The sequence below is a fragment of the Paraburkholderia sediminicola genome, from assembly GCF_902859805.1.
In the GTDB taxonomy this organism is placed as follows: domain Bacteria; phylum Pseudomonadota; class Gammaproteobacteria; order Burkholderiales; family Burkholderiaceae; genus Paraburkholderia; species Paraburkholderia sediminicola.
Map to the genome: position 1 here is coordinate 519042 of NZ_CADIKC010000001.1, position 57671 is coordinate 576712.

Genomic DNA, 57671 nt, shown 5'->3' on the forward strand with positions numbered 1-57671 from the left:
GAAGGCGCGCTCGGCGGGGGTGTCGAACATCGTCGCCGAAGGTTTGTACGCGAAGTCTTCGTGAATCCGGTGCATCAGATCGATCGCCCCCGCCACGATCGGCATGCCGGGCGGAAAGCTCGGCAGCGCATAAGCGCGCAACGACGGCCGCGGCACAATGTTCGGCGATGCAAAGCAGAACTCCACCTCAGGCCGGAACTCGCCGCCAACCCAGAAACGCAAGTTGTCTGCGACGCACTCCCATTCCGGCGTTTCCTCGGGGTCGAGGTCGGTCCAACGCGGCATGAGCGCCACGGTGGTTTCGCTGACGAGTTGCAGGCGCTCGTGCGGGGCGTCCAGCGCGAAATACAGGACGTCGTTGCCAAATGCGTCGATCCGGCTGGTCTGATACGACGGCTCCGGTTCGATCTTTTCGCTGTGCGAGACCACGCGCTGCCACGCACAGGCAATCGGCCGGATCGTCGCGAGATGCTGGGCGGTCTCTACATACGTGGAGTAGTGGTAGGTCGTGCGATGGGAGACGGACAAGACCGTCGGCGCGTTCTTCATGACCACACCTGCGAAGCCACCGTACTGGCGTGACTGAAATAGCGCGCGCTGATCTCATGCGCGGCCGCGCCGACATAGCCGCCAATCTGATCGCACACCGCAATCAGGTCGGCATACGAATCGTTTTCGTCGATGGCGCACAGCGATTCGAGTGCCGGCAAGGAAGCGGCGGGCGGCATCAATTCCGCAAACGGACGATGCCGCATGCTGCCCGCCGCCACAGCGATCTCGTCGAGCTTCTTGCGCAGGCGCTCGTAAACGCCATAGACGCCACGCGGATTAGTAGGCTCGATCACCAGCAGATCGAGCAAGGCGGGTACTTCGAAACGGCCCGGATACAGCGAGCGATAGGTCAGCGTGCTGTCGAACAATTGCAGCAGCAGATCGAATCCGGCCGGTGTAGAGAGTTGGCCTTTATCGGCGACCACCCGCAAAAACGACGTCATCGCCGACACGCGTTCGATATGCCGCCCGACGAATAGCAGACGCCACGCTTCGTCGCGTGTCATGCGGTCGCCTTGCGCGCCGCTGATCGCCGATAGCTGCACCGACAAACGTTCAAGCGCGTTCATCAGCGTCACGCGGTCATAGCGATCGTAGCGTTCGCTGCGCTCTGCGCGGCCGTTACCATTCGCGCCGCCCTGCGATGAACTACTACCAGCACCATTGCCACTACCGTTGCCATTGCCGTTAGATCCCGCAGCCGGCATCAACGTCTGCAATGCGTCGCGGAAATCGTTGCGCGCCGCGAGAATCGTGCGCCAGTGATCGTTCGACAAACGCCCACGCACTTCGCCGTTCGAACGGGCCTGCCATGCGAGGTTCTGGCCAATGCTGGTGGGACCGGTGCTCTCGCTCAGATTCGCGACCAACGCGCGTTCGAACACTTGCGGCGAGTTCGGCGCAAACATATCGCCGGATTGCACGAGACCGCAATGCATGGCGAGTTCGACCAGTGTGGGGAACATCGCGTCGGCGTCGTTGCCTTCCAGCGAGCCGAGAATCAGGCGCAACAGCCGCACATTGTTTTCCGCGCGTTCGCCGTAACGTCCTGCCCAGAAGAGGTTTTCCGCCGCGCGGCTCGACACGGTGCGATGCTTGCGCGCGAGGTCGGCCGGTTGCATCGGCGAAGGCAGCAGCGTGAAGGTGGACGTCGGTTGGCTCGACAGCACCCACGTGTCGACGCTACTGCCGCCGTACTGCATCGACACCGTAGCCTGGCGCTCGGCGGCCATCCGCGTGAAGCCGCCTGGCATCACGTGCCAGCCGCCGTTGACGTCGGCAATCGCGTAGACACGCAGGACCGACGGACGGCGGCCAATGGTGCCGTCTTCATAACGCGGCGTGCAGGAAAAGCGCTGTGCCTGCTGGATCGTATAGGCGTCGGGCATCGCTTCGATGCGTTCACGCCATGTCGAGAGCCGCTGCCTGCCCTGTTCGATCCCGGGTGGCGCATCGCGCGCCGCAACCGGCCACGTCGGTACGATGAACGCTTCGTCCAGACGTCCGAATGCGTGGACGCGCGCCGCCTTTTCGCCGCACCACCAGGTGGCTACGCTAGGCAGCACGAGGTCTTCGTCGAGTAAAACTTCGGCGATGCCGGGCAAAAAACCATGCAAGGCAGGCGATTCGACAAAACCCGAACCCGGCACGTTCGACACGATCACATTGCCCGCACGCATCACCTGCAACAGGCCCGGCACGCCGATGCTCGAATCCGCGCGCAATTCGACCGGATCGCAGAACGCATCGTCCAGACGCCGCAGCACGACGTGCACGCGTTCGAGACCGGCGAGCGTTTTCAGATACAGCATGTCGTCACGCACGGTCAGATCTTTGCCTTCAACCAGCGTCACGCCGAGATAGCGCGCGAGAAACACGTGCTCGAAGTAGGTTTCGCTAAACGGTCCAGGCGTGAGCAGCGCGATGTGGGGCAAACCATCGGCACCTGAACTGTCGGGCGACATGGTGGCCTGGGCGGCCTGCGCGAGTGTCGCGATCAGTTGTGAATAGGTCGGCGCGAGGCGGCTCACACGCATCGCGCGGAACGGTTCGGCGAACAGCGTCGACACGATCAGCCGGTTTTCCAGCGCATAACCGAGGCCGGATGGCGCCTCGGTGCGATGCGCCATGACGGTCCAGTTGCCGGCGGGTGTTCGCGCCAGATCGACGGCGACCACCTGCAAATACTGCCCGCCAGGCGGCGTGAAGCCTTTCACGGAGCGCAGATAACCCGGATGCCCGAACACGAGCGCAGGCGGCAACTGCCCACGATCGAGCAAGGTCTGCGGCCCATAAATATCGGCGACGATGGCATTGAGCAGATGCGCGCGCTGCGTCACGCCACGCTCGATATGCGCCCACTCGGCCTCGCTGATCAGGAACGGCAGCAGGTCGAGCGCCCACGGCCGCGGCTCGCCGTTATCCGCGTAGACGTTGTAGCTGATGTCGTTGTCGCGGATCTGTTGCGCGATCGAGGCGCGGTGATCTTCCAATCGCGCGATGCCGTCTTCGCCGAGCCGCTCGAAGAATTGCCGCCACGGCTCGCGCAACACGCCTGAAGCGTCGCGTAACTCGTCCCAATGTCCTTCGTAGGCCGGCAAGAGCCGTAATAAGGACGAAGCGTCCGCGCGCGCCGCGGACGTTTCGAAAGGAAAAGTCGATTGAAAGGCCAAGGTCGTGTCGTTCTTAAAAGTATGCCGCCGCTTTCAGTCTACCAGGTTACCAGTAGCGCAGGTCCAACGTAAACGGAAACTCCAGGCTGCGCTGCGGTTCACCGACCGTGAGCGGCCCCGGCGTATGACCGGATGCGAAGAAGCGTGCGCGCCGCCGGCTTTCGGCCTCGTAGGCGTTGACCGGGAAGGTCTGATAGTTGCGCCCGCCCGGATGGGCGACATGATACTGGCATCCGCCGACCGAGCGGCCAGTCCATGTATCGACCAGGTCGAAGGTGAGCGGCGCATCCACGCCGATGGTCGGATGCAGCGCCGACGGTTGCGACCAGGCGCGAAAGCGCACGCCGGCCACATATTCGCTGACGCGGCCCGTCGGTTGAAGCGGCACCGGCACCCCGTTGACCGTCACCACATGACGGTTGTCGTTCAAACCGAGCGCGCGTACCTCCAGCCTTTCCACCGACGAATCCACATAACGCACGGTGCCGCCGGGTGAGCCCTCCTCGCCCATCACGTGCCACGGTTCGAGCGCGTTGCGGATGGTCAGCGAGACGCCGTTCACCGTGGTCTCGCCAACCAGCGGAAAGCGGAATTCGAAGTGCGGCGCGAACCAGCTGCTCTCGAAGGCGAAGCCCGCCTGGTTGAGTTCGCCGAGTACGTCGTCGAAATCCATCTTCGCGAAGGTGCCGAGCAGGAAGCGGTCATGCAGTTCCGTGCCCCAGCGCGTGAGCCGCTGCGTGTACGGCGTGTGCCAGAAGCGCGCCACCAGCGCGCGCAGCAGCAACTGCTGCACGAGACTCATGCGCGCATGCGGCGGCATCTCGAAGCCGCGCAATTCGAGCAGGCCGAGGCGGCCGGTCGGACCATCGGGCGAATAGAGTTTGTCGATGCAGAACTCGGCGCGGTGCGTATTGCCCGTCACGTCGATCAGGATATTGCGCAACGAGCGGTCGATCATCCACGCCGGCAGGTTCGCGCTGTCGCGGCCGCCGAGCAGATCGATCTGCCGCTGCAACTCGCGGAACGCCACTTCCAACTCGTACACCTGGTCGTTGCGTGCTTCGTCGACACGCGGCGCCTGGCTCGTCGGCCCGATAAAGAGCCCGGAAAACAGATACGACAGCGACGGATGGTTGTGCCAATACGCGATCAGGCTGGCCAGCAGATCAGGACGGCGCAGGAACGGACTATCAGCAGGCGTCGCGCCGCCGAGCACGAAGTGATTGCCCCCGCCGGTCCCCGTATGCCGGCCGTCGGTCATGAACTTCTCGCTGCTCAGATAGCTCTCGGCCGCGGACTGATACAGGTACTCCGTGTTGTCGACCAGTTGCTCCCAGCTCGAAGCCGGATGAATGTTCACCTCGATCACACCCGGGTCCGGCGTCACCTGCAGAACTTTCAGGCGCGCATCGCGCGGCGGCGGATAGCCTTCGAGCACCACCTGCATCTGCAATTCGGCGGCCGTCGCTTCGATCGCCGCGAGCAGGTCGAGATAGTCGTCGAGTTCGGTGAGCGGCGGCATGAACACGTGCAGCAGCGAGCGGCCGCTGCCGAACGCTTCGGTTTCCGCCTTCGGACCGGCGGCCCGTTTCGGGTCGCGCGCTTCGACGCAGATCGCCGTACGCAGCGTTTCTTTCGACGACTGCCCGCGCTCCGGCGGCTGCTGGTCGCCTGACTGAGGCGCAAAGGCCAGCACGCCGCTGCCCGCCATACCGCTCAAAAGATCTGCTGCTGACGACGACAACGCTGCCGCACGCCGCGCATCGGCAGCGCTCAAGGTGCGGCGGGACTCAGCGTCGCCTTCGTATTGCATGCGTAATTGCGCAGCCGGGCGTAACGGCACCGGCGGCGCAAACGGATCGTGCGCGTGCTGATACGGATAGTCGGTCTTCGACACCCAGGGCAGCGAATCGAGCGGCAAGCGATAACCCATCGGCGAATCGCCGGGGATCAGGAACATGCGTTCGTCGCGGAAGAACCAGCGGCCGCTGACCCACTTCGGCGGCTCGTTCGGCACGTCGCGTTCGCGCGCGAGCGGCAGGACAAAACCGGTCGCGCCGCCCAGGCCCGCGTCGAACACGCGACGCAGACGCACACGCTCCAGCTCGTCATCGAGACGCGCATCGAGCGGATCGACGTTGACCGGCAGACGGCGCTCGCGCCACAGGTAGTACCAGACGTCTTCGAAGCCGGGCTGGATGCAGTCTGTATCGAGCGATAGCTTGGTCGCCAGATGAGCGAGGAAACGCTGGGCGTCGGCTGCCGTGTAGGTGCCCGGCTCTCGTTCGTCGGCGAAGAGCGTGGGGTCTTGCCAGCACGGCTCGCCGTCGGCGCGCCAGTAAAGCGACATCGCCCAGCGCGGCAACTGTTCGCCCGGATACCACTTGCCCTGGCCGATATGCAGAAAGCCGTTTGCGCCGTAGCGCGAGCGCAGCTTGTCCATCAGCGCGACCGCGTAGCCGCGTTTGGTGGGGCCGAGCGCGTCGGTGTTCCATTCGGCGGCGTCGCGATCGCGCACCGATACGAAGGTCGGCTCGCCGCCCATCGTCAGGCGCACGTCCATCTCGGTCAGGCGCTGGTCGACGTGCTCGCCCATTTTGACGACGTCGCTCCACACTTCTTCGGTGAAGGGCTTGGTGACGCGCGGCGTCTCCAGTACCCGTTCAATCGACATGGTGTGCTCGAACTCGACTTCGGATTCGTCGACCGCGCCGGAGATCGGCGCGGCGCTGCCGGGTTCGGGCGTGCAGGCGACCGGAATATGCCCCTCCCCGGCGAGCAGGCCGGAGGTCGGATCAAAGCCGATCCAGCCCGCGCCAGGCAGGTAGACCTCGCACCATGCGTGCAGGTCGGTGAAGTCGACTTCGGTGCCGCTCGGGCCGTCGATGGATTTGACGTCGGGTGCGAGTTGCAGCAGGTAGCCGGAGACAAAGCGCGCCGCCAGCCCCAGTTGCCGGAGCGTCTCGACCAGCAGCCAGCCCGAATCGCGGCAGGAACCCGCGGCGCTGACCAACGTTTCCTCGGGCGTCTGCACGCCGGGCTCCATGCGGATCAGGTAGCGGATCTCGCGTTGCAGCCGCTGATTCAGTGCGACAAGGAAGTCGGCGGTGACCATCGGCTTGCGGTCGATGCTCGCGACGAACTCGGCGAAGCGCGGCGTCATCGGCCGCTTGACGAGGTACGGGGCGAGCTCCAGCGCGAGGCCGGGCGCATACTCGAACGGAAACCGTTCCGCCGACGGTTCGAGAAAGAAGTCGAACGGGTTATAGACCGCCATCTCGGCGACCAGATCCACGGTCACCTTGAATTCGCGCGTCTTCTCGGGGAACACGAGACGCGCCTGATAGTTGGCAAACGCGTCCTGCTGCCAGTTGATGAAGTGTTCAGCCGGTTCGACCCGCATCGAATAAGACAGAATGGGGGTCCGGCAATGCGGCGCAGGCCTGAGACGCACGACCTGGGGCGACAGCGCAACCAGCCTGTCGTAGCGGTAATGTGTGACATGATTCAACGCGACGCGAATGGACACACCGGACTCCTGGACAAGGGATGGCAGCCCGCCAAAAAGCAAGCTTCATGCCGTGGATCGAAAAACCGCGTGAACTGGCTGTACTGCCCGGATTACCGCCTGCTGCGAAGTTTGCCGCATCTGTCGACCGTCCGGTCGATCGATCAGTGCGCCCTTCCCTTACTTTTTCAGCCGCCGCGCACCAAAGCGGCGCAGCGGCGATGCACGATCATGCACGTAATGTGCGTTAAACCAGTGACGTCTGGCAAATGCGGCATGAAGATTGCGCGTTGGCTTCGCCCCACGACTGCCACCCACCACCCAGGTCCGATCGATGAAAACCTTCCACTGCAATCGCTGCTCGCACCTTGTGTTCTATGAAAACGTTCGTTGCGAACGGTGCGAGGCATTGCTCGGATATGTGCCCGAACTGGCCGAAATCAGCGCCTTCGAAGACGCCGGTGAAGGCCGCTGGCGCAGTCTGCATCCGCGTGGCGAGGGTGCATTGTTCCGGCAATGCCACAACTACGCGGTCGAAAATGTCTGCAACTGGATGATCCCCGCCGACTCTCCCGACACGCTGTGCCGCGCCTGCCAGCTCACGCGCACGATTCCGAATCTGGGCGCGCCGGACAACCGGCTCTACTGGTACCGGCTGGAGATGGCGAAACGGCGCCTGCTGTACACGCTGGCCGCACTCGGCCTCGACGTGCCTTCGCGCAAGGACGATCCGGAGTACGGCCTGGCATTCGAATTCCTCGAGGACGGCGGCGACGGTGAGCGCGTTATGACCGGCCACGACAACGGCCTGATCACGCTGAACATCGCCGAAGCCGAAGACGCCTACCGCGAAAAGGTGCGCAGTGCGATGGGCGAGCCATACCGCACGCTGCTCGGCCACTTCCGCCATGAGACGGGCCACTACTACTTCAGCCAGCTGGTCGAGAACGATCCGCGCTGGCTCGAGCCCTATCGCAAGCTGTTCGGCGACGAGCGTGCCGACTACGGCGAAGCGCTGACGGCCTACTACCGCGACGGCGCGCCAAAAGACTGGCAGGGCTCGTATATCAGCGCCTATGCCACGATGCATCCTTGGGAAGATTGGGCTGAGACGTGGGCGCACTACCTGCTGATCGTCGACGTGCTGGATACGTCGACCTCGTACGGCCTCGCCTTGCTGCCCGACGACCCGAGCGAGCCGACGCTGACCGACCGCACGCCCGTCGAAGACGCGAGCTTCGAGAATCTGATGAAACGCTGGTTTCCGCTCACGTATGCGTTGAACAGCCTGAACCGCAGTCTCGGCATGCCCGACGGGTATCCGTTCACGCTGGCCTCGCCGGTGGTGGATAAGCTGCGGTTCGTGCATCGGGTGATTGCGGCAGCCGGCGATAAAACGCAACCGCGTGAAGCGGCGAAGCCGGCGGGAAACGCCGGGACGGGGCAAACGCCGTTAAAGACGGAGCAGGCTGGCGCGTTGCAAGCGGAAGCGGTACAACCGGTCGCACAACCGGCGCCACTGTCTGCGCCACAACCTGCTGCTCAACCTGTCATGTCGCAAGAACCCGTGCAGACGCCGGTCATGGAGACAGCCGCGCCGCCAGCACCGCCCTTGCAACCCGGACCCGCCGCCGCCAAACCAGCGCCTGCCAAGCGGGCCGCGCGCCGGCGTTAGTCCAGTCAGTCGCAACACCCACACATGGAACGGTTCGAGAACCCATAAAAAAGCCCGCTGCCGAATCAACCGGCAGCGGGTTTTTTCCTATCGAAGCCAAACTGAGGCTAGCGCTTAATACGCGACATAAGGCCCCGTACCGCCAGGCGTCGTCTGCTGCTCGACGGCGGCGTACACGTTACGCCCGTAGAAGAACGGCAGGCCCCAGTCGAAAATCGACGACGTCACAAAGGCCGGTCCAGCCAGCAGCGGCAACGCTGAATCGCCGCTGTACGTCTGCGAGATCGTCGTGGCATTGCCGACACTGAAGTTCACCGAGCTCGTCGTGCCGTTCGCACCCTGGATCATTGCACTCAACGATTGGGTCGACACCGGGCAGTAGTACGCGCTATTGGGGCTCGCGCATGTCGGCAACGCGCTGGTCTGGAAGAACAGGCCCGTCGAGCCGCTGTCCAGAATGCTGCTCGAATACGTCGTGCCGTTCTGCACCGTTGTAAAGGTGCCGTTCGACGCGCTCACGCCGATCACCTGCGCGCTGCCCAGCGCATTGTTGGTCTGCGTACCAATGCCGAACACCAGTTGCCCGCTGACCGATTGCGCGCCGCCCGACACCGTCGGCAGGCTCAGCATCGAGCCGTTGTTGTCAGTCGCGAAGTACGGAATCGGATTGGCGACCTGCAGCGCTTCAGCAAGCGGAATCGACGAGCAGGTCGTGCCGCTGCAGCCGTAATACGTGCCGGCCACTGCCTGTTGCACGCAGTTCGCGCCGCAGTCGTGCTTGAACACGCCGATGCCCAGAATGCCGTTGGCCTGCAACGTACCTGGCGTATTGCGCGACGCGCCGACGCTCGCGCAATCCGACGGCACCGAAGCGTAGTTCGGGTCGATCACCTGGATCGGCAGCGAGGCCGCTTTTTCACCGGCGATCTGCAGGTCGGCGAGTTTCACCGAACCCCATGTGTAGCCGTCGAAGAACTGCATGCATTCGGCAACCAGATGGCCCGCGGCGTCCTTCTGTTGCGGCAGCGCCATCGAGGCGGGCAATTGCGAGGCGAACACGCGCACGCCCCACGAACCGGTATCCACCAGGATGTGATCGATGGTTTGACACTGGCTGGTGCCGGGCGCGCAAATCGTGATGCTGACGAACGGCATGTTCGGCACATTGCTCACGCCGGCGTCGACCGTTACACGCACCGCGTTGGCGGCCACCACTTGCGGTGAAGGCGAGGTATTGGTGACGGTGGGACCGGCCGAAAGGCTCGTGGTGCCGGAACTCGACGAGGAGCCGGAACCGCCGGAGCCACCGCCTCCGCCGCCACAGGCGCTGACGAGCAACGCGAGCAGCGCCGCGCACAACAAGGTAACAAACGAAGACGTATGGCGCATGATTCGCTCCGTTATTGAATGACGCCGACATCGACGCCCGCAGGCACCGCTTGCGGCAGATAGGCGTAGCCGGCAAATGCGCGCAGGTGCCCGCCGGAGAACACAACCAGATCGCTGCCGGACACCGCGAGCGGCGTGCCACGCCGGGTTGCGGTAGCGGCGACGTACTGGTCGAACGACGTGCCCAGAATGGTTTTCAGATCCGGCAGCGTCGGGCCCTGCCACGCGACACCGAAGACGGTGCCGTTGGGCGCGACGTACTCGCGCACCAACGTGCCGGACGGCATCGTCATCAGGTGCACCGAATACGCGCTTTGAGTCGTGACCGTCTGAGCCACTGCGTGAAGGCTCGTCTGATCGCTGTCGACAGAACTGGCGTTCTGGCCGAGCGTGGCGTGCGCGGCAAACGACAGCGCGCAGCCCGCCCCGAGCATTGCGCGAGCAATGCTTGTAGAAAGCATCGGTTTCAAGAGATTTCCTTCGAGGTGAAACGCTCGTGGCCGGCGGATGAGCCGATCACGAACGGAGAATCCAGGGGCGCACTCCTGACCGGCGGTGCCGGTTCTGCATTCACACCGGTTGGGTTGCGTGAATGCGTCTACGGAGTGGCTGCGCGAAACTTTAGTGGCCGCGCAAGGGCATGGCAATCGTTTGCGGGACGATTTAAACCTTCTGCTTGCTCGCCGCCGTTTGAACCTGTTTGATATTTGAGGACAGGATCACCAAGGGGCGTCGCTTGAGCGCAGATTTTGCCGACACGTCCTGTTTAAAGCGAACACACGCATTAAATAACGGGGCCACAGTAGAAAAATATTAATGCGTGTCGCATGTCACGACCAATGTAAGCGCTCGCTGAATAATTCGGGTCTACGGGCCTATTTCATCTGATCATTGCGGCGCGTGCGGACTGCTTTTGTGTGAAGAGAAAATCGCGTGCGTTTGCGGTTCGAAGCGGCAAAAAAAATGCCGCGGATAACCAGGTGGTCATCCGCGGCATTGGGTACTTCTTTGCTAATTCGTTGCGGCTTCAGTAAGCCGCGTCCGTTACTTTTTCTGCTGTTGCAAGAGCGATTTAAGCTCCTGCACATTTTCTTCTACGCGTTTTGCAATCACTGCATACGACTCAGCCTGCGTCTGATACGCGGCTTGCGCCAACTGCTGCATGTCGGCAAGCGACTTATGCAGGCTTTGCTGGATCAGTTCGGCGGCTTTCGCCGGAGGCGCGGCGCCACCGGCCGACAATTGCCCGGTGAGCGACTGCAATTCGCCCAACGTGGTACGCAGCATTTCGGTCTGTTTCTGTGCAAGCGACTGCATACCCTGGAATGCCGTCTGATTCGCCTGAACCAGTGCTTCCATGTCCTTGCGTCGCGCTTCCATGATGGCGGGTACATCGAAGCCGGGAAGCTTGAACTGCTCCAGCATTTTAGTGAAATCGCCAAACGGATTGGTGGCGTCAGGTTGGCTCATGCGAAATCCTCCTTAACGGTTAAATACTCGCCCGCAGTGCCTCGCCGCGATGGGTTTTTCCGGCGTAGGCAACAGTGGCGTCGCGTGCGCCGCGTCTCCCAGATAGGCGTGCTGCTTCTGGGGTCGGACGGCACATTGCGTCAATCATGCGCCATCCGGCCACATTGCGCCAGCGGGCACACCCTGGCGCGGGCATCTCTTCGCCGGAACGTTTGACGACGTCGGCCACGAAGGATGCAAGGCCCTGTAAGTTACAAGATAGCTTCAGTAACCCGACAAAACGCCATGTCGACTATCGTGTCCCATGTACCGGCGCACGTTGCCCCGGTGCTGTGTCAATGGGAGCGACATCATGAAAAAAGGATTGCTGAGCGCGGCACTGGCCGCCGTTTTGACCGTGGCCGCCACCGGCGCGCTGGCACAGGAAGCGGCCGCACCGCCGCCCGCTTCGGCTCCCGCGCACGGCGAGCCGCATCACGGCGACGGGCCATCTTTCCCGCATGGGCCGATGGGACCGGGTTTCGCGGTGGTCAACGATCTGGAACAGTTGCGCCGCCTGTATGCAATGAGCGGGCGTGAAGGCGAGATCGTCGCCGTATATCACGAGGTGTTGAGCAAGACGCAAGATCCGATGCTGCGTCACTACGTGTACGACTCGCTGGCCCGTGAGCAGTTGAAACCGGCCAATCCTGACCAGGCGATTGCAACGCTGCGCACCAGTCTGTCGGAAGATCTCGTGGCGACGAACAGGCAGCCGCATGCTGTGCCGGCCGAGGCGCAACCGTCTGCTGCGCAATAAAGCGCGGCCCCGATCAGCACGCAGTCGAACGGACGGTAATTCCAACCCGGAAGCAAGGGACACGGCAATTCGTCCCGATACAGAACCGGTTGGAAGCGCTCCCGTCGAAAAGCAGCGCAGCCGTTCGGCGCGCTGCGTTAGCTTTCGCACATAGCCGCCTCACTGCCCACTTTTCATCTTCCCTCAGGTGATTAGGATGAGAGCACCGTAACGCTAGTGCCTGGTGAACAATGCGCTATCCGCTCAATATGGCCGTCGCCGCCGCTCTTCTTGTCTTTGTTCTTTGCTGCATCGTCAAACTTGCCTTGAGTTGACACCCTGCCGTCGCATTCACTCCATGCAAAACCCGCTCCGCGGCTGCATGTTTCGCCGTGACATTGCGCGAAATAATTGTTGAATGGAGTTCGGGAAGTGACTCGCCCATACTTCGTTTCGCTGCCGGTGCGTACGAAAAAAGACGCATGAGATCAAGGGTGCTTTGCGTGAAAACGCGTGTATGAATGCAACCCCGATGATCACCGATCCCACGGTTGCCCGATCATCGGAAGATGCGTTCGAAGCTAACGGCACCGCGTGCCGACGACAGGATGAACATGTTCACTTCAGTGAGTTTCCTCAAAAAGAATGCCGCCCGTTTTGCATGCGTTGCCATGGTTTGCGGCAGCGCGCTCCTGACCGGTTGCGCCGGCGGCAGCATCAGCAACGCGACCCAGACCAGCGCACAGCCGCAAGTGCGCCCGGACAATATTTATGTCTACACCTTCGACACCAATCCGGATCAGGTGAAACTGGACAACGGCGGCATGCTGAAGAAGTTGAAGTCGCAACTCGACGGTTCGTCCGCCGCGGAAAAGCAATCGGCCGATGCGATTGCCGTGCGTGAGCAGGTGGCCAACGAAATCGTGCATCAACTGCAATCGATGGGGTTGCGCGCGATTCGCTCGGACATCCCCGCCCCCGCCGACCAGAACGTCCTGCTCGTGCAAGGCAGCTTCGACACGATCGACCAGGGTAGTCGTCGCCGCCGCGTGCTGATTGGACTCGGCGCGGGCAAGAGCGAGGTGAGCAGCTCCGTGCAGATTCTCTACAAACCGGCGGGCGGCACCGCGCGCCTCGTGCAAAGTTTCAATGCCACCGGCGACAGCGGCAAAGCACCCGGCGTGGTCGAAACAGCGGGCGTAGGCGCCGCAGCCGGAAGCATCGCGACTTCGGCTGCCGTAGGCGGCGGTTTGCACGCCGTCACCGAAACCAAGAAGGCCGGTGTTTCGGCAGATGCAAAGCGCCTCGCCGACGCGGTGGCCAAACAGGTGGCGCAGATCGGTGTAAGCGGAGGCTGGCTCTCGACGGAGCACATCAAGGGATAAACCCGGTGCTAGGAAAACCACACTGCGAAGCGCGTGCCTGATATCAAACTACTCACAGTCAGGCGCCATTCGTGAGCCGTAGCGATCTCCTTGCAGATCGCGAGGCCGAGCCCGGCGCCTTCATGCCGGGCATCCGGCGCACGCCAGAACCGCTTGAAGAGAAACGGTAGATACTCTTGCCTGATGCCCGGTCCTTCATCCTGAACCTGCACCGAGACGGCATCGACAATCAGCACGACCGAGCTATGCGCCGGCGACGCATTGATTGCGTTCTCAACGATGTTCTTGAGCAGAATGAACAACGCGCTTCGGTCGGCCCAGATCGACGGTGACGCGACGACGGTTTCGAGCCGCAGCTTCACCTCCTTGCGGTCGGCCTTGCGCGCCAGATAAGCCACCACGTCCTGCACCACGTCGACAATATTCACCTCGCCGAAGCTGAAGTTCTGCGACTCGCTGACTTCGGCGAGATGCAACAGTTGCCGAACCTGACGCGCCATCAGATCGATTTCGCGAATCAGCAGGTCTTTGTCGTCGATCCCGGGCTGCAGTTCGATCTGCCCGCGGATCAAGGTGAGCGGTGTCTGCAATTCGTGCGCGGCTGACGCGAGAAACTGCTGCTGCACAGCGAAGCCATTTTCGAGTCTGTTGAGTGCTTCGTTGAAAGCGTTGATCAGCGGCTTGATTTCACTCGGAACGCCTTTGATCGAGAGACGCGTAGTGAGGTTGCGCGGCGTGATACGCGCAGCCGCGCGCGATGCCTCTCTAAGCGGCGTGAGCAACCGATGCACGGTAAACGGGAAAGTCAGACCGAAGATGATCGTGGCAATGACAATGATCGTCTTGATGATCGCCGGCATCGGCTTAACCTTGCTGTCTACAAGCGCGTCGACGAAACGCTCAGCCGTTGCGGTCTGGATATAGAAGACCGCCGGGCCACGCGCAACCCGCATTGTCAAGACTTCGAATGGCCTCGCACCTATCTCCGTACGCTGAACGTTATCGACGAATCCGGATACATCGCCCGCAATCCATGGCCCATCCCCCTGGGCGCCTTTCGAAGCGAGTAATACGTTGCCGCGTTCGTCGAGTACCCGATATTTCAGCTCAGTCGGCGCTACCTCGAACAGCCAGGCCTTCTCCGAGGGAAGCGCCACGGAAACCAGATGGCCGGCACCGTCGAAGCGGAGCCCACTCGCGATCGCCGCAGCACCTTCCATTTCCTCGTGTTGCCCGAGCATCTGCTGGGGGAAATGATTGAATGCGTAGGTGGCGGCTGCTGCCAGCACGGTCAGGCTGATCGCGAGCGCAACGATGCTGGTCAACCAAAGCCGTGCGGACAAACTGCGAATCCAGTGATTGAGCATAGTGGGCAATGGGCCGTTGATTTAGTGCTGCGCGGTGGACCCGGCGGCAACCTGAAGCGCGAAGCCCGCACCGCGAATATTGGCGAGCCGTGTGGTCGCGCCGAGCGCGGTCAGCTTTTTGCGCAGACGATGCAGCGTGACTTCGAGCGCATTCGGCGTGACGGCTTCGCCGAGTCCCCACGCGGCATGTTCGAGCGCCGCGTGCCGTACGGTGGCGCCCGCCGCCTTCACGAGGCACAGCGCGATCTGCAACTCGGCAGGCGCCAGCAGAACGGACTGCGCGCCGCACCGCATGGCGCGCTGCGGCGGATCGACCGTGATGTCGCCGAACGACATCACCAGATCCGTCAGCGCCACTGGCCGACGCATCAGCGTACGCACCCGCGCGACCAGCTCACTCATGGCGAAGGGCTTGGTCACGTAGTCGTCCGCGCCGTTTTCCAGCCCGTCGACGCGGTCATGCAGCGCATCGCGCGCGGTCAGCATGAGCGATGGCGTCATCTGCCCTGCCGCGCGCAACGTCCGTAGAAAAGTCAGGCCGTCGCCATCCGGCAAACCGCGATCGATGATGAGCACCGCGTAGTCGGCCCGGCTCACGCCATAATGCGCCTCCGAAATGGTGCCAAACACATCGGTCTCGATGCCCGCAGCGGAAAGCGCCTGACGGATCATGCCGGCCAGGCGCTCGTGGTCTTCGATCAGTGCGACACGCGACATGCGGTCGTGCTCAGTTGAATTCGTAAAGGTAGCCGACTCTGGCTTGCGGAATATAGCGCTTACCCACCAACGGGCTTTCCGTGATGCCGCTGCCGAGGTGCATGACGCCGACGTCGAGAATCAGGATCTGATGGCGCGTGAACTTGTAGTCGACACGCGTTCCGACCGAAATGTCGTAGGCCGCCTTGCCGGCATACTCCGGGCGCCCGGCGCGCGCTTCGGATGAACGCACGCCGTAATAGTAATCGACATATTTGCTGCTCAACCAATCCACGCCGGCGTGCGGTTCGAACTCGAATTTGCCGTAGTCGAAGGACTTGCTGAAATCGATAGTGGCTTTCTGCCCCTTGTTGCCGCCTTCCAGAAAATCGCCCGAGAGCGTGCCGTATGCGGTGTGCCATGCAAGCGCCGGGCCGTACCAGAACGCACCGTTGCGGTTCTGCATGCCGCTCAGAATCGGCGCATCTGACGCCTTATAGCCGTCGCCGATCGCGTACTGTCCACGCAACGCGAGGCTCACGTTGCTCCACTTGCCGATCTTCAGATCGACTGCCGTCCCAAATGCATGCACCCATTTGTCGTCGAACGAAATCAGCGGAATCGGCGTGTATTTCGTGCCGTAGCCTTTGTAGGGTGCCTGCTGGATGCCCGCGCCCACGCCCAGGCCCCAATGCGTCACGTTGGTGGAATTGTTCAGTACGGTGAAGCCTGTGTCGTCCGCCGTGGGCGGCTCCGGACTCTGGCCGTCGGCCCAGGCCGTGCCCGAATACGCGCAGAATGATGCGAACGATGCGATAGCCAGTAACAGCCTGCGCTCACGGCGAAGAGTTTTTTTCACGTCGGGTCCTGAGTTGATGGAGGAGGCGGCATCGACTCTAGAACCACTGGACTTACCCGTTACTTACTCGAAGCGGTGGAAACAGGCGTATTGGATTGCAGCAGACGGGCCAGGGAACGATCGCGGCAGGAGATGCCCCGGAAAAGCTCGCCGACAGTAAGTATCAGGTAAGTCATACAAGTTCAGCATCGAGGCCGCTATACGATCGCGGGATCTCACTCGATGAAACTCACCACTACAACCGCCTTGCGTGCAAACGCCGTGCTCCTCTGCCTCTCGACGTGCGTCGCCATCGTACCGAGCCTGATCCTTTCAGTGCTGTTCGGCCTGTTGAACGACAACCCGCCCTCGCTACCCTACCACGGGGCCACGATCGCGCTCGCACTGCTCGTCATGCTTTCGTTGCGATGGGCTGCACGCCGCGCGTTCGACGCGGCTTTAGCGGCACACCAGGTCAGATTGCTCGACGAGCCCGCCGACCAGGCGTCGATCGACGCGTATTGCGCGCGTGCGTGGCTCGTCCAGTTGCATGTGGAACTGCAAGGGCGTCACTGCATCGATTGATTGATCTGGAACTGCGCTGAGCGAGCAACCGCGTTCAGCCGCTTACGCGCCGCCCTTCTCCATCGCACGCTGGTACGCGGGCCGCGCCTCAATACGATCGACAAACGCAGTGATATGCGGGAACGCGTCGCGTCCGCAAAACTTCAGACACGTCTGCGCGACGAACGAGAGCTGGATATCGACGCCCGTCAATTCATCGCCCATCAGATAATCGCGGCCGGCCAGCTCCTGATTCAGAAAACCGAAGTGATTCTGCAGCTCACTTTCGATTCTCGGTTGCAACGGAGCCGCACCTTCGCCAAGACGGGCCGTGTACAGCTTCAGCATCAGCGGCAGCATGGCGGAGCCTTCCACATAGTGCAGGAACTGCGCGTAACGATCGTACTCGTCGGTTCCGTATGCGGGGGCCAGGCGGCCGTTGCCATAGCGGCGAATCAGATAGTCCACGATCGCGCCCGACTCGAAAATCACTTTCTCGCCGTCGCGAATCACGGGGGCCTTGCCCAGCGGATGGATCGCCATCAGTTCCGGTGGCGCAAGACGGGTCTGCGGATTCCGCTGGTATTGAACGAGCGTGTAGTCGAGACCGAGTTCTTCCAGCAACCAGGTAATGCGGCGCGAACGGGATTCGTTGAGGTGATGGACTTCGATCATGGAGTAGTTTGTTGAGCCGGTGAGAGAAAGTGCGGCCACCGCCTGCCCCGAAACCGTTCGGCGATTCACGTGGGCAGGCATTGGAAGGATCTTGCGAGCTGGCATCAGCATGACACTGCGCGGCATAAACTGGTGCGTCGATGCAGCAACACGCCTCTGCTCGTTAGAACCGCAACAGCACCTTGCCCTTGCGCGCGCTCTTCGCGCTCATCGCTGCCGCTTGCGCCGCGTTCTCCACATCGAAGACGGCTTCAACCGGCAGCTTAAGCTCGCCGGATGCAGCGAGCCTCAGCAATTCGCCGATCATTCGCGCTTTATCCGCACCCGAAGTGACCTCGAAAATCTTGCTCGCCCAGAAACCCTTGACCGTCGCCTGCTTGAAGATTGCATCGCCGGAGCTGAGGCGCATCGGCTCATTGGACATCGCGCCGAACGACACCAGGGTGCCGTTTTCGCCAAGCAGACCAAAGATGTCACCGCTGGCGTCGCCACCCACTGAATCGACACCTGCCAGAATCGGTGCATCGCCGACAATCTCGCGAACCCGTTTCTTCCAGCCGTCGCTTTCAGTCGACACTGCATTGCCGATTCCAACCTCGGCCAATTCCGCAATGCCCGCCTCGCGCCGGACCAGATTCACCCCATTGATGCCGCGTGCGTTGGCCAGCATCGCCAGCGTCTTACCGACCGCACCGTTCGCCGTGTTCTGGATGAACCACTGACCGGGTTCGAGGTGCAAATATTCGAGCAACATGACCGCGCTCAACGGCATGGCGATCAGTTGGCAACCTGTTTCGTCGCTGATCGCATCAGGCAGCGGAACCACCGCTGCCGCCGGCGCCAGAACGTAATCGGCCCAGCCCTCGTAGATGCCGGCCACCACCACGCGCTGACCGGGCTTCAGATGTTCGACACCTTCGCCGATCGCGTCGATCACGCCGGCAACTTCGGTGCCGCCCACGGCCGGCAGTTTCGGCTTATAACCATACTGACCGCGAATCGTCCAGAGGTCGTGATTGTGGATCGGCGACAAGGTCGATTTGATGCGCACCTGGCCCGCGCCGGGATTCGGCGTGGGACGTTCCGCAACCTGCAGCACCTCGGCGGGATTGCCGAAAGAGGAATAGATAACGCTACGCAAAGTCGATCTCCTGGAATGTGCAACGATGAGGACTCCGTTCTGCGCGGAGTGAGGGGTTCTGCGAGTGCTTCTCTGGGTGCTTCTGCAAATGGTTTTCTGTGTGCTTCGGCTGATGTTTCTGTTCGAGGCGCTTCATCAGCATCACGACCTCGGCCGCAACCATGTCATGCCGCTCGCAGGACGCTCTGTGTGACCGCCATGGCTTGCGCCATCGCGCTTCCATCCTGTCGCAGCTTGGTGACGAGCGCCGCGCCGAGCCACATGTGGTACAGGAGTTCGGCCGCCTCCCGAGCCCGGATCTCCGGCGAAAGCGAACCGTCTGTCTGGCCTTCTTCGATTACGGAAGCAAGACGCAGCATCAAACGGTCGACGCCGTCGCGCAGCACCACGCGCATTTCATCGGACAGGTCGCCGATTTCCGCGCTCAGCTTCACCACCAGACACTTTTCGTCGCCGTCCTGATCGAGTTGCTCCTGCTGCCAGGCAGCCCAATAGCTCAGCAGCTTGTCACGGCCGTTGACACCGGGCCGGCCGAACAGCTCGTCGAGGCGCACCGCGTAGTCGGCAACGTATTGCTGCAGCAACTCGCTGCCGAACGATTCCTTCGAGCCGAAGTAGTGATAGAACGAGCCCTTCGGGATTTCGGCGGTCGTCAGAATCTCATTCAGCCCGACCGCGACAAAGCCCTTGCGTGCGATCAGCGCGCGCCCGGCATCGAGGATGTGGCGGCGAATGTGGGGATGGCTTGCTCTCATAGGAAGCGGATTATGGCCTCAATTAGACCAGTCGTCTAGAGCGCGTATGTGCGACTTGACTGACTGCCCGTGGTCCTGGTTGGGCGCCTATCCAGCCCACAACGTCGCTTAACCCAGCGAGACCGGCAGATAGAGCCGCGCCGCACCACGCTGAATCAGCAATGCGACACTGCCGCGCGCCTGGCGGATCTGCTCGGCCATTTCTTCGATCGACGTCACCGGCGTCTCGTTGACCGACAGCACGATGTCACCGGCTTTCAAACCCGTGCGTGCCCCCGCCCCGCTCACCTGCTGGACCAGCAAGCCGTGATCGACGCCGACACTCTGCTGCTCCTGCTGCGTCAGCGGACGCACCGTCACCCCTAAACGCGCGGGCGTCGGCGTCATGACTGGCGAGCCGTTGCTGTCGAGTTCGCCCACCGTGACCTCGATCAACGCCGCGGTCCGCGAGCGCCATACGAGCAGATCCGCCGTCCGGCCGGGCCGTATTTTTGCCACGGTTGTCAGCAAGTCCGCCGATTCGCCGATCTCGACACCGTCGACTGCCTGCACCACGTCGCCCGGCCGGAGCCCTGCCTGCGCGGCCGGACCGCCCGCCTCGACCATGCTGATCAACGCGCCATCCGGCTTCGCGAGCCCGAACGACTGCGCCAGCGACTGGCTGACCTCCTGAACGGCAACCCCTAAACGCCCGCGGCTGACGTGGCCAGTCTTCAGCAATTGCTCCTTGACGTTGAGCGCGACATCGATCGGAATCGCGAAGGACAGCCCCTGGTAGCTTCCCGTCTTCGAGTAGATCATCGAGTTGATCGCGATCACTCGCCCGTCGAGGTCGAAGAGCGGGCCACCCGAGTTGCCCGGGTTGATCGGCACATCGGTCTGAATGAACGGAATGTACGCCTCGCCCGGCAGCGAACGGGATTTCGCACTGACGATGCCGGCGGTAACCGTGTTCGCAAAGCCGTACGGCGAGCCGATTGCCATCACCCAGTCGCCTACACTCGTGCGCTCGGGGCGGCCTGTTACCACGACCGGCAAGTTATCGGAATCGATCTTCACGAGCGCTACATCCGATAGCGCGTCGCTGCCGATCACCTTGCCCTTGAATTCGCGTTTATCGGTCAGCTTCACGTCGACCGCGGCGGCATCGCCGACCACGTGCCGGTTGGTCAGGATATAACCGTCCGCGCTCACGATAAATCCCGACCCCAGGCTCACCTCTTCGCGATTGCCAATCACGCGGCGCGCGAGGAAGGGCGCGAGTGGATTGTCCGGCGCGATACCCGGTGGGAGTTGCACGCCCATCTGCGTCACTTCGCGCGTCACGCTGATGTTGACCACCGCTGGTCCGTAACGCCGCGCGAGTGCCGCGAAATTGGGCACGGCCAGTTGGGCCATCACCGGCGCGGCGGCCGTGGGTGTTTCCTGTGCGCCGGCGAGGGCTACGGGCCCGGTGCCGGCCAGCACAAGACCGATGAGCAGCCAGGCCCGCCGGATCACCCGCTGCACGTTGCGTAAGCTGCGCGTCATATCAAGTCCGACGTTAGTCGATGTTGTGTCAAGCCACTGCGCGCCAAACGCCACTACGCGCGCTTACCCACGCTCACTGCCATCACTCATCCCAGAGCACCACACGGCGGGCGGCTTGCCGCGCTCGCGGAGCCACGTTCGTGCTACCGCGCTCGCCGCGTCCACTGGAGCAGGCGCGGCAAACCTGCTGGATCCAGCGGCCGAAATCTGGCGCGCCGGCGTCGCGCCACCCCGCCGCGTCAGCGTGCCACCTCATCATGACGGGATTGGGTACGCCGAGGAGCCGTTCCTGCGGCATGCAGGGCGCTTCACGGTCCGCCACCCAGACGTCGTTTCCGCCCGGCCTGATCCCGTAGGCGGCCACGCCGTAACCGCTTACGCCACCGACCAGCACGACTTTCAGTTGCAGATCCAGAGGGTGCTTCATGCGCCTCATATCCGTTCTTGTCTCTGGCGTCCGATCAGCACAGCCGGCAACGCCTATGGCCGTTGCGGCGTGATCGACTTGCCCCAGTTCGCACCGAAGCGGTTGCGCTCGGCCGACAGGTTGAACGTGCCGACCCGGTTGGAAGGCCCGTTTGCCAGCGCCTGTGCCGCGCTCTGCGAAGCAGCAACGTCCGCAGGCACGGTGGGCGCCAACTGCCGGCTCAGGCAGTCGTACGAGAGGGCCCGCTCTCCGTCGATCTCAACGTCGACACACACGCGCTTCGAGGCCTGCCCGGCTGACGGCGAAGCCGGCGGCGTCTGCGCGAATGTCAACCCCGCGGGCAACAGACAGGCCGCCACAACCATCACAACGCTCGCCCGCATTCGTTTGCGCATATCAGTCGCCTCGCCGATCATTCGGACTCTCCGGCATCCCTTTCGCCGCGCCTGTCCCGCTCACGCTCATAGCCGCCGATAAACCGGTTGAACGCCCTGATCTGCGTCTGCCGCAAGCGAGGCGCGGGGCAATCCGCGAGTCGTTCGATACGCTCCACCGGCTCCCAGAACAGAATATCCGCAGCCGTCGGAAACGGCGTGTGCAGCGGCTCCCGATACGTTACCCGGAAAAGCCCCGCCGGCACGCGCCGTTCATCGCGCCACAGATCGCCGACATCGCGAACACTGCCGTCGAAACACAAGCGAATGCGGGCTCGCTCGTCGCGGTCGTTGACGCTGATGAAGCCCGCCAACGCAAGAAGTACATAGGGCACGTCGCGTTCATCGAATGCCGGATAGCGCCACAGGTCCACAACGTCGGCGTATTCGATCAGGCGGGCGAAGCGTTCCAGCGTCAAGGGCGGCGCCGCGTGCCGCGCGATCCGGAAGTGACGCTGCCAATGCTGCAGAAACCGTTCGCGATGGAGCGGCCCGGCGGCCCCTCCCGCCAAGCCGTTCGCGTTCGTATCGAGACTCGCGCCCACCGTCAAACCAGCCGGCTCGTAGCTCGACGTAGTGAGCGGACATCGCGCATCGTCGGCGCTGTCCAGATGCCGGTAGTAGCGATAGCCGCCGCGTCGCCGATGCGTGAACACCAGCTCGGCAAGACACAACGGGCAGCGCGGATTAGCCGACACAGCCCCATCCCCCGCCTGGGTCCGCGCGTAAGCGCCGTAAGCTTCGACGTAGCGCTCATCGAGCGGATGCCAGCCTTTGTCCACGTTCCCCGTCCTGTGGCGGCCGCGCTTATTGCGCCGCGCTGAGCGCTTTCTTCAACGCGTCTTCATTGATCGCGACCGTGCCCGGGCCGACCTGCTTCGCGAGATACGCCTGCACGTTCTGCTGGGTACGCTGCCGGCGCAGCATCGCGCGCAGTTGATCCTTCACGTCAGCAAGCGGGCGCACACCGGCTGCGCGAACGTCGACGAGCTTCATCACATGAAAGCCGGCCGCTGTCTGGATCGGCGCGGAGATGTCGCCTGGCTTCATGGAATCGGCCGCCTTGCGAATTTCCGGCAAGAGCACACCTTCCGGCACAAAGCCCATGTCTCCGCCCTGGCTCGCACTGGGTTTGTCCTGCGAATTCGCGGCTGCAAGCGCGGCGAAATCCGCGCCGCCGGCATGGGCCTGGCGCGCCAGATCGTCGGCCTGCTTGCGTGATTTTGCACGAGTCGCGGCATCGGCGTCAGGCGGAACAGCAATGTAGATCTGCGCAAAATGAAGCGCGCGCGGTGTGGAGAACGCAGTGCGGTTCTGATCGTAGGCGGCCTGAACTTCGGCATCCGAAGGGTAATTCGCGGGCGGCGCCGCGACCGAAGCCAGATAGCTGCGCATCAGCGTGTCACGCTCGGCCTGTTCGACCATCTGTTTGACTTCCGGCTGCTGATCCCAGCCCTTGGCCTTGACTTCAGCAACCACCACCGACTGCGCGAGCCGCGCACGCACCAGCTGATCCAGACTCGCCGGATCGGCGGCGAGCCGCTCGCGGGTCTCCGCATCGAGCGATTTGAGCAAGGTGGTCATCTGCGTCTGCGTGACCGATGCCTGACCGGCGCTCGCGATGACCGCGCTCTGCGCGGACGCAAGCAAAGGCGCGCTGAGCGCACACGCGCCCGCGAGCATCATCAAACGTTTCATCTGCTACTCCTGCGAATTGTGCAAATCGGGGCGGCGCGCGGCCAGCGGGGCTGTGCCCTGCGCGGGTTGTCCGAGTTGCCTGAATTGTCCGTCACGTACTTCGCCCACGGTGCTGTCCGATAGATGAAGACGCACAACCAGCGGCTGCCGCATTCCACGCGGCGGCACTCCGGCACTTTGGGCGAGCAGCAAGGTGCGCAGATCGTCATCGGCCTGCTGGTCACCGAGCGGTGCGAACGCCACCCGTACGATGTGCCCGCTTGCGTCGAGCCACACCTTGACGCTCAACATGGGCGGCGCACTGCCGGCCTCGCTATCGGACGCCGCGCGCAGTTCCAGGAACGCATGGAAGCGCTGGGCCTCGGCGCTCGCCCCTTCGAGCGCGGTCTGGAACTGCTGCCCCACGCCTTGCGCGTAGGCAACCCACGCTTGCGGCGCCTGCGCGGCCGGTACCGGTTGCGACTGCGCCTGTGCACCGGCGCCTAACAGCGCGAACAATGCCGCGCCGAGCGCGCGCAGTCCGCGGTGCTTGCGGGGTTCGCGCGTCACTGCAGCGTCGCCTTGCCGTCGGCCGAACTGCTCGCCGAACGCGCACTCCCGGCCTCACCGGCCACGTCACGCTCGCCGGACTCAGTCGCGGCGGGCTTGCGTGCCGCCTCTTCGGCTGCGGCCATAGCCGGCCGGTTGCGCAGATGCAGGAGAAACTCCTGGACGAGCCGGTCCCACAGTTCGATCGTCGACAGCAGATGACGCATGCTCACGCCGCCCGCGACCACCACGTCCATTTCGAGGAGCAGGAATTGCCCGTGCGCCGCGAGACGCGCAAAGCGCTTGGTGCGGTTCCAGCTGGCGACCAGATCCACCGGCAAGTCGCCTTGCACCTGCATCGCGCAACTCAGCGTGTAGTCGAGGTACACCGGCGTGCCATCAGCCGTTTGAACGACACCCGGCTGCACACCGTTGCCGAAGCGCACGACGAAGCCCACGCCCTGGCTCGCGCTCATCAGTTGCACGACGCCGTTCTGCTCGGCTGAGGTCACGCGATAGCCCGCCGACTTAAGCACGTCCGCGAGTTGCTCGACGCCGATCGAATCGATCAGGTTCTCCGTGTTCAGATGGGCCGCGCTTTGATTGGCCTTCGCATCGCTGCTGTTGTCTAGAGTGCTCATCATGTATTCCGTGTCGGTTGTTCAGGAGCTTTGATGGGGATTACTTCGCCGCGGCGGAAGCAGCCGCTGCCGCAGGATCGGACGAAGCAGCGGCCGGCGCGGCTGCGGGATTAAAACGGCCGGCATGCAGCGCGTCGCCATAACGTTGCGCGATTTCGTCGTATTTCACGCGTGCGCTCTGGGCGAACGGCTCGCGCGAGCTGAAGAGCGTGCCGAAACCAACATGCTCATACGCGCTCAGAATTTCATGACCGACCTGATCCAGCTGCGCGTTTTGCGCTTCGCAACGCTGCAGTTGCGTCTCACGGGCCTTGAGTTCCGTCTGCGCCTGTGTCCGGTCGGCGTCGTGCGAGCGCGAGGTGGCAAGCAGATTCTGATACGCGGTACGCAAGGTCTGGAGTTGCTGCGTGTCCTGCGCGTGACTGGCCTTTTCACTCGACAGTGCCCGCTCGGCCGCCACTTCGGCGCCCGATTTGCCCTTCGCGGCCGCGAGGTCGGCCTGCGCCTGCTTCAGATCGGCAAGGGCCTTGTCGCGTTGTTGCTCGGCGGCAGTCTTGTCGGCTTGCAACTGCGCCTGCGTATCCTGCAACTGCCGCAGATCCTGCGTGGTCGAGCGCAACTGGGTGCGCAACTTGTCTTCGATACTTTGCGCACACGCTGCGCCCGGCGCACTCAGCAACACACACAGAAGCGCCGATATGGCGACGAGCGGTTCACGCAATCCAGACAGCCGCGGTACGCTCAGGGGATTAGGCATTTTCATGAGCAGCCTCAGAAGCGCGCGTTGATTTCAAGCTGCAACACGTCGATCGACACCGGCGGTCCGTACACTTCACGCGCGCTCAGATAACGCGCCGACAACCACGTATCGCGCGCCACCGCATAGGCGGCCGAGAGGATGTAGCCCTTCGCGTTCGTGCCGCCCAGGTGGAAGTCCGGATCGGTGAAGGCGTCGAGCGTTGCGTCGGGTTGCAGATACTTGTAGGCGATCGAGAAGTTCCATTCGCCCTTGTTCTTCGGATCAGGCTCGCCGACAGTCGCCTTCGCGAGGAAGCCGTTCGGACCGCTTCTGAAATCCGATTGCGACACCGTCGTCGAGTTCGAGTTGTAGTTGTTCACCGGTAGCGTCGCCGCGCTGAAGGCCTTGTTCTCGTTGTAGGCCAGGTTGCGCACGTATTCGCCATCCAGACGCAGCTTCATGCGGTTCGCCACCACGGTGTCCCACTGCGCTTTCACGTCGAACAGACGGTAGTTGAAAGCGAGGCCGAACACCTGCGGATCAGGCGTCAAACCCGGCGCGAGATTCGGGTTCTGCGCGATATTGCGCAGCGCGACCAGCGTATTGCCGCCCTGGACGAAGGCCGGCGCTTCGTTGTCCGTGCTGCAGCTCGTCTGGCCCAGATACAGCGCGCACGGCGAAGACAATGTGCCGCGCAGGTTCTGGTAGTCGTAGTAAGCAAGCGCGCCCTTCACGCGGTTCTGCGAATTGATCTTCCATTCGGCGCCCACCTGCGCGCCGAACATCCATTTCGTATCGGTGCCCGACTTGTCGAGACTGTTCGACGGGAAGCTCTCGCTCGTGTACTGAATCGGGAACACGCCAAGCGTGCCGAACAGCGTCACGTCCTGGTTGGCCGGCAGCGCACGCCGGAAGCTGGCAGCAAGCCCGTCCAGTTCCAGATCGTTCGAGAACAGCAGGTCGGATGTGAAAAAAGGATTGTCGAAGCGGCCTGCGGTGACGTTGAGCCAGGCCGTCGGCTGATAGTTGATGTAGACCTTGTTCAGCCAGATGTTTTTCTTCGCGAAGCCGCCGCCCGCCGTCGAGGTGGTCGACACCGGCCCGTTGTCGTTACCGCTCGCGAGCTGGATGCCCGCGGTGAACTGATCCGACAGCAACGCCGTCACGCCGAGACGCGCGCGGTAGCGTTCGAGGTTGTTGCGGTTCTGCGTGGTGTTCAGTGAAGGCGGCAGCGCGGTATTCGTATTCGGGTTGATGTCATACCCGCCGTTCTGGTTGATCGCCGCGAAGTTGGTCTGCCCTGTCGCGTTGTTCGGCGAGTAGAAGTGATACTCGTCACGCACCCGCACGTCGCCGTCGATCTTGATTCGCGAAACCCAGTCCGGGAATGTGTTGGGCTGCGCCCAGTTCTCCGACTTAGCCTGCGCGATGACCTCCTGCTTGACCTGGTCGCGAATCTGGTCACGCACCACTTGCGGCACGTAGGGCACGGCGACATCGCCCGGCTGGGTCGGCGCGTTCACCACCGCCATGCCGCCGCGCGCGCCCGTCGGGTTCGCTGCATTCGCGGCTTTCGCCTGCGCCGCTTCGCTCTGCGCCTGGTTGATCAGCTCGTTCGCGTTGGCCTGCGTGAGTACACCCCGCTTCACCAGCAGGTTGATCAGGTTGATCACCGTGCTCTCGGTCGGCGCGGCTTTCGCCGTCGCGGCCTGCGTTTCGAGCGACTGCGCGTCGGCCCCCGCGCTGATGCCAAGGCCGAGGCCCAATGACGCCAGCACCGCCAAACTGATGCGCGAGCGCCGCAACGTGCCGTTGCTCGCGCGCTGACCGCGGCCACTGCGTGCCGTCTGAATAGACATTCCCGTTCTCCACATAACGTGCGTTTTTTGCAGCACAGTCCGCCCCACCCCCGTGGGCGAACCGGCTTTGCGATCTCGTGTCAGGTGTTACGTTCGTTGCCCGGCTCCTTGCCGGGCTTCGCATTCATTCCAACCCGGTGGCGTTCAGCCCGGCGAGCGGCCGTGCAGCTTGATCAGCGCCGGATAAGCGGAGCGCGGCGGCGGTGCCTGGTCCGCCTTAAACGCTTCAACCGCGCCCACCACGGCGTCGTCGAGCTTGCTGTCACCGGACGACTGCACGATCACCGCCTTGGTGATGCGTCCGTCCCGGTCCATCCAGATGTTCAGATTCACGTTGAAGCGCGATCCACCGCCCGACGCCTGCACCTGCTTGTCCCGCTCCACCGCGCTTTGCAGCAGGTAGCCGATGTACTGCCGGTAAGTGCTATTGCCGAAGCTGCCGCCTCCGCCGCTGCCCACCATGCCGCTGCCGTCGCCAGCGCCGATGCCGAAGTTGTCGGTGCCGGCCTGGGCCGGTGCGTCCATAGTCATCTGCTTCGGCTGGTTGTCCGAAGGCTTGGGCGCTTCCGTTGGCTTCGGCACTTCGGTGGGTTTCTCCACCGGCGTCTTGACGTCTTCCTGCACCTTCTCTGGCGGCGGTTTCTCTTTGGGTGGCGGTGGCGGAGGCGGCGGCAACGGAATCACCGTCGTCACCTGCGGCGCCTGCGCCCGCTTGACGCCCGCCGTATCGCTAGCGAAGTGCCAGATGAGCGCCACCAGTCCCACCGCGATCAGCACCAGCAACACAGGCTTGACGAAGCGCCCCGGTCCGTTTCCGGAGCCGCCCGGCCCGTTGGTATAGGTTGTTTCCATGGCCGGTCTCTATCCGCCCTGGTGGGCTTTGCCGGTCACCAGCCCCACCTGCGAAAGATCGAGACGGCGCAGCAGATCGAGTACGTCCATCACCTTCTGGTAAGCGACCGTCGAGTCGCCCTTGAGGACGATCGGGAACTCCGGCGTCAGCGCCTTCTGCGTGCGCAAGCGGTCTTCCAGTTCGCTCATCGACACCGGATACGCATCCAGATAGATCTGCCCCGAGTCCGCCACCGTGATGGCCTTGGTCTTCGGCTTCGCGAGACTTGCCGCGGAACTCGCTTTCGGCAAGTCCACCTTGATGCCTTGTACGGACGCGGTGGTCATGATGATGAAAATGATCAGCAGCACGTACGCGAGATCGAGCATCGGCGTGATGTTGATGTCGTCGTAGGGCTTGTCGTCGTCCTGAACCTGCATGGCGCGTTTCTCCTGGGTTGCGGGTTACGCTGCGGGTTACTCGGCGGCCAGCGAATGGTCGGCGCTGCGATGGGCTTCCGCGAGGCGCGTCACGAATTCGTCGACGAACACCTGCATGTTGGCCGTGACGTTCTTGTTGCGAATCAGCAGGTAGTTGTAGCCAAACAGCGCGGGAATCGCGACGAACAGACCGGTCACGGTGGCAAGCAATGCAGCTGCGATACCTGGCGCGATGGCGTTCACGTTGACGTCGCCAGCGGCCGCGATGGCAGCAAAAGTGATCATCACGCCGACCACCGTGCCCAGCAGGCCGAGGAACGGGCCGCCTGAAATGGCAATGGTGAGCAGCACCATGGATTTCGACAGACGCTGGTTTTCGCGCACGAGAGTGGCATCCATCGAGGCGCGAATCGCTTCGATCGACTCGGCGGTAATCAGCGTGCGGCCGTGGCCGTCCACGCGGCTGTGAATTTCGGCGACACCCGCGCGATACAGCCGGTACAACGACGAATGACGCAGGCGCTGGCCTTCTTCGCTACGCTCGTCGGTATGCGCCAGACCCACCAGATGGCGCCCCGCCACTTCGCGGAAACGTTGCACGAAGAAACCATTGGCTTTGTCGACGGTGCCGACATACGTAGCCTTGGTCCACATCACGACCCACGAGGTCACGGCCATCAGCATCAGAATGCCGATCACGACCCACGCATCCACCGTCACAGACTTGACGATCACGCCGAAGTAGCCGAAGCCGAAGCCCGACTGTTTTTCATCGGCGCCGTAGTTGAAGAGTTTCGATTCGGCGCCTTGCGAGAGCACGTCGAGTGCGATCAGGTTCGCCGGACGCGCGACTTTGGAAAGGCGCAGTTCATCCATCTCGCCGTTGAAGCCGGCGAAACCCGCGGGCGCGTTCGCCACATCGCCGCCAATTGCAGCAGCGCTCGTCAGCGCGGGCAACGCGGCGGCGATCTGCGCAACCTGTTTGCCGCCAACGTAGAGCGTGACGTTCTTGCCGTCGGCCGTGACGGCGAGCTGGCTCCATTGATTTGCCGCAACCGCAGGCACGGCCGCCGTACGCAGCGGCGCTGCACCGCCATCCACTTCGACGAACGGCACGCCGTTGTCCAACCCGATCAGCAGCGCATTGGCGCCGTCGCGGCGGCCATAGACCAACGTGTTCGCTGCAAGCGTGGCCGGCTTGACCCACGCGCTGAAAGTAAAGCTGCCGCCCGCGCCCAGATTCAGCGAAGGGCTCGCGGGCAGGTTCAGCGGACTCGCGCCGTTGAATTGCGCAGCGCGGCCGACAATGCCGTCTTCCGCAATTCGAGCCGGGGCGTTCTGCGCATTGTTGGCGTAAGCGGTCGAATCTTTCGACGGCGCGCCAGCCGCGCCGTTGAAGTGATACACCAGCGTGTAGTCGGCGTCGAAGGTCTCGGCCGGCTTGCTGCCGTCGGGCGCTTTCTTGTTGCCGTAGTACATCCAGATGTTCTGCGCCGCACCGGCCGGCATCTGTGTGATGTCGACCCACACCAGCGCCACGCCCAGCACCGCGTCGTATTGCTCGATCTGGTAATTGAGCGGCGTCTTGTCGTCGGCGGCTACGAAGCGGATATCCGCGCCGTTGTCCTGCAAGCCGTCGAACTGGAAGTTGCCCGAATGCAGGCGAATCAGCAGCGGTGCGCGACCGGCCGATTCCGTCAGGTTCGCGCCCTTCGGGCTGGTGTCGATCGTGATCGCCTTGCGATACGACCAGTCGTTCTGCCACCACGCGTTGGCGACGCCCGGCACGCAGCCGAGCAGCACCGTCATGGCCGAGATTAAAAGGAACAATGCTCGCTTCACAGTCATACTCCCCGAAAAACCGACTGCAACAGCCGGCACAAGAGATTTGAAAATCGGTCAAGGTGGCGCAGGTGGTGCATCAGAAACCCACCCGCACGTAGAAATCGAAGCGCGGGCTGTACTGCTTCGTGTAGACGCCCGCCTTCAACGGCCAGCCGGCTTCGAAATCGGCGCTCGCATATTTGAGCAACTGCACGCGCGTGCCGACACCAACCGACAGCAGGTTGAAGCTCGCGACCTGCTCCGGCAGCGGGCTCAGCAGCCACAAGTGCGCCGCGTCGACGAACGCGTGGAAGCGCCATTCGTTCACATTGCCTGCGATCGCACTGCCGAGGTACTTCGAGATCGACGGGCTCCTCAATTCGAGTGAGCCGACCACGCCGCTGTCGGCCGTGTCTTCCGCCTGCATGTAGCCGCGCACGCTGTTCATGCCGCCCGCCGCGAACTGTTCGCTCGACACCAGCGGCGAATTCGCCAGTTGTGCGCTCACGTGCGCGTTGGCCTGAATGTCGTGATCGAAGTCCTGTGTATGGTTGAGGTCGAACTTGCCGTACACGAAGTCCGGTGTCGCGTTGAAGCGCTTGTTGTCGTACGCATTCCAGTCGCTGCCGATACCGCGGATATTGGTCGTCAGCGATGCCGCGAACGAAGTCTGCGAGTTCTTCAGGTTCATCTGGCCGGCGTACGCGAGCGTGACCGGCACGTAGGTGAGCGGCACCGTGCTCGTGCCCTGGCCGACGATCGTGTCGTTCTCGTCGTAATGCTTGCGATCGATCTCGATGCTGACCGACTGCGAATAGGTCTCGCTGGAGGGCAGCGCGTAGCTCGCGGTAAAGCCGAACGTGGTGCCTTTACCCAGCACGTTGGTGCCGCCGAGTGACGCGACGTTACTGTCCGAGTGGAGCACCGTGGCAAGGAAGCTCCAGTGCGAATCCTTGATCGGCGCGAGATACGAAAACGAGTAGATGCGCGCATCCTGCGGATGCTGCGGCGCGATCAGGTAGGTACCCGAGAGCACATGACCCAGTTGCCAGAGATTCGAGTAACTGAGCGACGCGCTCGTGCGCAGCGACGAGGTGTTCGGACTGTTGTCGTTGTTCATGTCGAGCGTGCCGTGCCACGGGCTGTGATCGTCGACTTTCAGGTCGACATCCACCGTTTGCGGCAGCGCGCCCGGCTTGAGCACGGGGATCACCTGGCGATCCGCAGAGCGGTTCAGGTCCGTCAACTGCTGCTGCGCCTGATTGAAATCCGGCACGCCACCTTCGGCGAGTGCGGGTACGGCGTCGCGTATATCGAGCGGCGAGTAATACTTCGCGCCTTCCACGCGCAAGCGTCCCACTTTCGCTTCCACCACCTGCAGCACGATTACGCCGTTCTTCACCTGCTGCGGCGGCAATTCAACCACCACCGACTGATAGCCCTTGTCCTGATACACCTTCTGCAAAGCGTCGCGCGCCGCGTTGACGTCGGCGAGCGTGCGGCCCGGACCTTCGAACGGATAGACCGCTTTTTCGATTTCCAGACCCGGAAGCGTCGTATTGCCGCGCACGATGAACTCGTTCACGTCGAAAGTTTTTGGCGCCGTGCCGGCAGACGGCGCAGTCTGCGCGGCCGGTCCACCCTGCGACGACTGTGTGCCGGCAACGGCCGGCGCTGCGCCGGCGGTGCTCGACTGCGCGTGAGCCGTTCCCGTCAGCGTGACACCCCCCATCACCAGAACGCCGACCCAGCTGCGCCGACGAATACGTGCTTCCCCGTCCAACTTTGGCGTCATTGCGCCACTCCTTCGTGATTCGAATATGCCGGTTGAATTCGGGATTGCGAGTCCGGCTCATTTTTCAAGTCACGAACAATACAAAGATCGAAAGTCCACGTTGTGACCGGTTATACGTACAACGAAGCTAAATACATAAAACCCGACGCTCGGATTTCCAGCGCTCAAAAATGTACTCACCATCTGTCACGCGAAGACGCCGCTCACCGTCCTACCATCTGCATCACGCGAACGGGCGAGGGCGACATGAAGCATGCGGGGAGCGCAGGCAGTATCGGCATGGCCCGTCAACGCGGTGTGGCGATCATCACCGTGCTGCTCATCGTCGCGCTGGTGGCGACGCTCGCGGCCAGCCTCGTCTGGCGCGAACTGGTTGCCGTACGTGACGTAGAAAATCAGCGCGTGGCCGCGCAAACCATGTGGGCGGAGCGCGCTGCGGTGCAATGGGCGCGAGAGGTTTTGCGCGAACAGGCCGCCAACTCGAATGCGGTGTATGCGGGGCAGCGCTGGTCGCTACCGGTGAAGGACGTCGCGCTCGCGGACTTCCTGCCGCGCGACGTGCTGTCCGTGAATGGCGAGCTGGCGCACGCGAAAATCTCCGGCGACATGGAAGACGCGCAGGCGAAATTCAATCTGATGAACCTGGTGTCACGCGCGGGACCGAGCGCGCCGTTCCAGATCAATGCCGAAGGTTTGGCGGGCTACCGGCGCTTACTCAGCGGCCTCGGGCTGAATCCCGGCCTCGCGCAATTGACCGCTGCGCACATGCTGCAATCGTTGAAGGACGGCTCCGGCTCGGACGGCTGGCCACTGCAGCTTGTGACGGTGGACGATCTGATCCGCATTCCAGGTTATGACGCCAAGGCCGTGCAAACACTGATGCCGCTCACCACGGTGCTGCCCGACTTCACCATGGTCAATGCGAACACCGCCCCTGCACAGGTTCTTGCCGCGGCGATTCCGACGCTCTCGACAGGACAGGCGCAGACGCTGATCGAGCGGCGCAATACGGCCTACTTCGTGAGCACCGGCGATATCGCCACCGTGCTGGCCGGCGCCACTACGAACGGCGCATTGCCGGCCGGTTCGCTGGTTGGCGTTGATAGCGGCTATTTCATTGTTCATTGCCGGATCGTTTCGGACCGGATCGACACACGTGTGGACACGCTGATCGCTCGCTACGGCATTGGCGATTTCAGCTGGACTGCAGTGGTGTGGGTACACCGTTTGACGAGCTGAAGCGGCGCGACATTCACGCCGCGCGACAGTATTCAGGTGACGCGCCGCTCAATACGCTCCGACATATCCCGATCGCGCAACGTATCGACCAATGCGTTCCAGTAATCGATCGGCACGAGGCAGGCAACCGGTTGACCGTATTTGGTCACCATAACCGGATGGCTTTGCGCCTCTCTCAATGCATGCGATGGATTTCTGCTGAAATCTCGTGTGGCCATGCTGACCGCCTGTTGCCAAAAGAATTGCTCCACCTGTTGATCCTTATAGAGGGTCTTCTGACCGGCACCCTCTGCAACCGCCAGATGCACCTGCCCGTGAATAGCGGCACGTCAAGACCTTTGACTTATTTGTCTGACCCATTCTAGCGACGGCGATTATGTTTAACAACATATCGTTGCAGTTTCAACCAAACATTTATTTCGCGACCCGAAATATTATGATTGAGCGACAAATGATACGTACCTTGGCGGCCCGAGATAAAACCCAGCCATAAAAAAGTACGTACTTTTTAACACCGAATGTTCATATTCGGCGACTTCCGGATAATCGTCCTCCGGGTGCATTTTTTATTGTCGGAAATAAAGACTTTATTGCGTGCGCGGCGCAAGTCGCATCGGTATCTTTCACTGCTCGCCGGCCGGTTGGAGCGTGACCGACACCGCGGCATGTCCGACTTTGTCGTTGCCCGTCACGCGCGCGCTGATCACGCGGACATGAAAACGCTTTCGCGCTTCGTCGAGCCAGGCGATCCACGCGCCGAACGGCACATCTTTCGCGTCGATCTGCACCGCCTTGTCGAGCACGGCAAGCTGAACCTGGCCGAGCACCGCGGCGTCGAGCGAAGCCGACAGCGCGTCGCGCAGTGCGGCGCCGGAAGGCGCGGCGATCGATGCTGACGCCCGCAGACGGCGCGCTTCGTCGGCCTGAACGCCGACGTCGGCCACTTCAGCTTCAAGACCAGGCAGACTCGCGAGTATGCGCGTACTGCCGTCGAAAGCGGGCGACCACAGCACGCTATAGATCATCGCGACGCCGGCCAGTACCGCGCCTGCGCCGAGCAACTGCTTTTCGCGCGTGGCGCGTGCTTCCCACCATTGCGTCAGCGCGTGCCGGATGGCGACGGCTTGAGTGTCCATTTGCCCTCCTCCTGATGCGCGGCGATACCCTGCGCCGCGAGACGGCGCACGAAGGCGTCGCGATCCAGTTCCGTGCCGGTTTTGAACGACACCTCTAATGCACCGCCGCTGTAGTTCAGCGAAGCCATCGAGGCTGCCGGAATCGGCCCCAATGCATGCGCGACGCCGGCGCTGAGGGCCAGAAAATCGTCCGGTCGCAATTCGGCTGCCGCAGCCTTCATTCGCGCGAGTTGCGACGCCATTTGCGCGTGCGGATCGAGCATGACCGTGGTCGGCGGCAACGCCTCCTGAGCGAGTTGCGTCATGGTTTCTGTGAGCGCGTCGCGCTGATGGCGCAGACGCAGCCACTGCAGGTTGACGGTGATTAGCGCCACAGCGACCGAGGCGGCGACGATCGAGAGCGGTATGCGCCAGCGACGTACCTGCGCTACGACACCACCTCGTCCTGAAGAACCGAATTCGAACTGGCACAGATCGAAACGGCATGCGATGGCCGAGCGCGCCAGCATCTGCCATGGCAACGTTTTCACGGTCGCCGCGTCGGCATCAGGCGTGATCCGAGCGTCGCCGTATTGAAGCCGGTAGATTGTCGGCTCCGCGTCGTGCGAGAGATGGTTTAACGTCGCGTCCAATTGCTCCGCGCCTACGCTAAAGCCAAATCCCAACGCGCCACGCCGGAATGCGAGTTCGAACCGTTCGTCTTCGGGGGCTTCGACATGCGGCAACTCGGCGTTGTCCGTTGTGGCAGGAATTTTTTGCGCGACCGGCACGATTAGCGCTGTGATGCGTTTGATTGCATCGCGCTGAGCGGCCGCCTGTGCCGTTTCCGTCGCCAGAATCGTGTTCGGTTCCGCTTCTACCGCCGATTCGGCGTTCAACTCGTCCGCTGTCGTGCTCAAGGAGTCGACCTGTGTGGCCCCGTCATCCACGTCCAGCATCGGCAAACACTGCGCAAGCGGCACCGCGCGCACCCGTCGGTGCCCCGCTTCAGCGAACCGGTCGAGCACCATGCCGAACCAGCCCCGATCCACGACCGCAATGCAACGCATCGCCTCGCCGCGTGCGGCCGGTGCGATCGCGAAATGGCACTGCTGGGCGTCCTGCATCAAATGCTCTTCGACCACATTGGGCAACATGCGCCGCAGCCGTACGCCCTGCGCCGGCGGCAAAGTCGTGGCGAGCATCAGCGTGTCGCGCGCCGCGACAATCAGGACGGTCGACGTTCCGCTCGGCAGCGTCTTCAACGTCGCAAATCCGGTCTCGATCGCGCGGTCGCCGTTGCGCGATGCGAGCGCGAAGGGAAATGGGTATGTGTCCCAGTCGTGCGTAACAAACGCGTCGCGCGCGGGCAGCAGAACGATCACAGTCGACATTCAAGCCTCTTCGATTCGGCTTTCATGATTGAGGCCATCGCATTCCTATGTCCTTGCAAAATTCGCCCTCGGCTCATGGACGACGTACGCCGAAACTGCCGATTCCCGTGCTGATCACTCGCACGTGTACGGCGCCGGAATAAAGCGTGACCGTCACCGGCGCGTCGATGCTTTCCTCGCCGAAGACGATGCGCTGCACCGCCGCACCATCTGCATAGCGGATCGACACGCCAGTGACGTCGGCCTCCCAGCGATGCGCGCCGAGTACGCTGTCCGCGAGCGGTTGCCATGTGCCATTCGTTGCACGCCGCAGAAAGCGATAGCCACCGCCGACCGGTTGCCATGCAATCGGTGCGGAACGCACTTGCGCTTCGTCGAGCGCCGATTCGAACATCGCGGCGAGGCGTTGTGCTTCTTCGGTCAGGTCGGTGCTGCGATTGCGGGTCGGCGCAAGGCCGACTACCGCGAGCAGCAGGCCTGCGATCAGCAACACCACCAGCATTTCGAGCAGCGTGAAACCTCGTTGCCGCAAGCCACGCCGTGCTACGCCTGCTTCATTGCCAGGAGCCGATATCCGCGTCATTACCCTCTCCTCCCGCCTTCCCGTCGGCGCCGTAGCTGAAGACATCGATATCACCGTGGACGCCGGGGTTCAGGTATTGATAGGGATTGCCCCACGGGTCGTTCGGCAGACGTTCGAGGTAGCCGCCCGACTTCCAGTTGTTCGGCACCGGATCCGTCGACGGTTTTTCGACTAGCGCGCGCAGGCCCTGATCGTTCGCCGGATAGCGACCGTTGTCGAGCTTGTAGAGATTGAGCCCCTGCATAACCGAGCCGATATCCTGTTTCGCCGCCACTCGCCGCGCTTCGTCCGGTCGGCTCATGATTTTCGGCACGATCAGCGCGGCGAGAATGCCGAGGATCGCGATCACCACCATGATTTCGATGAGTGTGAAACCGCGTTGGGTTCGCTGTGTATGCAGGTCCCGCCGTTTGCGCACCGCGCGCTCCATGTCTCGGTGCGCAAGCGCTACTGTCGAATCGGTCATCATTGATTCACCTTTGCGTTCAAGAATGATGTTCTCATGCGCGTGCCCTGAATGTGGCGCGCCGTTCGCTCCCGCTGGAATGCGGACTTCCAACTCACTACGTCGCCGAAACCATGCGCCTTCAACTCCGTCCCACGCTCCTCGCCACCGTTGCCAGCGCGGCGCTGTTCGCCGCCGTCAGCGCGTGGTCCGCGCATGTGCTCCTCACGCCGCTGCCGCACGCCAATCCGCAGGCCCAGCCCATCGCTGCGATCGACGCCACCGGCGGCGGCGCGCTGTTCGGCGCCGCGCCGGATCAGGGGCATCGCGACGACGTGCAACTGCTCGGCATTCTCGCGTTCGATCCGCATCACGCCGCGGCTATCGTGAGTGTGGGTGGCGAGGCGGCACGCGTGGTGCGCGTGAACGGCGCCATCAGCAATGCGGCGACGCTGGCAGAGGTGCATGGCCGCTCGATCGTCGTCGAGCACAATGGCGTGCGACGTGAAATCGCGCTGCCGGCAGTGGATTCGCCAAGTGCTTTTGTCCGATAGATCGCACATATTGCAAACGCGGCCAGAACGGCAGGCAGTCAGCGTAAAAGCGGCTGCGTGCATCAATGCACCAGGTTATTCAATTCGATAATCGGCAGCATTACCGCCAGCACAATCACGAGTACGGTGCCGCCCATCGCGAGAATCAACAGCGGTTCCATCAAACTCGTCAGGAACATCGTGCGACGCTCGAGTTCTGACGCTTCACCCGCAGCGGCGCGGTCGAGCATCGTGGTCACGTCACCGGTCGCTTCGCCTGAACGGATCAGATGCACCAGCACCGGCGGGAAGGTCTTCGTATTGCCGAGCGCGCGAGAGAGCGCCGTGCCTTCGCGGACCCGCACGATTGCGTCATCCACCAGCGTGCGCATCGCGCGATTGCTGAGCGTTTCACCCGCTGCCTGCAACGCGCGTAAGATCGGCACGCCTGCGGCGATCAGAATGCCGAGCGTGCTCGCAAAGCGCACCGTGTTGTAGCCCCGCACGAGTTTGCCTGCGAGAGGCGCCGTCAATATCCACCTGTCGAAAGAGAGCCGTGGCCCACGCTGCGCCAGGATGGAGCGCACGCCATAAACGATCACAATCAACGCGATCAGCGCCGCCCACCACCATTGCCGCACAAAGCCGGACAGCGCCATCATCAACACGGTGAGAAACGGCAATTGCTGCTTTGTGCTGGCAAACACGTTCACCACTTGCGGCACCACATAGCTCAACAGGAATGTAACGATGCCAAAGGCCACCACGGTGACGACCGCGGGATACGTGAAAGCCAGCACGATCTTCTGCTTGAGCGCATTACGCTGTTCGATGTAGTCGGCGAGACGCGAGAGTACGAGACCGAGCTTGCCGGTGTGCTCGCCCGCCGAGACCAGTGCGCGATAAATGTCCGGAAAATCTTTGGGATGCTGCGCCAGCGCATTCGCGAATGAATGACCGCCGAGCACTTCGCCGCGAATCGCCGCGAGCAGGCTGCGCAGATAATCGCGCTCGGCCTGATCGGTGAGCACGGCAAGTGCTTCGTCGAGTGGCAGGCCCGCGACCAGCAGGCTCGCCAGTTGTCGCGTGAGCAACGCCTGCTCGCGTTGCGACAGTTTTCGGCCGAAGCCGCCCGACGCCTTCGCGCCTTTCGCTGACGCACCGCCTGCGTGGCTCGCCGCGGTGGCAACCGTCATCGGCACGAGGCCCTGGGCGCGTAACTGGCTGCGCACCGAGCGCGCGCTGTCACCGTCCAGCACGCCTCTTTTGGATTTGCCTGCTGCATCGATCGCTTCGAAACGGAACGCCGTCATGATCAGCTCCCTCCGGTTACTCTTACGATTTCTTCGAGCGACGTCAGCCCGGAGGCAAGCCAGCGGTCCGAGTCTTCGCGCAGCGTACGCATACCTTGCGCGCGGCCCGAAGTGAGAATTTCCGCGTCGGATGCGTTGCGGTGAACCAGCGTGCGGATTTCGTCGTCGATCAGAAGCAGTTCGTAGACACCGCGACGTCCCGCATAACCGGACTGGCCGCACTTGTCGCAACCGACGGGATGCCAGCGCACGCTGCCATCTTCCTCGACACGTTCTTCGCGGCACACAGGGCACAGGCGCCGCACCAGCCGCTGTGCCAGCACGCCGAGCAGCGACGACGCCAGCAGGTAGGGTTCAACGCCCATGTCGGTCAAACGGGTCACGGCCGATGCCGCGTCGTTCGTGTGCAGCGTCGCCAGCACCAGGTGACCGGTGAGCGACGCCTGCACCGCGATCTGCGCGGTTTCCAGATCGCGGATTTCACCGATCATGATGACGTCCGGATCCTGCCGCAGAATCGAGCGCAGCGCCCGCGCGAAGGTCATGCCGATCCGTTCGTTGACCTGCGTCTGGCCGATGCCGGACAGGTCGTATTCGATCGGGTCTTCGACCGTCATGATGTTGGTGGTCGCGGTCTCGAGCCGCGACATCGAGGCGTACAGCGTGGTTGTCTTGCCCGAGCCGGTCGGACCGGTCACCAGCACGATGCCGTGCGGTTTGCCGATCAGCTTGTCGAACTTGACGAGCGTGTCGGGTGCCATGCCGAGCGCTTCGAGATTCAGGCGCGAGGCGTCCTTTTCCAGCAGACGCAGCACCGCGCGTTCGCCGTGACCAGTCGGCAATGTGGAGACACGCACGTCGACTGGACGTCCGCCGACACGCAGCGTGATACGGCCATCCTGCGGCAGACGCTTCTCAGCAATGTCGAGCTGCGCCATGATCTTGATCCGCGAGATCAGCGCGCCGTGCAGCGCTTTTTTCGGCCGCACGACATCGCGTAACGTACCGTCGACACGGAAGCGCACCACAGAAGACGTCTCGAACGGCTCGATGTGAATGTCCGAGGCCTGTTCGCGTGCAGCCTGCGTGAGCAACGCGTTGATCATGCGGATGATCGGTGCATCGTCTTCCGATTCGAGCAGATCCTCGATCTCGGGAATGTCCTGCATCAGGCGCGACAGATCGACTTCGCCTTCCACTTCGCCGACCACCTGCGCCGCGCTGCCATCCTGGCGCGCGTAGGCCTGGTTGATCGCCTGAGCGAGTTCATCGGCGGGCACCCGCACTACCGACAACGCGCCGAAGTTGCGCGCGACTTCAGCAAGCGCAGCGTCGCTGGTGCGTTCGCTGATCCAGACTTCGAGACTATCGGCGTGCTGATGCGCGACCAGAATCTGGCCGCCGCGGGCGAAGCCGTAGGGCACGAGACGCGCGGCGACTGCGGATGGTGCGATGCGTTCGGCTTTGGCGGCAACCGGCATCTGCCCGGCTGCGGCTGCAGCCGCAGCCGCACCTGCAGCCGCACCCGCTACATCTGCACCCGCACCCACATTCGCGCGCGCCGCTGCCGACAGCATCGGCAACACCGGAGCCACTGGCGTGCTCACGGCTGCACTCCCGGCGACGATGTGGATGGCCCCGTAGGCACCGGATTAGCCTGCACTGCGCCGTTCATCGCGGAAGCGGCGTTCGGCTGCTGTGCCGAAGACGAAGACGGAGGCAAAGTCTGCGGCAATGACTGCGGCGGCGCCATCTGCTGACGACGCATCCTGTCGAGATCGAACAGATTCATCGCGGGCGAACCACCCTGGCTCGGGCCGATCGGCATCGGCGGAACCACCGGGTCATCGTTATCCTTGATCAGGTTGTTATCCGACTTGTACGCACCCGTCACGCCCTGGACGTAGTCGTAACGGTTCGACGTCACAGCCTGCGCGGTATTGCGATCGCTGATGATCACAGGACGCAGAAACACCATCAGGTTGGTCTTATTGCGAGTCTTCTGTTCTGAACGGAACAACTGGCCAAGCCACGGAATATCGCCCAGCAGCGGCACCTTGCTGTTGCTCACCTGGTAGTTGTCCTGCATCAGGCCGCCCAGCACGATGATCTCGCCGTTATCGGCAAGTACCGTCGACTGGATCGAACGCTTGGTGAACTGCGGGCCGGACGGATTGGTCGTCGCGTTGGTCGTGCCGTTCACGATCGCCGAGTCTTCCGTGTAGAGCTGCAGCTTGAGAATCCCGCCGTCGGTGATCTGCGGCTTGATGTGCAGCGTCAGGCCGACATCGACGCGGTCGAACGTATTGAACGCGTTGCTCGTGGTACCGCTCGTCAGGTTCGAATACGAACCCGTCTGGATCGGCACGTTCGTACCGACAACGATCTTGGCTTCCTCGTTGTCGAGCGTGATGAGGTTAGGCGTGGACAGCACGTTCGCATCCTGAGTCTGCGAGAGTGCCTGCAACAGCGCGCCGAGTCCTTGTACACCGAAAATGTTGTGAATCCAGCCGACGTTGAGGCCCTGCTGGATACCGCTCCCGCTTGCGAGCGCTCCGGCGAGACCGCCGGTCGCGCCCGTCGCTGCGGCCGCGGCCGTCAGATTGATAATGCTGTTGCCGTTGCCGGTTGCCAGGTTGGTGCCGGCAAAGATCGAATTGTTCGCGACCTGCCACTGAATGCCGAGGTTGGCGTTCGTGTTCGAGTTCAACTCGACGATCAACGCCTCGATATAGACCTGTGCGCGGCGCACGTCGAGTTGATCGATGACATTGCGAACGCTTTGATAAACCGGTTCCGGTGCGGTGATGATGAGCGAATTCGTCGCGGCGTCGGCGGTGATCATGCCGCCCGAACTGCTGTCGTCGCCGCCGTGTGCGTTCGCGATCAAGCCGCCGCCCTGGCCGCCTTGCCCCCCACTGCTGCCTCCCAGGCCGCCGCCGCTCGAGCCGCCCAAGCCGCCGCTGCTCAGGCTGCTGCCGCTTCCCGAGGAACTCGGCAACGGCGGCACCCCGGACGTGCCGGTCGAGGTGCTGCTGGACAATCCGCCTGCGCCGTTGCCATTGCTTTGCCCGAAACCTTGCGTGCCGGACTTGTCGCTCGAACCGCTATCGCCGCTCTGGCCCATCATGCCGCGCAATACCTTCGCGAGATCGACCGCGTTCGCGTTCATCACACGCACCACGTGCATATTGCCCGGCACGCGAGTCGCCGAATCGAGCCGCGCGATCAACGCTTTCGCGTCGCTGAGGCGCGACGCATTGGCGGCACGCAGCAGCAGCGCATTGATGCGCGGGTCGGCCGCGACCGATACCTTCAGCGTTGCGTCGGTGTTGCCGATATTGTTCGGGTCAAGCATGCGCTGCACGATCGGCGCGAGATCCAACGCGCTTTCATGCACGAGCGGCACGACGTCCACCTTCTGCGATTCGCCCGAGTCGATGCCCGCGATGATCGACGCGACCCGGCGCACGTTGTCCGCGTAATCGGTCACCACCAGCGTGTTGTCGTTCGCGTACGCGGCGATTACGTTGTTCGGCGTGATCAGCGGCCGCAGCACCGGCAGCAGGTTGGTGGCCGACTCGTGACGCAAGCGGAACACCTGCGTGATCACAGTGTCGCCATGCGCTTTAGGCGTGTTGCCGACATACGTAGGAACGCCTTGCAGTTTCGCGTCCGCTTCAGGCACGACCTTGAGAATGCCATTGTCGGTAAGCAGCGCGAAGCCCTGCATGCGTAACGCGGCTTCCATGGTCTTGAGTGCACGCTCCTTGCTGACCGGGTTATCCGAGACGAGGTTCAACTGCCCTTTAACGCGCGGGTCGACGATGATCGTCGTATCCGTTGCAGAGCCGATGGCTTTGGCGACCTGCCCGATATCGACATTCGCGAAGTTCAAGGTCACCTGAGCGTGCGCCGGTTGGGTAAGCGCGGGAATCACCAGGGCGAGTGCGAAAGCAATGCGTGTGACAGCATGGATACCGGAACTAAAACGTGTCATGGATCGGGTTCGGTGCCGCAGTGCTCTGTTTGGGAAGCAGGCCCGCCTCGTAGAATCCCCACACCGTCGCGCATTTTTTATGCGCAATCAATGTGCGGCTCGAACCTGCACGTCATCTGTCGCAGCGCCGTTCAACGAGCCGGTCCGCACACAGGCAGGCAAGAGTAAGCGGCGAAATAGCGACGACGTGTGACAGATCCTCAGCACAATTTTTCGCACGATGTTCGCAATGGCTCGCCCAAGCGCGTACGTACTAACAATCGTTCACCGAGCCGACTTCCACGAACGCTAAGCTCACTCGCGTATTGATCGTCAAGCGATCGATCACCCGTGTTGCGACTGTCGAGGTCACGTACACGAACTCCGACTATAACGAGGACGTTATCTGCACGGCCGGCGTTACCGCGTGCGCGATGTCCCAGAACACACGGCCAGTACATGAAAGAGAAGCCGCTAGTCGATCATGCGCTCCACCCGGAACAAGACCGCCTGTTGACGGTTGAAGACTATCTGCGTGAATTCTCCGGCGATGCTTCCGTTGGCGCGCCTGCCGCGCGCTGCCCGTTATGCGGCGAAGCGCTGCATATCGTGCAGTCGCGCGGGCGCAAGCATGTCCACTACTTTTCGCATGCGGACGGCGCGCTTGCGCTTTGCCCGCTCGCCGCCGATGCGTTGCCGAATCCGATTCTCATCACGGCGCAACCGCCGAATATCGAGCGGGAACGCAAACAGCGCGAAGCGTTCTCGCAACATTGGCGCGCACATTTGCAGGCGATGCGTGAACAGGTGCCCGAGTTAAGCGTGGTGCGCTTCATGCGGATTGTCGAGCATGCGGACGTGTTGCACCTGTGGGCTTGCCCCACGCTCGAACAGGCGGACGTGCCGTATATCTTTCTGGCGCTTGCCGAGTTCATTGCGCGTACGCCCGGCGCGCCCCAATCCGCCTGGGTGCGTTTCTGGTTCGATGCGTCGGTGCAATCGATCGCCGATCTGCGCAAGCCTCGCCCGGCGCCGCCGCGGCTCTTTCGTCTGCACTACCGGTCGACGCGTACCTCGATGTTTCCGGGTGGGCGGCATTTGCTCGGTTACGCCGAAGTACCGATGAGCGTTGATTTTCTGAACGAGTCCACGCGGCTGATGCGATCCGAAGTGATGACGTTCGAAACGTTCCTCGCGCAATCGGCGCTGCAGAGCAATGCGGTAACAAAGGAAGCTTCCTGATGTGACAACAAGTAAAACTGACGAGTGTGGGATAAGGTGAACGCATTCGTTGAAATCGAAATATGCATTGCTTATTCGATTAGACGATTTGAAACGCGGTTAAAAATCCATTGCGCATTTTATTGAATCACGCGCGATAAATTCTCCGTACCATTTGTTGCCATTTCGACGCACGCAATTCACGGACACTTCACCGTTTGCCTGGGAACTCGAACTTATATTGTTCAGGCAGTCCAGCCTCTTCTGGCTGCGCCCAAATCCCTCGTTCGTTTTCCTTAAGGAATTGCGATGAAATCTAGCAAGCGTATCGTTTGTCAAGCTGTCCTGGCCGCTCTGTCGGCACTCGCAGCCTCCGCTGCAATGGCACAAACCGTACCGGCTCTGGTCGGCGGCGGCTCGTCGCTGGTTGCTCCTTCGATCGGCGCAGAAATCTCGATTTTCCCCGCTGCTGATGGTACGGCTACGTACGCATCGGTTGGCTCGGGCAAGGGTCAAACTGCTTTCCTGAACAACGACGCAACCCAGTTCGGCCTCGCTGCCGGCAAGGTTGTCCACTTCGCCAATAGCGATGCAGCTCTGTCGTCCTCGCAGATCAGCTCGTATGCGTCGAGCTCGTTGGGAACAACGTCCACTGGCGGCGGCCCGCTGATCCAGATCCCGTACATCGTGACGCCGATCACGATTCCGCTGGTCAACGCACCGGCTGGTACGGGTCCGCAAACGACGACTGGCCAGACGAACAGCGTCGCGCTGAATGACAACGACCTGTGCGGTATTTTCTCAGGCAAGCTGACGAACTGGAGCCAGGTCACGAATCCGGACAACGGTTCGTTCTACGCTGCTGGCCCGATCACGGTTGTTGTGCGCGGCGACGGTAGCGGCACGACCGATCTGCTGACGCGCCACCTGGCAGCATCGGGTGTTTGCACGACCGGCACTGGTGGCAACTCGAACATCGCGTTCACCGAAACACAAACGTTCAAGGCAACGCTGTTCCCGGCTGGCCTGCCGAGCAACTTCGTCGAAGCGACGGGTAGCGGCGGCGTGGTCACCGCGCTCAAGAACCTCGGCACCGCAGCTGGTGTGGGTTATGTGAGCCCGGACTACACGAACTCGTTCCTCGCAACGTCGACGAGCGCGCCGGCTGCGACGAATGCGCTGGCTGTTGCCAGCCTGCGTAACACCTCGACGGGCGCTGACGTGGTGCCGACGTATCAGAACGCCACGCTGGCGCTCGGTACGGTCGCTCTGCCGTCCAATCCGGCCGTTCAGACGCAATGGGTGCCGAACTCGGCCAACCCGTCCGTAGGCTACCCAATCTCCGGCACGAGCCAGATCATCGTTAGCCAGTGCTATGCGAACCACAGCAACTCGCCGACCGTCAACGCGTCGGTGGTGGACTTCCTGAACCTGCACTACAACAACGCCAGCAACGCCGCGATCCTTCACGGCAATGGCTTTGATACGGTGCCTTCGAGCTATGCGTCGGCGATCACCACCGACTTCCTGACCGGCACCCGTGCAAACCTCAACATCGGCAACTCCACGATCTGCGGCGCCGTCGCCGGCCGTTAAGAGCTTGTAGAGTTTCGCTGCAAACACGCCGTGGCCTCATCTTATGAGGCCACGGTTTCTTGCAATTCGAATAAACGTGGGCCAACGTACGTCAAGCCACGTTATCAGTTGCATTCATGTTCCGGGAATATTGATGAATCGTGTGAAGCACGTCATGGCTCGACTGTCATATCGAACCATGTGGGAATCGTCAGGTTTGAAGAATTACGCGTTGTCGCCCTCATCATCGCGCAGCTCCCACATACCACCATGAACCGTCTCAATCGACGGTGTCTCGAACCATTGATGCGGTGCCAGAATCTCCGCGCGTCGAACATTAGGCAACACCTGCACATCAAAAATCTCTTCCACGCCATTATAGAACTCCAGAATGCCCAGCACCTGGCCGCTCGCAAGCTCAATCGCCGCGACGCCGGCGACAAGCTCACCTCTGCTTTCGATAGGCAAGCCTTGTGGTCCCCGTTTCATCCGCAGCTTAGATAAGCCAACGAACAGGACGCCGCCATAAACGGCTAGTCCATGCGTGAACCCCGGCAGTTCGGCAACCACGCGTTTGGTCCCTGTCGTGGTATCGATCTGCAAAACGTGTCCGCGGCCGCCTTCAAGCACGTAGAGCTGACCGTCAATAACACGCGGCGAATGGGGCATCGATAGCCCTGATGCAACGATGCGTCCGCTCGGCACTTCCATGACGATACCGCCGTCGGCCATCCCTTCGCGCCAGCCATAGGACGTGTTCGTGTGACCCAAGGCGGTCGCAAACGACGCCTTGCGATCGTGAAACGCCATGCCATTCAGATGGCAGCGGTCGTCGCCGGTGAAATCGGTCAGGAAAGGTGGCCGCCAGAACGGCGTGAAGTTGAAGAATCCATCGATCACACAAAGGCACGAAAAACGCGTGTTGACTGCGATCACGCGTGGACCGTCGAGCGCCATGTCATGCAGGTCGCAATTGCCCGTGAAGTGCGCGACACGCGGCACGAACACGCCGTCATAGTGGTTCGGGCGCGCAGGGTATTGCTGCGCGATCGCCTTTGCATTTGCGAAGACGATCACTTCGCGATGCGTCGCGATCGCCAGCCGGTCGCCTTCGACTGCGAGACCCATCGAGCGCGGCAACATGCAGGCCGACAGTGTCGGGACGCCTTTGTCGACGCCGAGTAGCGCAACGCCCGATGGCCGCCGGCTCAGTGCAAGTGAACAGTTCAATGCCTCGAGCGTCGCGAGAAAGCGACCCGTATCGCGCAAGTCGATCAAATCGGGCTTCTCTGCGATCCCGTTGCCTTGCACTTCATCCTTCAGTTCTGCTGCCTCCACTGTCAATTTCCTCTTTCAGGTTGAAGCATTGTTTCGAAGGTTATACATCGCCGCGGCGTCCGTCGTTCGTACCCTCTGTCTCGTCGTACGCCACCGCAATAGCCATCTATTTTTTGGCCCCCGGCTTCCGTTTCTTCTTCGAATCGTCTGAGTCATCCGAGTCATCCGAGTCTAAGGAGTTCGAGTTATCACCGAAGCCCTCCACTTCCACAGATATCACCCAGCGCCGCCCTGCCCCACCGGACGCATTGTTCTTCGCCAGATCCTGCGCCATCTGGTTCGCCGCCGATGCAGTCGAACTCGCCGACGTTAATACGCCGGCATTGACCGACTGGCCCACCGGCACACCGAACGATTGTTGCGCCTGAATGTTGTCCGCATTCGCGACATGCAGCGCCGCGACGTTCAGGGTACCCGAGACGCGAATCCCCGCATCGCCGGCATCCACCGTGCCGCGCGGCGCAACCAGCGTGGCATCGCCCACCGGCACGCCCGGTATGGTTTGCAGTGTCGCGATACCCGCGCCGGTCACCTCGCCCCGTGCGTCCACCGTGCAATAGTGATTCACGTCGCACACGTAATTCGGCGCCGGCACGTCCGCCACCGATTTGGACCCCTTACCTGCATTGATGTCACCATTCGAACTCCAGATGGTCATGTTGCCACCCTGCTCGGTGAAAATCCGGCTTTGGGCAAGGAGAATGCTTTCGTCGGTGAAGATGTTGACGTCGCCTTTTTCCAGCGTCAGGATGCCCTGCGTGCTGGGACCGGCAAGTACCTGCCCCGTGCTATTGACGATGGCAGGCGGGGCCGACACGCTGCCTACCAATGCCTCGCCTCCTGGCCCAAGGATCGTTACATTGCCGCCCTGCTGCGTCTGGATAGTCGTGCTGCGAATGTCCAGGTTGCCGGTCTTCACGAGCGTGTTCGCCCCGTTGGCGCCTCCGCCGAGATTGTTCGCCGTGTAGCCTAGCGACGCCGGAAACAGCGTGTTGATTGCCTGGTAGCCGCGCGCGTACTGCTGGTAGAACCGGCTCGCCGGGTTGTTGTAGTCGTTGCCGACGTCCGTCAGGATCTTGAAGAACACCTGCTCGACGAACTGCTGCTGGACATACGACGGCAACGCCTTGAACTGCGCCCATGCCTCGCTGCCCGTGAGTCCGCTCACGCTCTGGAGCGCGGCCTGCTTGTCTTTTGTGAGTCCGGTATCGACCGCAAGCCCCGCGTCATACTGCTGCATGAACGCGATCCCGGTGGCCCCGAGGCCCTCGATGTTGCTGACGTTCCCGCTCGCTGGATCGATGTATGCCGAGATGAACTGCGCAATGTCGATGCCCGGGCCGACGCCGAACAATACCTGTACGTTTGCGCTTTCGTGCGGAAGGTTCGGATTATTGGCGTTGCCGACTGCATCGATACCGGTCGGATCTGGGGTAAATCCGTCGTTTCTGCCGGATGCAATAAAGGCTTGCTGCTGATTAGATAGCGGCCCGATGTTTCGGCCCGCTTCGACGTCGAAAGTACCAGGGCCACCAAGCACCAGGCTCGGGAGGACGGAATTGAGTCTAGATAGCGGCGTGTCATAGATATCACGCCCCGCGACAATCCGGGTGAAGTCGGACGACCGCAGATTTTGCCCCAGAAACGCCAGATTCACGATGTCCTGGCCGGCCTGGATCAGTGCGGGTTTGTCGATTACGACGCTCACATTCTGGTCGTAGAATCCTGCGTTTGTCGCACCGGCCGGCTCCAGCACGCCATCGACAATGCTGCCGTTCACGCTGTAGATATGGGCCAGTTGGTTATCGTCGGCGTGCAGCGGAGTCAGTGCGTGAGCGGTGCTGCTCAAACTTGTCTGCCCCGTTAGACCAGGCACCGACGCCGTCTGGTTGATCGGCGACGGCATCAGCGAGGGATCGAGATCGAGCATGCCAAATGCGGCCAACCTGCCGGACAGGAACGCAAATTGATTCGATACGTTAATCGACTGATCGGCGAGCAGATTCAGATTGCCTGATGCGGACGGGAATAGCGCGCCGCCTGAAGCAATCGTAATCCCGCCGCTGAATGCTGTCAGATTGACCGATGCGGGCAATACATAGGAGAGGTCGATGGCACCGCCCCCGCCGCCGATCAGGCCAATCGAGCTAAGCGTGCCTAGCGCGACATCCCCGGTCGTCGACGATATGTCAACTGCGGAAGTTGAAGAATAAGACTGCCGGTCGGTGTGTTGGTGATAAGTGTTCACCAGTGCGCCGCCTGTGACGTACGACGGATCCAACACGCCACCAATATCGGCACCTTGCCGCGCGCTCACGTCGAGCGTGCCGTCCTGTGTCGCCAGCAGCGTTGAAACCGGAGCAATGGGCACGTTGACGGGGCGTCCGGTCCCAACGTTGTTCACGCTAAATTGCGTATAGACAGCTCCATCGGACCCGATCGCACCGCCTGCCGTAATGGTGCCCGTGCCTTTCGCGACAAAGTAGTCACCGCTCAAAATGTTGCCGCCCGCTGTCACGGTCAGATTCCCGCCGCCCACTGTGACGGGTACGTTGCTGCTGTTCAAATACCATGTGGTCGGCAGCGATACAGCGAGATCGGTAATGTTGCCTCCCGAGCTCACGGAGACATTGCCGCCTACGCTCATCACGCCCTGGCCGAAGGCGCCAAAGTCGATTGACGTCTGATTAATCTGCGTGAAATTAGAGCCGCCGGTCTGGCTATTCTGCGTTACCGTCGGGTTGCCCGTAATTTGCATCCATTGCCACCAGAATTGACTGATGTTCGCACCCACCACCCCAGTGACTGAGCCGGTCGCATCAGTCGCGTTTTCAATGCCGGTGATATCGCCCTGAGCGTGAATGGAAATGTCGCCTGCAGAGTCGGGGTTGACCGTGGGGCTCACCAGAATGTCCGGAAGAGCTTGTGAAGTATTTCCCTTCACAATCGTTGCTGTATTGCCGATCGTTGTTCCCACCGCCGGTGCGCCTGCCGTGTAGATAACGCCCGGCGCGGTCGAGTCAAGCAATGCGAAGTTGTTGCCCGCGGCAATATCGATCGAACCGGTGCCGGTGCGGATCATCGTCGGAGCGAGCAGTGCCACGTTGTTCGTATCGACATAGGCAAAATGGCCATCGAGCGTCACGTCACCGCCGCCACCTGTTTTGAAAATGGACGCAGCCTGCACTGACAATGGATCAGCGCTGGCGAGATCGGCGCCGGACACTACCCGGAACGACGTGCTCGATCCGCCGTTGACCGATGCCGCTGCCAGTGGCAACGGATTGGCGGAATTAGCAATCGGCGACGGCGTGTTGTCGGTCACGCCAGGAATAGTGACACTGACAATCGATCCACCGCCGCCGCTGGCCGGTGTGCCACCCGTAATCAAAGCAACGGGCTGCGGGATGGGAGCAGCCGGTGGGGTGAGCGGTGAGAAAGAACTCCAGTTTGCGTCCAGATAGGACTCGTATTTCGATAGATAAGCGAGATACAGCGCCGGATTGGCTGCCTGATCCGCTGCCGACGGCGGTGCCGGGGCAGGAACTGCCGAACCGGAAATGTGTATTCTCGAAGCGATGTAAGCTGCGTTAATGCTCGTCGCTGACCCGATACCGGATATCTTTGCGGGCGCGAGGATGAAGTCCGCATAAGCCGCGTACAGCGCATAGTATTCTTTTATCTGCTCCGGATCGCCGCTTGTAAGTTGAACCGGTGCGGTATCGACACCGGCGTATTGCGGGTTTGGGCCGTTGACGCCGTAGTAGGCAAGCGTATTGTTGTAGGGGCCGGCGGTCTCGGTGCTGTAGTTGTTGGATACTGTGGCGAAATCCGTACGGTTGGGTGCGTAGACGCTAAACGATTGGCCGGCGGTCACCGGATTCGCGATCTGAAAGAACCCATCCGTCAAACTCGCATTCACCTGCACATCGTGCACCGCCCGGAACGTAATATCCGGCGCCTGCCCATTGAAGCGGAACGCCAGATTCGTCGGCGATGCGCCCGCGCCCAGATTCCAGTTCGTCAACACGGAGATATCGCCGTTGTTGATTGCCGTACTCGGGTTGTCGAGTTCAATGCCAGGCACGACATGGAAGTTCGCCACATTGGTCGTGGCGAACTGGGCCGCGACACCCGTCAGGCCATTCTCGACGAAGCTCATCAAGGTACCAGGCACTGCGGCGGTCGCATCGCCACCGACATAGCCATAGAAGCTCTGGTGATCGGCATTGGCCGTCGTCGGTGTGAAAAAGTCGTTTGTCAGATAGGTTTTCAGTTGCTGCGCGCTCGTCGGCGCGGCCAGCACGGTGCCACTCTGATCCGTCCACGTACCCGCAACCATGCCCGGTTGCCCCGCTCCCGCGACGCTATCGCCATACCATCCCGCCGGATCGACAATGCCGTCGAAATGCTTGGCACCCGTACTCGGATCAGTGGTGCTCCACACCGCGTACGCTTCCAGATTGACGCTGCGCGCATCCTTGATCTGCACGCCCGGTGCCAGCGTCACATTCACGCCGCCGTTATCCAGCAACGGCGCACGGAAGCTCACAGTGCCACCTGACAACCCACCCGCCGTACCGCCCGTGACATCAATCACCGCGTTGTTGCCGAACTTGATGACACCGGAATTCGCCGCGGAAATATTCTCGTAGCCGTAAGTCGGGTTCACCGTGACTGTGCTGCCCGGCGTACCGGTTGTGTCGATGACGATGGTGCCGCCGCGTTGCGTCGCGCTCGAACCAGTCGCAATGAGCGAGCCTTCGACATCCACTCCGCTCTTTCCATACAGACCGATCTGCCCGCCGGCAACACCCGCTGCATTGATCGTACCGAGAATCTGCACATTGCCGTTGTTCGGATCTTGTCCACCCGCCCCGCCATCCGCCGTCAACGCCACCTGATGCGCGGTCAGCGTATTCCCCGCCGACAAGGTCAGATTGCCCGCGCCCGCCTGCACTGAAATCGCGCTATTCACACCGCTCGATGCCAGCGTGTGCGCAAGACTGTCGAGATTCACCGCGCCGCCAGTGTCGAGCGAGAATGAGCCACCTGCGAAACCCGTCGCCGCGCCGCCTTTCAGCGTGCCATTCAGATTGACCACCTGCTGCGGCGCCGACAGCGTAAGACTGCCCGCTGCTCCACCACCGCTCGCACCTGAGAAGTCGAGCGTGGAGCCGCTCAGCACGTTCACCGATCCAGTATCGGCCGTAAGCGTGATCGCCCCGGCGGGCGCGTATTCGGTGACATCGAAGAACGCCTTCGAGACACCCGCTGAACTGACCGTCGCGCTGCTGCCAATAGTCAGATCACCGCTGGTCGCTTCGAGACTCACGTTTCCTGCAGGCGCAGCAATTTTCGCGTTGTCGTTAACCGTGCCGCCAATGAAGCTCCACGCGCCACCCAACGGCGTGTTCGTCAGCGCCGTGCCTGCTGCGCCATTGATTGTCAGCGCACCGCTCGTCTTCACGGTAGACGCGGAACTGGTATCCGCAAGATAGACCGGCGCGTTGAGCGTAACCGGCAGCGCGCCGAAATCGAATGTGCCGGTGTTCTGTCCGACGATGCCGCCCGTCGCGTTCATCGTCACGTTGCCAAAGCCGGACACGGTCTTGTTGCCCGTACCGAGGTCGATCTCCTTCGCGTTGACGGTCAGCGTGCCGCTGCCGCTCACACCGCTCGGAACCGGCGCGCCCGCTTCATTCGTGAACGCTATGGTCGCGCCATTGAGCGTGACCGAGCCACCATTGCTATCGAACGTACCCGCGCTCAGGTCGACGTTATTGCCGAACGTCGCATTGATATCGCCGACAAAGTTCATCGCCCCGAGACTGCGCAGCGTGAGTTGCTGCGCGTTTGCGAGTTGCGCAAGACCGGCCGCGCCAATCACGAAGCCAGGCAGGTTCGCGGCGGCAGCTCCAGTTGCATTGGTGAACGTGATGGAAGAACCGGCAGCAGTGATTGCCTTGCCCGACAGTTGCACGGTCGGGTCGACTTTCAGATCGCCCGACGAATCAAGCGTCAACGACTGCCCACCGGTGAGCGTCGCGCCGGCGCCGACGGTCAACACCCCGGTGCCGGACGTATCGAACCGCGAGACCGTCACGGACGCGCCGTTCGAGACGCGCAGCAGCGCCCCGTCGCCGGAAATGGCAGGCGTGCTCGTAGCACTGTTGGCGAGTTGGCCGATCGTGATCGGCACGTCTTTCGCCGCCGGATAATTGCCGCTCGCGGTAATCACGCTGCCCGCGTCCACGCGCAAGCCGTTCGCCGCGTTCGGGTCCGTGCCGGTTGGGTCGGTCTTCGTCACGAGCAGTACTTCAGGTCCACTCAACGCGCTCGACGCGTTGTTCGACACCACCACGCTGTCGGCGATCGGTGTAATCGTGATGCCACCGCTGGTCTGGGCCCGCGTGCCGCCGATCAGCAGACTGCCCGCGTTCAGCGAATCGAGATCGCTAGCGCCGATCTGTAGATAGCCCGCCAGCGCGGGGCCGCCGTTACCGGTGATCTGAATGTCCTTCGACGCGATGTCGACTTCGGCTGGCGCGCCGCCCGTTCCTGCCGCCGTGTTCAATGCCGCGCCGAGCGTCAGCGCGTTGATTGCGGCAAGCGCCAACTGGCCGCCGTCCACCGGCAGCAGCGGGGTTACCTTGCCGGCACTGCTCGCAAGCTGCGGGAAAAACTGATTCGCGCCGGTCAGCGTGTATTGCGAATACTGCTGCCACACCTTACCCGATTGCACATCGAACAGCGTAGGCGTGGCGCTGCGTGCGCCGCTGAGCGCATCAACGGAATAGCCGGCCACCATCGCCGTGCCGTCGGGAAGAATCTGCGCGGCGTTCGGCGTAACGGCTCCGCTCGCGCTCGCAAGCGTCACCCGGTAGGCGCCCGGCAAGGTGGCGTATTTGCCCGGCAGCAGCGTATAGACACCCACCGCCAATCCCGGCACGCCGGACAGATAAACGGATTGACCCACTGCACTGTTGAGGGCTGCCTGACCGACGCCCGCGCTGAGCGTCGTGGTGCTCACCGTGCCGTTCGCATTCGTCGACGGTTGCAGGCTCTGCGCGAACATCGGGTCGTACGCGGCGACCGGCGACTGCGCGCCCGGCAGGATCGCATAGACATTGCCGGCATTGGCGTTCACCGGCAACGCAACACCGCTCGCCGTGCTCGCGTAGCTCACGTTGTATTGCGACAGGACATCGCGGCTGCCGCCGGTGCCCGGCACCCACTCGGCAGCTTGCAGGTCGCCACCGCCAGAGAGGTCGATCGACGCGCCCGGGTTGAGCGCGACCTTGCTGCCATTCACGCCGATGAACTTTGCAGGCGGCGCGGTCAGGTCGGGCGCGGCGCTAAGGCTTGCGATTGGGTTGAACTGCCACTCCACGCCGTCGACGGTCGTGCCGAACGGAATGATCGCACCGTCATTGGAAACCGACGTTACGCTGCCATTGCCGAGCGTGACCGAGTCTGTCGCCACAATCGGAAGGCCGTTGAACTGCGTGACGGTCGTCGTGTTGGTCGGGTCGCCGACGCCGAACACCAGCGAGCCTGAAGGCGCACGCACCGTCCCCGATTGCACAATCTGGTTCGCGTCGACAATGAGACTGCCGCCGGCCGACAGCGGTACGCCAGACGTGCCGTTGGGGAGGAACGTAATCGTGGTCGGCACCGGTTTGCCGGTTGATGGATCATTCGGTCCAACCGCGTCGATAATGAATGTGCTGCCTGTAGAGGGATAGATATCCGCCGCTTTGAAAGTCAAGTTACCGGCGGTGTACAGTTCGCCGGCTTGAAGTGCGTTCGGCGAGCCGCTTGCATTACTCGCATTGGTCGAACTCATGCGGATATCGCCGCTGCTCGTGAAATTGGCTTGCCCGAAGTTGTTGAGCTGGAACTGGTTTTCCAGATCGATGAACGATGCGTTGACGTTGAGCGTACCGTCCGCAAGTGCTTTGACGGGCGTCAGATTCGTTTGGCTGGCCGTCCCGGTTAAGGATGCGCCGATCGACACATAGGGGGCGTCGATCGTGACCGTCGGCGCGCCGATTGTCTGGGTGCCTTTGGCAAGCACCGACGCAAGCGTCGAGCGTTTGGTCGAATCGGACGAGACGAGTGCAGCGAGCTGATCGCTGCTTAGCGCCACGATCTGACCCGATGCGATCGATACGGCACGGCCCAAACTCAAATCCACATTGCCGACGAACGCGACCGGTACGGGTGCAGTTCCGCTGCTTGAATTGCCCAGCGCCAGCGTGGAAATCCCTGAACCCTCCAGACGATCCACGGAGAACTGCAGCACGCCGCTTGGCGTCCCGTCGAATTCCTGCCCTGGAGCCAGGCCGGCCGGCACAAGCGTGCCGCTTTGTTGCAGCGCTATCAGGGACGCGCCCGGCGCCGTGAATTTAGGCCCGCCGCCCGGCTGACTGGCGTTGTTGACCGGCTGCTGTTGTGCGAGCAGCGTCAGCGTCCCGCCTTGCGCCTGCGCTGCACCCGGCTGCGCCTTCAGCGTGCCATCGAAGTACAGCGCACTGGACCCAACCAGCGTGATCGAGCCTGCATCGCTCCAGACGCTCTGCGGCGCGTACACCCCTGACGCCAACGGTTCGTCGAAGGTCGCCGACGCACCCGAGACGTTGATGGTCGACCCTGCCTGCGCGACGATCACACCGGAGTCGTTCGAGATGTTGACCGATCCACCCGCGAGCACCTTGCCGGTAGTCGGTACTGTCGTTGCAAGTCCGGTCTTGACCGGTGCAGCAAGCGGATTGATCAAGGCGACGCCGGACACGTCGAGCAGCGCATCCGCGCCGAGCCAGACAGACTTGGTCGGCGAAACGTCATTGCTGTTTGCAAGCTGGCCACTCTGCACATACGGCGACCCGGAAAACGTATCGCCGCTCAGCGTAATCGTGCCGCCCGGGGCAATGATCGATCCGAGAACCGTGACCTGCGCAGGCGAACCCAGACCGACGCTCGCGCCGGCGTCCGCATGAATCGAAGCACCCTCGCCGACTGTTACCGCACCGGTCACGCCCGTGTCCGTGTAGCTGGGCAGCACGTTGGATGGGCTCTGCCAGGACAGATAACTGCCGGCAGTCATCACCAAACTGGTCGGTTGACGATGGAACGGATCCAGCACGCTCAGCGTGGTCAAACCGTTCGCTCCGAGATCCGCGCCGCTCACGGCCTGCTGCAAGGCAACCGTGTTGGGTACGCGGTTCAACTGCGTAAGCGCCACGGTCGTGCCCGGCTCGATCGTGGCGTCATAGAAGGCATTCAGCACGTACTTGCCGAAGCCCTGCTGCGAAAAGAAGTTCGCCGGCAAAAACAGATCCCACGCGGGCGCCGCCGTTGGGTCACCTCCCACCTGGAAGCCCAATGCCTGCAGCGTCAACGTCCCACCGCCCGAGAAACCCTCGCTTTTGATCGTGCCGTCCATCGCGATGCTGCCCGTCGTGGGCTGCGAGCCGGGTAGCGTCAGCAGCGTCCCGGGTGTGCCGAACTGCGTGCCCGTGTAGGTCAGCAACGACACGTTGCCGCCGCGCCCCCGCGCGATGCCGTTCTGCATCAGCATCTGGCCATTAGCCAGCATTTCGCCGCCGCTCGACACGTCGAGCACGCTGCCTTGCTGCAGGTCGATTGAGCCGGTTACATCGGTGAAGCTCGGATTCGAGTTCGAGCCAGACCGCGCGCTCGTCTCCACCGTCGATAGCGTAATGCTCCCGCCGTTGATGAACTGGCTGTTGCCCGATGTGGTGCCGGGTGCGCTTTGGGTATCGTTGTTAACCCACTGCCCTGCAGCGCTGATCAGCGCATCGGGGCCAACGACGATGTTGCCGCTGCTGGAAATCGTAATCGTACCGGCCGGCGCAACCAGTTCCCCCAGCACATTGACCGTGCTGCCCTGCGCCGGGCTGTTCAGCGTAATCGAGCCACCGGGCTGCACCTTCAGTTGCGCGCCCTGCGCCACGACGATACCCTTGCCGCCGGTGCTATCTTCCGCGACGCTGACTTTCGCGAATCCACCGTTGCTCAACGTGTCGACCGGCACCACCTTTGTGGCAAGCACATTGTTCGGATCGGTGCTGGCGAGTGTGGCTAGCGCGGCCGTATTGAGCGGCGTGTCGTTCGAAAAGCCGGGCGTGAGACTGTCCAGCGACGGAGCACTGCCTTGAAGGATGACCGTACCCGATTCGCCGGTCGTCGACGAGAGCACCGCCCCTTGGGTCGCCTGAGCCCCGACCACGCCGAGTGTAAACGCCCCACCCGTCGGCTGCGCATTGCCTTGCACCTGCTTCGAGCCGCCGAACGCCTGCGCGCTGATATCGCCGTTGAGCACCATCGCGTCGGAGGCGAACACGTTGAGCGTGCCCGCATTGCCGCCGACGATGTAATCCGCCTGATACGCCCCACCGGTGAGCAGCGGGTTGCTCCAGGTATTTGTGACGTTCCAGCGCGGATGACGCTCGACGAACTGCCCCGCGACGCCCACATACGTATCCAACGGATTCGCCTGGCCAATCGGCACGATGGCGCCGTTCGCATCGACGAGGCGCGTGGTATTGAGAATGCCGCCGTCGTAATGGACATACCCGCCGTTCAGGTTCATCGACGAGCCGGACGCCGTCATCACCTGGGCGCCGGCCAGATCGATCGTGCCGCCATTGGTCAGCAGTTGATCGACCGAACGAGGAATCAGGCTCACGTAACCGGAC

Annotated in this window: 42 protein-coding genes and 1 pseudogene (2 of these 43 cut by a window edge); 8 read left to right on the forward strand and 35 right to left on the reverse strand. The window is 62.3% G+C overall.

All coding sequences use genetic code 11. The features are described 5' to 3' along the window. The 3 genes in view from R8871_RS02330 to R8871_RS02340 are tightly spaced (at most 46 nt apart) and all read right to left on the reverse strand, a layout consistent with a single transcriptional unit that may run on beyond the window. Positions 1–549, reverse strand: the 5' portion of a protein-coding gene (locus R8871_RS02330; RefSeq protein ID WP_175048866.1) for a transglutaminase family protein. The gene continues 342 nt to the left of window position 1, outside the view; 549 of the gene's 891 nt are visible here — the first part of the coding sequence; the start codon lies at positions 547–549; the stop codon falls past the left edge of the window. Continuing rightward, entirely contained in the window at positions 546–3224 is a 2679-nt protein-coding gene (locus R8871_RS02335; RefSeq protein ID WP_175048867.1) for a circularly permuted type 2 ATP-grasp protein, read from the reverse strand. The genes R8871_RS02330 and R8871_RS02335 overlap by 4 nt, the downstream gene beginning before the upstream one ends. Before the next feature lie 46 nt (positions 3225–3270). Beyond that, positions 3271–6753, reverse strand: a complete 3483-nt coding sequence (locus tag R8871_RS02340) for a transglutaminase family protein (RefSeq protein WP_175048868.1) — start codon at positions 6751–6753, stop codon at positions 3271–3273. A 313-nt stretch (positions 6754–7066) separates the two neighbouring features. Here R8871_RS02340 and R8871_RS02345 point away from each other — a divergent pair. Then, a pseudogene (locus tag R8871_RS02345) lies at positions 7067–8131 on the forward strand (zinc-binding metallopeptidase family protein); the annotation flags it as partial. A gap of 390 nt (positions 8132–8521) precedes the next feature. Here the strand turns inward: R8871_RS02345 and R8871_RS02350 are convergent. The 3 genes from R8871_RS02350 to phaP all read right to left on the reverse strand — a co-directional run bounded on the left by R8871_RS02350 (position 8522) and on the right by phaP (position 11266). After that, entirely contained in the window at positions 8522–9796 is a 1275-nt protein-coding gene (locus R8871_RS02350; protein ID WP_175048870.1) for a DUF3443 domain-containing protein, read from the reverse strand. A gap of 11 nt (positions 9797–9807) precedes the next feature. Further along, a complete protein-coding gene (locus R8871_RS02355; protein ID WP_175049945.1) occupies positions 9808–10257 on the reverse strand; it encodes a DUF2844 domain-containing protein in 450 nt (149 codons plus the stop codon). Between the two features lie 583 nt (positions 10258–10840). Next, entirely contained in the window at positions 10841–11266 is a 426-nt protein-coding gene (gene phaP / locus R8871_RS02360) for a phasin family protein (RefSeq protein ID WP_175048871.1), read from the reverse strand. A 352-nt stretch (positions 11267–11618) separates the two neighbouring features. Here phaP and R8871_RS02365 point away from each other — a divergent pair, with 352 nt between their 5' ends. Both R8871_RS02365 and R8871_RS02370 read left to right on the forward strand, forming a co-directional pair. Beyond that, positions 11619–12065 (forward strand): hypothetical protein, encoded by a 447-nt coding sequence (locus R8871_RS02365; protein ID WP_175048872.1) that lies wholly within the window; start codon positions 11619–11621, stop codon positions 12063–12065. Between the two features lie 593 nt (positions 12066–12658). Continuing rightward, positions 12659–13429 (forward strand): DUF4410 domain-containing protein, encoded by a 771-nt coding sequence (locus tag R8871_RS02370; protein ID WP_175048873.1) that lies wholly within the window; start codon positions 12659–12661, stop codon positions 13427–13429. A gap of 8 nt (positions 13430–13437) precedes the next feature. On the opposite strand, the gene R8871_RS02375 is transcribed toward R8871_RS02370, so the two are convergent. Genes R8871_RS02375 through R8871_RS02385 form a run of 3 tightly spaced genes read right to left on the reverse strand, consistent with a single transcriptional unit; the run spans position 13438 to position 16351 of the window. Beyond that, a complete protein-coding gene (locus R8871_RS02375) occupies positions 13438–14772 on the reverse strand; it encodes a sensor histidine kinase (protein ID WP_322789500.1) in 1335 nt (444 codons plus the stop codon). A 45-nt stretch (positions 14773–14817) separates the two neighbouring features. Next, the gene (locus R8871_RS02380) at positions 14818–15513 is read right to left on the reverse strand and encodes a response regulator transcription factor (RefSeq protein ID WP_175048874.1); all 696 of its coding nucleotides are present in this window, start codon (positions 15511–15513) and stop codon (positions 14818–14820) included. A gap of 10 nt (positions 15514–15523) precedes the next feature. Beyond that, positions 15524–16351 carry a MipA/OmpV family protein gene (locus tag R8871_RS02385; protein WP_175048875.1) on the reverse strand — a complete coding sequence of 276 codons (828 nt, stop codon included), beginning with the start codon at positions 16349–16351 and terminating at the stop codon, positions 15524–15526. Positions 16352–16573: 222 nt separating this feature from the next. On the opposite strand from R8871_RS02385, the gene R8871_RS02390 reads away from it, so the two are divergent. Further along, positions 16574–16915 (forward strand): hypothetical protein, encoded by a 342-nt coding sequence (locus R8871_RS02390; protein WP_175048876.1) that lies wholly within the window; start codon positions 16574–16576, stop codon positions 16913–16915. Positions 16916–16957: 42 nt separating this feature from the next. Here R8871_RS02390 and R8871_RS02395 read toward each other — a convergent pair whose 3' ends face one another. From R8871_RS02395 to R8871_RS02470, 16 genes are all read right to left on the reverse strand, one after another. Continuing rightward, a complete protein-coding gene (locus tag R8871_RS02395; RefSeq protein WP_175048877.1) occupies positions 16958–17569 on the reverse strand; it encodes a glutathione S-transferase family protein in 612 nt (203 codons plus the stop codon). Positions 17570–17732: 163 nt separating this feature from the next. Next, complete coding sequence (locus R8871_RS02400) at positions 17733–18710, reverse strand: zinc-binding dehydrogenase (protein WP_175048878.1); 978 nt, start codon at positions 18708–18710, stop codon at positions 17733–17735. 164 nt (positions 18711–18874) lie between these two features. Next, a complete protein-coding gene (locus R8871_RS02405) occupies positions 18875–19465 on the reverse strand; it encodes a TetR/AcrR family transcriptional regulator (protein WP_175048879.1) in 591 nt (196 codons plus the stop codon). A gap of 108 nt (positions 19466–19573) precedes the next feature. Then, on the reverse strand, positions 19574–20995 hold the full coding sequence (locus R8871_RS02410; protein WP_175048880.1) for a Do family serine endopeptidase: 1422 nt from the start codon (positions 20993–20995) through the stop codon (positions 19574–19576). A gap of 82 nt (positions 20996–21077) precedes the next feature. Beyond that, positions 21078–21422, reverse strand: a complete 345-nt coding sequence (locus R8871_RS02415; protein WP_175048881.1) for a hypothetical protein — start codon at positions 21420–21422, stop codon at positions 21078–21080. 53 nt (positions 21423–21475) lie between these two features. After that, positions 21476–21817 carry a hypothetical protein gene (locus R8871_RS02420; RefSeq protein ID WP_246287319.1) on the reverse strand — a complete coding sequence of 114 codons (342 nt, stop codon included), beginning with the start codon at positions 21815–21817 and terminating at the stop codon, positions 21476–21478. A gap of 17 nt (positions 21818–21834) precedes the next feature. Next, positions 21835–22638 carry a hypothetical protein gene (locus R8871_RS02425; protein ID WP_175048882.1) on the reverse strand — a complete coding sequence of 268 codons (804 nt, stop codon included), beginning with the start codon at positions 22636–22638 and terminating at the stop codon, positions 21835–21837. Positions 22639–22663: 25 nt separating this feature from the next. Further along, positions 22664–23554 carry a peptidylprolyl isomerase gene (locus tag R8871_RS02430; RefSeq protein ID WP_175048883.1) on the reverse strand — a complete coding sequence of 297 codons (891 nt, stop codon included), beginning with the start codon at positions 23552–23554 and terminating at the stop codon, positions 22664–22666. 3 nt (positions 23555–23557) lie between these two features. Then, positions 23558–24103 carry a YbaB/EbfC family DNA-binding protein gene (locus tag R8871_RS02435; RefSeq protein WP_175048884.1) on the reverse strand — a complete coding sequence of 182 codons (546 nt, stop codon included), beginning with the start codon at positions 24101–24103 and terminating at the stop codon, positions 23558–23560. Then, positions 24100–24726 (reverse strand): YbjN domain-containing protein, encoded by a 627-nt coding sequence (locus tag R8871_RS02440; protein WP_217468877.1) that lies wholly within the window; start codon positions 24724–24726, stop codon positions 24100–24102. The genes R8871_RS02435 and R8871_RS02440 overlap by 4 nt, the downstream gene beginning before the upstream one ends. 37 nt (positions 24727–24763) lie before the next feature. Beyond that, positions 24764–25486 (reverse strand): hypothetical protein, encoded by a 723-nt coding sequence (locus R8871_RS02445; protein ID WP_322789501.1) that lies wholly within the window; start codon positions 25484–25486, stop codon positions 24764–24766. An 8-nt stretch (positions 25487–25494) separates the two neighbouring features. Further along, positions 25495–27321 carry a putative porin gene (locus R8871_RS02450; protein ID WP_175048885.1) on the reverse strand — a complete coding sequence of 609 codons (1827 nt, stop codon included), beginning with the start codon at positions 27319–27321 and terminating at the stop codon, positions 25495–25497. 144 nt (positions 27322–27465) lie between these two features. Further along, positions 27466–28173 (reverse strand): TonB family protein, encoded by a 708-nt coding sequence (locus R8871_RS02455; protein WP_175048886.1) that lies wholly within the window; start codon positions 28171–28173, stop codon positions 27466–27468. A gap of 9 nt (positions 28174–28182) precedes the next feature. After that, the gene (locus tag R8871_RS02460) at positions 28183–28593 is read right to left on the reverse strand and encodes an ExbD/TolR family protein (RefSeq protein ID WP_175048887.1); all 411 of its coding nucleotides are present in this window, start codon (positions 28591–28593) and stop codon (positions 28183–28185) included. Positions 28594–28629: 36 nt separating this feature from the next. Further along, a complete protein-coding gene (locus R8871_RS02465) occupies positions 28630–30441 on the reverse strand; it encodes a DUF2341 domain-containing protein (protein WP_407673077.1) in 1812 nt (603 codons plus the stop codon). A gap of 73 nt (positions 30442–30514) precedes the next feature. Further along, complete coding sequence (locus tag R8871_RS02470; RefSeq protein ID WP_175048888.1) at positions 30515–32212, reverse strand: ShlB/FhaC/HecB family hemolysin secretion/activation protein; 1698 nt, start codon at positions 32210–32212, stop codon at positions 30515–30517. Positions 32213–32458: 246 nt separating this feature from the next. Between R8871_RS02470 and gspK the strand changes: the two genes are divergently transcribed. Then, on the forward strand, positions 32459–33451 hold the full coding sequence (gspK, locus tag R8871_RS02475) for a type II secretion system minor pseudopilin GspK (RefSeq protein ID WP_175048889.1): 993 nt from the start codon (positions 32459–32461) through the stop codon (positions 33449–33451). Between the two features lie 32 nt (positions 33452–33483). On the opposite strand, the gene R8871_RS02480 is transcribed toward gspK, so the two are convergent. From R8871_RS02480 to gspG, 5 genes are all read right to left on the reverse strand, one after another. Further along, on the reverse strand, positions 33484–33669 hold the full coding sequence (locus R8871_RS02480) for a type II toxin-antitoxin system prevent-host-death family antitoxin (RefSeq protein ID WP_175048890.1): 186 nt from the start codon (positions 33667–33669) through the stop codon (positions 33484–33486). Between the two features lie 405 nt (positions 33670–34074). Beyond that, complete coding sequence (gene gspM / locus R8871_RS02485) at positions 34075–34587, reverse strand: type II secretion system protein GspM (RefSeq protein ID WP_175048891.1); 513 nt, start codon at positions 34585–34587, stop codon at positions 34075–34077. Continuing rightward, positions 34551–35960, reverse strand: coding sequence for a type II secretion system protein GspL (gspL, locus tag R8871_RS02490; RefSeq protein WP_175048892.1), 1410 nt, complete (start codon positions 35958–35960; stop codon positions 34551–34553). The genes gspM and gspL overlap by 37 nt, the downstream gene beginning before the upstream one ends. A 73-nt stretch (positions 35961–36033) precedes the next feature. Then, positions 36034–36543 (reverse strand): GspH/FimT family pseudopilin, encoded by a 510-nt coding sequence (locus tag R8871_RS02495; RefSeq protein WP_175048893.1) that lies wholly within the window; start codon positions 36541–36543, stop codon positions 36034–36036. Continuing rightward, entirely contained in the window at positions 36515–36973 is a 459-nt protein-coding gene (gene gspG / locus R8871_RS02500; protein ID WP_175049951.1) for a type II secretion system major pseudopilin GspG, read from the reverse strand. Before gspG ends, R8871_RS02495 begins: the two co-directional genes overlap by 29 nt. 149 nt (positions 36974–37122) lie before the next feature. On the opposite strand from gspG, the gene R8871_RS02505 reads away from it, so the two are divergent. Then, positions 37123–37542: a general secretion pathway protein GspC gene (locus R8871_RS02505; RefSeq protein WP_175048894.1), complete on the forward strand. Its 420-nt coding sequence runs from the start codon at positions 37123–37125 to the stop codon at positions 37540–37542. Positions 37543–37604: 62 nt separating this feature from the next. Here the strand turns inward: R8871_RS02505 and gspF are convergent, their stop codons facing one another. From gspF to gspD, 3 genes are all read right to left on the reverse strand, one after another. Continuing rightward, positions 37605–38834 (reverse strand): type II secretion system inner membrane protein GspF, encoded by a 1230-nt coding sequence (gene gspF, locus R8871_RS02510; RefSeq protein ID WP_175048895.1) that lies wholly within the window; start codon positions 38832–38834, stop codon positions 37605–37607. A 2-nt stretch (positions 38835–38836) separates the two neighbouring features. Beyond that, positions 38837–40315 (reverse strand): type II secretion system ATPase GspE, encoded by a 1479-nt coding sequence (gene gspE / locus R8871_RS02515; protein WP_175049952.1) that lies wholly within the window; start codon positions 40313–40315, stop codon positions 38837–38839. A gap of 122 nt (positions 40316–40437) precedes the next feature. After that, complete coding sequence (gene gspD / locus R8871_RS02520; RefSeq protein ID WP_175048896.1) at positions 40438–42834, reverse strand: type II secretion system secretin GspD; 2397 nt, start codon at positions 42832–42834, stop codon at positions 40438–40440. Positions 42835–43272: 438 nt separating this feature from the next. Here gspD and R8871_RS02525 point away from each other — a divergent pair, with 438 nt between their 5' ends. Both R8871_RS02525 and R8871_RS02530 read left to right on the forward strand, forming a co-directional pair. Then, positions 43273–44055 (forward strand): hypothetical protein, encoded by a 783-nt coding sequence (locus R8871_RS02525; RefSeq protein WP_175048897.1) that lies wholly within the window; start codon positions 43273–43275, stop codon positions 44053–44055. A 288-nt stretch (positions 44056–44343) separates the two neighbouring features. After that, positions 44344–45630 (forward strand): substrate-binding domain-containing protein, encoded by a 1287-nt coding sequence (locus tag R8871_RS02530; protein WP_175048898.1) that lies wholly within the window; start codon positions 44344–44346, stop codon positions 45628–45630. A 204-nt stretch (positions 45631–45834) separates the two neighbouring features. Here R8871_RS02530 and R8871_RS02535 read toward each other — a convergent pair whose 3' ends face one another. Together R8871_RS02535 and R8871_RS02540 are read right to left on the reverse strand one after the other, a co-directional pair. Further along, positions 45835–46947, reverse strand: a complete 1113-nt coding sequence (locus R8871_RS02535; RefSeq protein ID WP_246287320.1) for a TIGR03032 family protein — start codon at positions 46945–46947, stop codon at positions 45835–45837. A 106-nt stretch (positions 46948–47053) separates the two neighbouring features. Continuing rightward, positions 47054–57671, reverse strand: the 3' portion of a protein-coding gene (locus R8871_RS02540) for a filamentous haemagglutinin family protein (protein ID WP_175049953.1). Its footprint extends 1880 nt past the window's final position; the window shows 10618 of its 12498 coding nt (coding positions 1881–12498); its start codon lies off the right edge, out of view; the stop codon is at positions 47054–47056.

Excerpts from the sequence above, each read along its gene's own strand:
- R8871_RS02350 (WP_175048870.1), bottom strand. The coding sequence starts at position 9,796 with ATGCGCCATACGTCTTCGTTTGTTACCTTGTTGTGCGCGGCGCTGCTC.
- R8871_RS02355 (WP_175049945.1), bottom strand. The coding sequence starts at position 10,257 with ATGCTTTCTACAAGCATTGCTCGCGCAATGCTCGGGGCGGGCTGCGCG.
- phaP (WP_175048871.1), bottom strand. The coding sequence starts at position 11,266 with ATGAGCCAACCTGACGCCACCAATCCGTTTGGCGATTTCACTAAAATG.
- R8871_RS02365 (WP_175048872.1), top strand. The coding sequence starts at position 11,619 with ATGAAAAAAGGATTGCTGAGCGCGGCACTGGCCGCCGTTTTGACCGTG.
- R8871_RS02370 (WP_175048873.1), top strand. The coding sequence starts at position 12,659 with ATGTTCACTTCAGTGAGTTTCCTCAAAAAGAATGCCGCCCGTTTTGCA.
- R8871_RS02380 (WP_175048874.1), bottom strand. The coding sequence starts at position 15,513 with ATGTCGCGTGTCGCACTGATCGAAGACCACGAGCGCCTGGCCGGCATG.
- R8871_RS02390 (WP_175048876.1), top strand. The coding sequence starts at position 16,574 with ATGAAACTCACCACTACAACCGCCTTGCGTGCAAACGCCGTGCTCCTC.
- R8871_RS02395 (WP_175048877.1), bottom strand. The coding sequence starts at position 17,569 with ATGATCGAAGTCCATCACCTCAACGAATCCCGTTCGCGCCGCATTACC.
- R8871_RS02405 (WP_175048879.1), bottom strand. The coding sequence starts at position 19,465 with ATGAGAGCAAGCCATCCCCACATTCGCCGCCACATCCTCGATGCCGGG.
- R8871_RS02410 (WP_175048880.1), bottom strand. The coding sequence starts at position 20,995 with ATGACGCGCAGCTTACGCAACGTGCAGCGGGTGATCCGGCGGGCCTGG.
- R8871_RS02415 (WP_175048881.1), bottom strand. The coding sequence starts at position 21,422 with ATGAAGCACCCTCTGGATCTGCAACTGAAAGTCGTGCTGGTCGGTGGC.
- R8871_RS02420 (WP_246287319.1), bottom strand. The coding sequence starts at position 21,817 with ATGCGCAAACGAATGCGGGCGAGCGTTGTGATGGTTGTGGCGGCCTGT.
- R8871_RS02430 (WP_175048883.1), bottom strand. The coding sequence starts at position 23,554 with ATGAAACGTTTGATGATGCTCGCGGGCGCGTGTGCGCTCAGCGCGCCT.
- R8871_RS02440 (WP_217468877.1), bottom strand. The coding sequence starts at position 24,726 with ATGATGAGCACTCTAGACAACAGCAGCGATGCGAAGGCCAATCAAAGC.
- R8871_RS02445 (WP_322789501.1), bottom strand. The coding sequence starts at position 25,486 with ATGAAAATGCCTAATCCCCTGAGCGTACCGCGGCTGTCTGGATTGCGT.
- R8871_RS02450 (WP_175048885.1), bottom strand. The coding sequence starts at position 27,321 with ATGTCTATTCAGACGGCACGCAGTGGCCGCGGTCAGCGCGCGAGCAAC.
- R8871_RS02455 (WP_175048886.1), bottom strand. The coding sequence starts at position 28,173 with ATGGAAACAACCTATACCAACGGGCCGGGCGGCTCCGGAAACGGACCG.
- R8871_RS02460 (WP_175048887.1), bottom strand. The coding sequence starts at position 28,593 with ATGCAGGTTCAGGACGACGACAAGCCCTACGACGACATCAACATCACG.
- R8871_RS02465 (WP_407673077.1), bottom strand. The coding sequence starts at position 30,441 with ATGACTGTGAAGCGAGCATTGTTCCTTTTAATCTCGGCCATGACGGTG.
- R8871_RS02470 (WP_175048888.1), bottom strand. The coding sequence starts at position 32,212 with ATGACGCCAAAGTTGGACGGGGAAGCACGTATTCGTCGGCGCAGCTGG.
- gspK (WP_175048889.1), top strand. The coding sequence starts at position 32,459 with ATGAAGCATGCGGGGAGCGCAGGCAGTATCGGCATGGCCCGTCAACGC.
- R8871_RS02480 (WP_175048890.1), bottom strand. The coding sequence starts at position 33,669 with ATGGCCACACGAGATTTCAGCAGAAATCCATCGCATGCATTGAGAGAG.
- gspM (WP_175048891.1), bottom strand. The coding sequence starts at position 34,587 with ATGGACACTCAAGCCGTCGCCATCCGGCACGCGCTGACGCAATGGTGG.
- gspL (WP_175048892.1), bottom strand. The coding sequence starts at position 35,960 with ATGTCGACTGTGATCGTTCTGCTGCCCGCGCGCGACGCGTTTGTTACG.
- R8871_RS02495 (WP_175048893.1), bottom strand. The coding sequence starts at position 36,543 with ATGACGCGGATATCGGCTCCTGGCAATGAAGCAGGCGTAGCACGGCGT.
- gspG (WP_175049951.1), bottom strand. The coding sequence starts at position 36,973 with ATGGAGCGCGCGGTGCGCAAACGGCGGGACCTGCATACACAGCGAACC.
- R8871_RS02505 (WP_175048894.1), top strand. The coding sequence starts at position 37,123 with ATGCGCCTTCAACTCCGTCCCACGCTCCTCGCCACCGTTGCCAGCGCG.
- gspF (WP_175048895.1), bottom strand. The coding sequence starts at position 38,834 with ATGACGGCGTTCCGTTTCGAAGCGATCGATGCAGCAGGCAAATCCAAA.
- gspE (WP_175049952.1), bottom strand. The coding sequence starts at position 40,315 with ATGCCGGTTGCCGCCAAAGCCGAACGCATCGCACCATCCGCAGTCGCC.
- gspD (WP_175048896.1), bottom strand. The coding sequence starts at position 42,834 with ATGACACGTTTTAGTTCCGGTATCCATGCTGTCACACGCATTGCTTTC.
- R8871_RS02525 (WP_175048897.1), top strand. The coding sequence starts at position 43,273 with ATGAAAGAGAAGCCGCTAGTCGATCATGCGCTCCACCCGGAACAAGAC.
- R8871_RS02530 (WP_175048898.1), top strand. The coding sequence starts at position 44,344 with ATGAAATCTAGCAAGCGTATCGTTTGTCAAGCTGTCCTGGCCGCTCTG.